Origin of the sequence: Paraburkholderia sp. GAS82 (assembly GCF_050436285.1) — a bacterium.
Lineage (GTDB): Bacteria > Pseudomonadota > Gammaproteobacteria > Burkholderiales > Burkholderiaceae > Paraburkholderia > Paraburkholderia phenazinium_B.
Genome location: NZ_JBNDLX010000001.1, coordinates 1,377,064 through 1,431,124, shown reverse-complemented (window position 1 = coordinate 1,431,124; position 54,061 = coordinate 1,377,064). Strand labels below are relative to the sequence as shown.

The following is a 54,061-nucleotide window of genomic DNA, read 5'->3' as shown; positions in this document are numbered from 1 at the left end:
AACGGCCTGTTCAGGCTACCTGCTCGCTGTAACGAATACGTTACACAGACTTAATTATAACTCTATTGATGCATCGCAGCAATAGTTTTTGACTAATAAGGTGGATAGTTTTTCTTCACCGCGTCGATAGATTGTTCAAATGCCACCGCTTCTGCGGCGTTTACGGCAGGGCTGTTGCGCGGCAGGTTGGCACGCTCATGCACCGCAATATGGGGTGCTGCGAGGCACCGAAGCGCTGGCAGTACGTGGGGCCACGGGAGTTTCCCGATGCCTCAGACGCCCTTGGCGAGCGGAAATTCGATCGTGACTTCGAGTCCCGGCCCTGGGCTGCGGTTGCGCAGTCGCAGGCCGCCGCGATACCGGCCGACCAGTCGCTGCACGATCGCCATGCCGAGTCCCGTGCCGTTAGCCTGGGTCCGCGCCGTGTCGACGCGGTAAAACGGGCGTGTGACGAGCGTCAGCTGGTCTTCCGGAATGCCCGGACCTTCGTCGACCACCGAAAGCTCGACACGCGAGTGCGACACACGCGTCTCGAGGATCACGCGCGGAATGCCGTCGCCCTCGCTCAGACCATACTTGCGGGCGTTTTCGAGCAGGTTGCCGATCACGCGCCGCATATCGGTTTCGTCGGCCTCGATCACCGCCGATGGCGCCAGCCGCGTGATCAGCCGCATGCCGTCCTCCGACGCAATTCGCGCCGCCAGTTCTCCTGCGATCACGGAAAGGTCGACAGGTTCCGGGACTCTTTGCACCGGTCGCGCGTAATCGAGGAATCGGCCGATGATCATGTCCATCTGCTCGATGTCGTCGACCATCGCGTCCTTGGTGGTCTGATCCGATGGGCTCATTTCGGTTTCGAGCCGCAGCCGGGCGAGCGGGGTGCGCAGGTCGTGCGAGATGCCGGCAAGCATCAGCGCGCGGTCGGCTTCGAGCTGCTCGAGATCCTGCACCATCTGGTTGAAGCTTCGATTGGTCTCGGCGGCCACGCCCATGCCGCGCTCGGGCAGCGGCTCGGGCGACTGCCCCGAGCCCACCTTGCGCGCCGCCATCGCGAGACGCGCAAATGGCCGGTTCACCAGACTCGTGATGAAGGCTGCGCCAAATAGCGATAGCGCAAGTGCAAATACACCCCATCCGGCCCATTGCAGGCCTGTCGCGTTATCGAGCTGATCGCGGTCGAGCGCGACCCAGTAATCGTCGTCGTCGATCTTGAAGCTGATCCAGACGCCCGGGATGTCGTTGACCGATTGCGCAATCACCGTGTCGTCGCCGAGCCGTCCACGGATGTCGTGTTCGATCAGCCGGTTCAACGACTCGTCCGGTTGCAGCTTGTACTTGTCGGAGGTTTCGCGCGGATACACGCGCACCCCTTCATTGCTTTCCAGATCTTGCAGCAGTGCGCGCCGCAGGTCGGGATCGGAATAGAGGAGTGCGGTGCGTGTGAGCTTCACGATCGCGACGAGCTGCAACGCCACGCGCTGCGCGCGCGGCTCGCGTTCGATCACCCGGAAGCTCTGGAACCAGGCGGCGAGACTGACTGCGATCAATAATGCAATCAGCAGAAAGGTCCGCCAGAAAAGGCCACCGAACGCGAGCGTCAGGAGGCGCCGGTCGATCCGCATGGGCCCTTCTTATCTGAAAACAAAAGCGGAAAGCGCGAACAAACTCAGGCTGCGCCGTCGGGAATGAATACGTAGCCAAGACCCCAGACGGTCTGGATAAAGCGCGGGCTGCCCGGATCCGGTTCGATCAGCTTGCGCAGACGCGAGATCTGCACGTCGAGGCTGCGGTCGAACACTTCGTATTCACGACCGCGCGCCAGTTCCATCAACTTTTCGCGCGACAGCGGCTGGCGCGGATGACGGGCGAACACCTTCAGCACGGAGAACTCGCCGGTGGTCAGCGGGATTTCCTGACCGGCCTTGGTCAGCGTGCGGGTGGCGAGGTTGAGCGCGAACTCGCCGAACTCGAAGACCTCGGTGGTCTCGGACGGCGCACCCGGCAGTTCCGACGGCGACTGCCGGCGCAGCACCGCGTGGATGCGCGCCACCAGCTCGCGCGGGTTGAACGGCTTCGGCAGATAGTCGTCCGCGCCCATCTCGAGCCCGACGATACGGTCGACGTCTTCACCTTTGGCCGTCAGCATGATGATCGGCGTGCGATCGTTGCTGCCGCGCAGGCGACGGCAGATCGACAGGCCGTCTTCGCCGGGCAGCATCAGGTCGAGCACCAGCAGGTCGAAACGCTCACGCACCCAAAGCTTGTTCATTGACGGCGCATTTTCGGCGACGTAGACATTGAAGCCCTGTTCGCCAAGGTAGCGGCGTAGAAGATCGCGCAGACGCGGATCGTCATCGACGACGAGGATTTTCGAAGGGTTTTTGGTTTCCATGGTCGGCATCTTAGCGCGATTACAAAGTGGCGCGAGTTTGCATCAATTCGCGGGTTACAGTCAGTTACAAAATTTACCCGCACTGTGGCATGGCGTAAAGCGGTGACGCGTAGACTGCTTTACTGAATGCGGCTGTTCGGTGGATACTTCACTCGACTAAAATTCGCACCCGGCTTTTTTTCCGGGGTTTGTACACGCATTTAGGATAGCCGGTTGCCGCACCACGAAGGGAACAAGATGAAGGGAGGGGTTTGGCCGAATGTGCGCCTACGCGTGATTGCGCTGGCTGTGGCCGGCACACTCGCGGGCACATTAGGCCCTTCGCTCGCCCATGCCCAGTCCACCGACGAACGGGCATCGAACCCACACGCGCCGCGCTTCCGCGCCTTCAAACTGTCGCACCAGCCGCATACTCCCGAACCGGATCACCAAGCTTCAGACGCCATGATGCGTGCCGCAGTTCCCCCCGATCTGGATCAGCGTCGCCGCGATGGCCATATGACGCCCGAAGAGCGGCGTCTGCTACGTCAGCACATCGAAGACGCCGTTCGCGAGTTGTACAAACGCTAGGGCACTACGCCCAGTTTCCATCGTCGAGTACCGCCTGGTGCGACGCGCAGCGTGTCGCGACGCGCGTGAAAAATTTCGTTTCACTTCCCCCGTCAACTTTCCCGCCTGATCTGCCGTTGAGTGGCCAGAGAGGATGGTCGTGCGTGTCACGTATGACTCGCATGTCAAGCTGGCGTCTTCTCGACACCGCTACCGGACCACGGACGACTGACAATGAAAAAGCTGCTAAGGCGCACCGGCGACAGGTCGAATCCCGTGCTCACCTTGTTCTTTGCCGTCGTTGCGCTCGCAGCGCTGGTGGGCGCGCAAGTGGCCGACGCCCAGAACGGCACAGCGCCCGCGTCAACTGCAACGCATGGCCAGCGTGGCAAACACCATGCACCGGTGGCGACCGACGGCGACTCGGCCGAAGCTCTCCTTGACGCTGATGATGCGCGCTTTTTCCTGACACGGGTGGGATTTGCGCCGGACAACGCCGAAGTCGCCCAATACGTGGGGCTGACGCGTGCGCAGGCAGTCGACAAGGTGTTGTCCACGGCGCGCACCGAATCCTTTACGCCGATGCCCGCGTGGGTCCTGGAGCCGATCCCGACTCGTGACGAGCGCAAGGCCTGGACGCAGGATCAGCGGCAAGCCGAAGGGCGCACGCGCGGTCAGCGTTACGAAGAGTTGCGCGCATGGTGGGTGCGCGAGATGTTGACCACGCCGTCGCCGCTGACCGAGCGCATGACGCTCTTCTGGCACAACCATTTCACCTCGGGCCAGGACAAGGTCGGCTATCCGCAGCAGATGGCGCAACAGGACATGCTGCTCAGACGAGACGCGCTGGGCAATTTCGGCCAGATGCTGCACGACGTCGCGAAAGATCCGGCCATGCTGCAATACCTCGACGGCGCCGGTAGCCGCAAGGGCAAGCCCAACGAAAACTTTGCCCGCGAAGTGATGGAACTGTTCACGCTCGGCGAAGGCCACTATACGCAGCAGGACGTGTCGGAAGCAGCGCGCGCTTATACAGGATGGAGCCTCGATCCGGATACCCAGGCGTACGTGTGGCGCGCCAACCTGCATGACGATGCAGTCAAGACCGTACTCGGCCAGAGCGGTCCGTTCGACGGCGACCAGGTGCTCGACATTCTGCTGGCGCGTCCTGAGACCGCCACCTTCATCACGACAAAGTTGTGGCGCGAGTTCGTCTCCGATACGCCGGACCCGGCGCAGATCGCACCGGTTGCCGAGCGCTTTCGCGCCAGTCATTACGACATAAAAATCGCATTACGCGGACTCTTCCTCAGCGATGCGTTCTGGGACGAGCGCAATCGCGGCGTGCTGGTGAAGTCGCCCGCTGAGTTCGTGGTGGGAGCGCTGCGCGAATTCGATATCAGCTACGACAACACGGCACCGTTCGCCGGTCAGATTCGCAATCTGGGTGAGAACCTGTTCTATCCACCCAACGTCAAGGGCTGGCCGGGCGGCACGACGTGGATCAACAGTTCGACGCTGCTCGCACGCAAGCAGTTCGTCGAGCAGATCTTCCGCGCCACCGAGACCGCCGCGCCGCATCGTCCGCAAAACGGCACGATGAGCCAGGACCCGAAGGCGGCGATGGTGCAGCGCGCGATGGCGCGGGTGGGTCAGGGCGGAGTACGCTTTGATATCGACACGTGGCTCGCGCAGTTCAACACGGCTCCAACCGCGAAAGCGGGCCTGTCTGCTGACCTGCAATTGCAGCACGCGGTGTTGCCGATTGCTCCGGTCGACGCCATCGAAACCGATTCGACCGCGAGCGCTTACCTGGAAGCGCTGCTGATGGATCCGGCATATCAGTTGAAGTAAGTCAGTTTTGTCGAACCGAAGAAATGAAGAATCGAAGCGGCGCGGACCGGGCGGCGCACTCCACGTAGCTACAAACGAATGAGGTGCAGCATGAGACGGCGCGATTTTCTTTCGATGACCACAGCGGCAGGCGCGGCCCTTTGGCTGCCGCGGGCGTTCGGTGCGCAGGGCGTGAGCCAGTCCGATGCAACGGCGGCAACGACGCTCGCGCGCGGCGGTTACGGCAATCTGCTGATTCTCGTAGAGTTGAAAGGCGGCAACGACGGACTGAATACAGTCATCCCTTACGCGGATCCTGCTTACTATCAGTTACGCAAGAACATCGGCATCAGGCGCGAGCAGGTCATCCAGCTCGACGAGCGCACGGCCTTGCATCCCTCTTTGCAACCGCTGATGCCGCTATGGCAGAGCCAGCAACTGGCCATCGTGCAGGGCGTCAGCTATGCACAGCCGAATCTCTCACATTTCCGCTCTATCGAGATATGGGACACCGCCTCGCGCTCGGATCAATATCTTCGCGAAGGCTGGTTGACACGCGCGTTCGCGCAGCACGCGGTACCGCCGAGTTTTGTCGCGGACGGCGTGGTGATCGGTAGTGCCGAGATGGGGCCGCTCGCCAACGGCGCACGGGCCATTGCGCTCGTGAATCCGGCGCAGTTCATCAAGGCTTCGCGCCTCGCGACGCCTGTGTCGCTGCATGAGCGCAATCCCGAGCTCGCGCATATTCTCGACGTCGAGAACGATATCGTGAAGGCCGCCGACCGGCTGCGTCCACGCGAAGGTCAGTTTCCGCTCAAGACCGCTTTTCCGCAGGGCGCGTTTGGGACTTCGATCAAGACGGCGATGCAAGTGCTGGCCGCTGGCGACACCCCGCAGGGCAAGCCGCTGAACGGGCAGGGCGTGGCAGTGATCCGGCTCACGCTCAACGGCTTCGACACGCACCAGAACCAGCCCGGGCAGCAGGCCGCCTTGCTCAAGCAGCTCGCGGAAGGTTTTGCGTCGATGAAGTCGGCGCTGGTCGAGTTGGGACGTTGGGACAATACGCTGGTCGTGACCTACGCGGAGTTCGGACGCCGGCCGCGCGAGAATCAGAGCAATGGGACCGATCACGGCACCGTGGCGCCGCATTTCGTGATGGGTGGACGGGTGCGCGGCGGCTTATACGGTGCGCCGCCGGTGCTGACGCAACTGGACGGCAGTGGCAACTTGCCGGTGGGCGTCGACTTCCGCCAGATCTATGCGACCGTGCTTGGGCCGTGGTGGGGACTCGACGCTACGGCGGTGTTGCAGCAGCGCTTTGAACCGTTGCCATTGCTGCGTGCGTGAAATTTCGCGCCTGGTGCCGAGCGCCGGCTGGCGACCGATGCGGCGATGCGGTGTGCTGGTGTTGTGTGGTTGTGGACACGGGTTCAGCGTTGGCGCGCGCCGCGCCACGCGACCCACAGCTTGCGGATTGGCGTGAGCGCGATGCTTTGATGCAGCACGTGGTAGCCATCGCGTTCGATCTCATCGAGCAACGCCAGCGCGAGAGCGGCCTGAGCCCGCAGGGTGCGCTGCGTGCGCCGCTCGCCGGCAGGTATCGCGGCGAGGGCGGTGTTCAGTGCTTCGCGGGCGCGCTTCGTCTGAAAGCGCATCAGCTCGGTGAACGCGTCACTGTATTTGCGGTTGATCACATCTGCCGCGGTGACGTTGAAGCGCTGCATTTCGTCGACCGGAATATAGATGCGCCCGTGCCGCGCGTCGTTGCCGAGTTCGGCGATCAGTTGCGCCAGCAACATTGCCTCACCCAGCGGTGTGGCCCATGAAGCAGCCTGCGCTGGGTTGTGCGCGGTGGCGCGTGCGGTCAGCGTGGCAAACGTGCCGCCGACACCCTGCAGGTAGCGCCGCAGATTCGGGTAATCGAGGTAACGGGCCTGGTCGAGGTCCATTTCGAAGCCGGCCAGCAGCGTTTGCAGCGCTGGATACTCGGCTTCCATGGCTTGCGCGCCACCCCTCATATGAGCGGTGAGCGCCTTCGATACCGGATGCGAGGGCGCGCCTGCTGCCAGTGCCGCGATTTCCTTTTGCCACCACGCGAGCTTGGTGCGGCCAACGGCCGGATCGCTGGTTTCCTTGACGGTCTCCTCGAACTCGCGGCGCAGTGCAAACAGGGCGGTCAGGAGCGGCCGGCGTCCTGCTGGCGCCTCGCGCAGCGCGTAGTAGCTGCTCGAACCGGGGAGCGCCGCTTTCTGCTGGCAATATTCGTCGAAATTCACTTGAATGGAGTGTGGGGCTGAAGCGCGGTGGGGACGGCGTGTATGCCGTACGAACATTAACCAAAAATTGTAGCATCGACATACGTCGGGCAAATGCAGACAAGCGCAAATCAATCGGTTAGAATCTCGCGCTTACGCTTTCGGACGTACGTCAAACCGGCTCCTGCTGGCGAAGTACGGCCGCTGGCGAGCCACACATCGGGCGCGGCGCGCATGCGCTTGACCCGGCGCGAGGATGGCGAAATTGGTAGACGCACCAGGTTTAGGTCCTGACGCCAGCAATGGTGTAGGGGTTCGAGTCCCCTTCCTCGCACCAAAATTTCCTTTAAAATCAACATACCGCAGTTTTAAGCTGGCAAAAATCTAGCTGGTTTTTGCCAGCTTTGTTCCCGAAATGCCAGCAAATTTGCCAGCTTTCCCGGCGAACTTCTCGACGGCGCGATTTCCCGCTTCGGTGTCCGCCGATGGCATCCAGCGGCCATATACCCGGGCGATCATTGTCCAGTCCGCGTGACCCATCTGCTTAGCTACCCACATTGGATGTTCGCCGGCCGACAGCATCATCGATGCGTAGGTGTGACGGGTTTGATATGGGTTCCGGTAGCGAACACCAGCGTGCTTGAGCGCGGTCTGCCAGACACGCCAGATCTGATGCGATCCCGAGAAGCGCTGGCGCGTTGTCGGGTTGACGAACACCGGCCCATCCAGATCGACGAGGAACGTGATCGCCTTTTGCGCGAGGAGCGCGGCGCGTGCCGGGTCGAGCAGCTTCACGTCACGACGGCCAGCGTCGGTCTTGGGATACTCGGCGACACCTTTGGCCTCCCGCGTGATCGCGCGCCTGACGCGCACGTACCCACCGATGAAATCAATATCCGACCAGTTGAGTGCGATCGCCTCGGACGTGCGCAGCCCGGTCCAAAGGAAAAACTGGGCAAGCGTGTTTTCACCCGGCCGCATTTTCGAAACGATGGCCGCCTGTTCATCCGGGGTGAACGGGTCGACGTCGTCCTCAGGCTCGCCCTCGACAGGTCGCTCGACACGGGAGTATGTATAGCCGGCCAATGGATTAGCGTCGATGATCTCGTCGTCGACCGCATCGGCGAGCGCCGAGCGCATGCAACTCTGTATGTTGGAGAGGCGCTTGTTCGTGACCTTCTCGTGCCGCTTTTCGTCGATCGTGGCCAGCCAGTCGCGAATGGCGGCGCGCTTGAGATCGGACAGAACAAGCTTTCCGAACTTCGGAATGACCAACCGGTTGACGATTCCGTAATAGCCCTTGTAGGTCGACGCCTTGACCTCAACCTTTTTGCGGGTCAACCAGCTGTCGAAATATTTTTCAACTGTGAGCACGTCGCCGGGCTGTTCGGCGAATGCCGGCGCCCGGTCGGATTTGGGAAACGTCTTGACGTAGTCGAACTCACCCTTTTCGATCGCGTGCAGAATTGCAGCGCGGAATTGGGTCAGCTTTCGAGTGTTGGCAGCACAGGGCTTCGCTTTGACTCGCTCGCGGCACCTTTTACCCTGGAAAGAGAAGGTGATTTCATAGCTGGAGTCGGAAATGATAGCGACTCCTGTCCCGTTTCTACCCATCGGTTGTAGGCCTCAAAGTCCACCATGATCTTTTTTGTGCCGGGCTCATACTTCCAGACAGAACCCTCAGGCCAGATACCCTTGCATTTTCGGGTGTAAACGGCCGCTGCACTCAAGCCGGTCAGCTCGCAAAATTTGGCGATTGTCATAAAGTATGCCATGACAATCCTTTCAGGCCGTCTCGACAAAGCCGAGCACTGCAATTTGAGTCTCGTTGCTCATGGCTTGTCCTTCGCCGTCCGCTCAATATAGAACTCGCCCTTGCACAACTGCCGCGCCGGGTTGACATCGAGTCCGAATGGATAGGTGCGCCCGGTGATTGCAGTGCGTCGCTTCAGGACTTCTTCTTGGACGCAATACGGTTCAAGGTCTATATCCATTCCGCAATGCTCGCAGCCGTTGCCGCAGCCGCCGTGACAGGTCTTTCCCTCGTTCACTTGGACGCCTCGATGAGTTGGTCAAGCCCCCGTTCAGCGCGCCACTCGTTCACGGAGCCGTCACCATCAAGGACGACGCGCGCAGCCATAACCGCAGTCTGGACGGCTTCCTTTCTCACGTTGGCGCGCGATTCATCCAACACGGCCTTGCAAAGCTCGCCAAACTCCTCGGCGAGTGCAATCGTCATGATTCGGTCGCCAGGGAATTTCGCCCGCGCACGCCGCAACTCTGCGCGAACTTCATCAAGGAAAACATCGACCTCACCCGGGGCTTCCACCCTTGATGGTTGCGCTGCTGCGGGATGGGTGAAGAGCGGTGGCAGATCATCAAGCCACTTTTGCACCTCCCAACCTGCCCACATCTTGCGAAGCGATACCGGGAACTGAAGGTCATATGCCTCCGAGGCTGACGCTATTGGAGCGGGAGGGGCGGCGGTGATCGACCAGTCGTGATGCCACATAAACGCGCAGTAGGCAGCCACGTCGCGCGGATCGCCCTTGGCAATATGCCGAAGCAACTCCTCGCGGCATCTTTCCTGCCAGTCGTCGGCGAGCCAGCCGTTGCCATACCCATATTTACGCTGCGCCGACAAAAGCTTGTTAGCGACAGCACGCGCGAACCGCCGCACGAGCTTCGCAGTATCCGGGTTTAGCTCGTCTGAAATCACGGGCTCGATCTCCGCTATTGCCGCGGCAGGCTCGGCGGCACTTTCGTATGTGACTGTGAAAATATCGGGCTTGCAGGGATACAGTTCCCCTTGGACGCCGCGGATGATCCAGTCTCCCGCATCCCCTCGCATGACGCCTTCGAGCGTTGGTATTTCTACCCAAGGCTGGTCGCGGGTCATTTTTCCCATGCCGTGGAGGATGACGGCGTTTAACTGGACGGCTTCCGCCCACCAGTCTGGTGCCGTTAAATCCATGCGTTTCGAGATCTGCACGGCCTCAATCACCACAGGCTTTTTGCGATATTCCGTGTTCATAGCAGCTCCAATTGTTCGAAAGGCATATCAGGCCATGTCATCCAGCTTTTGCGGGCGTTCGGCAGCCAGTGAATGATCTGCAGGTTGTAGTCGACGTGAAGCCCGCAAACGAGCTTTCCGGCGAGCGGCACGATATGGTCGACGACGTATTGCTCGCCTGTTTCGCGCGTCAGGCGTTCGGCCTCGGCATAGATTGCGCGGATCTTCGCCTTGTCGGCCCACGGCGGCGTGGCGCGCCGCTCGCGTGCACGCCGCCGCATGCCGTGCTGGCGGCTGGTGCGCAGGATCGGCGATCGCCGCTTGACGATCACGAACAGCGGGCCCGGGCAGTCGCCGCCCACCAGATCAAGTGGCATCGTCATTGCTCTCTACCGGGAGCGGGCGAACATGCCCCGTCTTGAGGTTGACGAATGCTCCGCACCAAGAGAGGCGACCGTGCCGGAAAAACTCCCAGAGGATCCCGAGCGCTGGCGTGACGATCGCCTGGTTGATGAAAAGCTCCTGGCGCTCGAGCGCTTCGGCGAGGCCGCAACTCGGCGTGTCGTCCTCAGGCGCAGCCGTGTCGATCAGCTCGGGAAGTACTTCGTACGGCCAGCGCAGCCGCGAGCCGGTGCCTTCGCGAGGGCGAGCGGTACCGAAGACGACCTGTCCATCGCTGGCGCGATTGCCGAGGTCCATCAGGTAGGCCGAGGTGTTCCGCAGCGCTGCATTGAGCTTCGCCCGCGCAGCTGCGCTGTCGACGCACATGATTGCGATCGATGGCCCGACGTGAACCATTTCCTGCGCCGTTGCGAACGTCGGCCGTGCAATCCAGTCGAGCCCGAAAAACGCGTTGAGCCGGTGGATGAGCACGACGCTCTTGTATTGCCCCACATCGGCCGGGCTGAACATCTGGCGGCCGATATTCGCCTCGCTCACCGTATCGCCGTCGAACGCAGTGACGCGCAAGCCCGGGTGGCCGAGCGCAGTCAATGCGTGATTCAGGCGCGCGAGGCCTGTCAGCATCTGCGACCCGTTGCCGCCGCAGCCGACGAGCGCGATATCGACGCGCCGGTCGAGTAGGTGAGTGGGCGTGATATGCATTACGCGGGCTCCCGCGCCTTGAAAATGGCTTCGACGGGCACCTTGAGCGGAATCGTCAGGCCGAGCACGCAGAGGCGGAATGCAACGCTCGGCATGTCGCCGTCGCCAACGCCGCCGAGCACGCCGGAGATCTTTACCTCGCCGGCATCGTCTTCGTTGTCGACCGGGCTGAAGAACGCCTGCCCGTGCCCATGGCTATGCAGGTCGATAGCGAGCGACTGGTGAGGCGGCAACTCCGGTCGATCGAACGAGATCGCGCCCGGCGTTGCATTCTTGACGTTGAGCGCCTTGTATTCGAGCTGCTGCTTTTCGGCGTCCCAGACGATCCATGCAGCATGCTCGTCGGGCGCCGCATTGCGGGCTTCCTCGGCGAATGCCTGGATGATCGGGATCGCCACGCCGAGCCGGCCGAACTTGAGTTCGATTTTCGGCATGATGAGGCCATAGGGCGGCCGCGGCGCGCCGTCCGGAAGCTTGGACAGCATCTGGATCACATGCAGCCATGGCCGGCGCACTTCGACAAAGAAGCCTTCGGCCGTCGCGAGGAAACGGTGGCCGACATCCTTCAGCGGTTCGAAGGTCGCATGCTTGGGTACCGCGAGTGTCGGCGCGCTGTCATAGAGCGCAATATCGAACGACAGACCTTCGCTCTCCGGATCCGCGGCGATCGCGCGCGGCTTTGCATTGCGAAGCTCTTCCGCGACGCCGGCTGAAAAACGGTCAAGTGCATCGGCAATGCCGTGCAGGCCTGCCTTGGTTGCTTCCTGAAACTGGGCGAGCAGCTGTTCCATATCAATCCTCGTCGGATGGGTTGCCGATCGCATCCGCGAGTGTTTTTTTCGCGTCGATCAGGCGGTCAAGGGGGAATTCGGCGCCGTCGAGAAGATCGAGCCACAAGCGGACAGCGCCGCCGCGCCTGTGGATAAGTCGGTCGTTATTCGGGTGCGTGAAGCGACTGCGGAAAAACGCGTCTTCGAAACCCTCGACGCTGGCCATATCGATGCGGTCGGGCAGTGTCACGTTGCCAGTGCAGATCAGCCCGTCTTTCCACACGTTGTAATACGGGGCATTGCAGAGTTTCGTGCCGGGCCCGGGCCGCACGTTGTCGCGCAGCGCGTACACCGACCATTCCTTGCGCTCGACGACGAACACAAGCGGCGGATGGTTGGTCACGCCGGCGCGCTCGCCGATCGCATCCGTCGACTTGAACCACACGCAACGAGGCCTTGCCGGCAGCCACCATGCAAGCCGGTTCGGCGCGAGGTAGACGACGCGCTCATGCAGAAACCCGCGATAGCTGGTGCGGCGATCGGCGATTTCCGCGATGTCTGCCAGCTGCTCAAGCGTGACAGGCGTCCCGGCGAGCAGCACTGGCTTGCCGCCGATCACGCGCGCCGGGTGGCGCGTCGCGTAAATTTGATGCGTCGTTTTCGACTTGTAGAACAGAAATCCGGAATCGAGCTCGAGCTCGATATCGCCTTCCTGAACGATGGCGACCGTGCTCATACGCGCACCATGATCCGCGCGAGCCGGCGGTCGCGCTCTTCGAACAATGTAAGCACCCGCTCAACGCACTTGGCTAGCAGCGCGGTGGCTTCCATTTCCTTGAGCCACCTGGAGAAATCGCTGCCTGTCACCTTGAGCGGCGTCACGCAGCTGGCGATCACATACTCGCCGTCCGACGTGCTGTGCAGAAAATCATCCATTACACGGCCAAGCTGGTCGTCCGGATGCCAGCGCAGGAGCAACGAGTAATCGATAAGGTCCGCACCGACGTCATCGCAGCGAACATCCGCGAATGGCCCATAGAATGTGACGACGTTCCAGAGCGCGTCCATTGCCTCGACGACTTCGCGGGCATAGTCGTTGCGCGCAGCGGCGCGCCGAACCTGATTACGCGTCAGCTTGCGCCGTGGGAAAACGGCCCACTCGGGCATCCCTTCGAAGAATGTCTTGCGCGTGAAAACGTCCGTGACGGTCAGCAGATCTTCGAGCGTCTTGACGTCGTGCATCGACATCATTTCGGCGAGGGCCTCGGTTTCGTCCGCTTCACCGTACCAGTAGCAATACGAGGCAAGCCCGAAAATGCACGCCGGCGTCGCGGCCTGTGGAAGCATGCGAAAGGCGTCATATAGCGTCGCGAGCACCGTCTGGCCGAGCCCCTCGCGCACTTGCTCGAGAGCCTCAAGCGCATAGCCGATGAACATCTGCGGACACGAAACCGGCCCGTGCTCGGTCTGGATCGCAGCCCATACCGTATCGCTCTCGGCTGCCATCGACGGGTAGCAGCCTTCGGGCGTCGCTTCGATACGAAGTCGCCAGTCGAAATACCGCATGCCCTCGGTGATGTGATCCCATCGCCGTGTGAGTGCGCGAGTGGCCAGCTCGAGCTCGTTCTTTGGCCGCTTCACGAGATCGGCCTCGGTAATCACATTCCCGTCGAGCAACGACAGTGTCAGATCGCGGGCGAACGTGCGGCCGACGCCGATCGTATAGCTGGCGGGGATGTCGTTCAGCGCGGGCACCGAAAGGACGTCGAAGCTCACGGTAGCACCGGCATGCTGAATACGGGCGCCCGCAATGCCGCGCCCGATGTGTTGATTGCCAACGCAGCGTGCAGCCGTCGCATCAGCGCGCTTCCGGCATCGTCGAGCGAGATCAGGTTCGGCTCGGCGTTGCGAAACACGCCGCCCTCGATATCGGCGCGGACCTGCTCGAGCGTCAATGCGGCGCCCTTGGTGCCGACGGCGCGGCGGAACGTATAGACGTTCCGGTTGCCGATGACCTCGGGCCCTTCGATCTCGGCGTTGACGATCTCCGGATAGGTATTGCCGTAGAAGTCGCGAACCTGCTGCAGGCTGAATGCCGGTGATGGGTCAGCGAGGCGCGCGCCGTTGTAGCGGAATTCCCGGATGAGGTTTTCGGTTTGCATGGTGGCGCCTCACAGAAGATCGACTGCGCCGTCGTCGGTCGCATCGCTGGCGGCCGGCTCTTCCGCAACCGGATCCGCGGGCGACTCCTGTTCATCCGGAGGCGCCTCGCCTTCGGAGTTGTCGAGGCCGGGAATCTGGGTCTGACGCGGATCGACCGCGGGAGTATCGCCCTCGTCCGGAGCCTCCGCTTCAGCGGTGCTGGCAGCATCCGCAGCTGGTGCGGGAAGCGCGGGAGTCCTCGGTTTGCGGCCCGGCTTGCCTTTGGCTGGCGCCGGGAGCGCGGGCTTCGCACCTTCCGGAGCATTTGCCGCGCTGGCGGCGCGCGCCTGATCGAGCACGGACTGCGAGCCCGGCGAATAGATCTGCACGGCCTCGGCGAAGTCGCTGTCGAGCTCGTCGGGCGTACCGAGAAGGGAGAGTGGGTAAAGCGTTTTTTCGGACTTTTCGTCCTTCGACTTCGGCATGACGTTCACGCGCAACTGATCACCTTCGCCGACGATGAGAATCGTCAGCGAGTTGTCGCGAGCGAGCGGGAACAAGGATTTGAAGAGAGTCATGGATTCCTCTGGGTTGGTCAGGCGGCAACGGGGTCGTAATTACGATCCGCGAAATCGGGATCTCCCGGATAGCGCGGCGACCCGTCCGCGCGCATCCAGCAAAACAGGGAGCCGCGGCGGTGCGGGAACCAGTAACCCTCGCAGTCGCAGCGCGTTTTTGTCGTGTCGCGCCGGTTCATCCAGCGATCGATACGGTAATTGCGCTTCCCGCAGCAACGGCACCGGGGGGGCGACACGTATTCGCTGAGCCGTTTCGGCAGGCATCGGCGCGTGAGGCAGTGGCGGCATCGTACGTGACATCGCATCGTTAATCGTTGTCTCCGCTGGCGCGACGGCGCCCGTCATGAGCAATGACTCGCGGTGCGATTTGCTCGGCTTTGACACGACGGCGCGCTGCTGCCTCCAGAACCCGGCGCAGCGGGCCCGGCGCAAGCGCGTCCATAGCCGATCCATGGCAGCGCATTTCGCGGAACTCGCGCGAGATCTGTTCGGAGGTAACGGGCGGCAGCGGTCGCATGTCAGTTCCTTCGGGAAAACTCCCAGATGAGGCCTACCGTGACGCCGAGAAAACCGGCACCGCCGACGGCCATCAACACGAGCGAGATCAGATCGAAGCTATTCATTGCTGGCGCCTCAAACGCAGCGAACGACGCTGCAGCGGTTGATCTGGGCGTCGGCGCCGTCGAGCAGCGTGCTAACCGCGCAGATGCCGAGCACGACGACGATCGCAATGAGCCATGAGCGGAGATAGGCGAGCATCGTCAGGCACCCAGAAAGCGGCAGATGCCTTCGGCAACGAAGTGAGCAGCGACAATTGCCGCCAGGCAGATAAGCGGGCGCTTCGTCGTGCGGCGTTCGAATTGCTGGAGCTCGGCCGTCGTCATGCGGCCGGCGAAATAGCTGACCTCGTCGCGGCAGCGGGACTTCGCGCTGTAGGTGAATTGCGGGCGTCGACGATCGGTCTCGTCGCAGAGAAAGGCAGTCATGCGCCGGCGCTCGTCGTCCGTCCAGCGGCGCATGCGATTGCCGATCGGGCCTTTCTGGCGAGCACCGATGTTGATGTAACGGTCGTCGCGATCGCCATAGATCTCGTCGACGGTCAGGCCGAGCAGGTCAGCGAAGGTAATCGCGCCTGACAGGTTTTCCTTGCGGATTCGGATCAGATCCATTTTTCGCCTCGCACACGTGACTGGTGTTTGAGGCAAATATACCTAACGGGTTTGCAGTAGTCAACACCTGTTGGGTGTATATCTGGAGAAAAATAAAGCCCGCGTTGCGCGGGCCCCGTCGGGTCTGTCGCGGGAGCGCGACGAATTGTTAAGGCGTTTCGCCGGCTCGGGTCTGTTTGGCCTCCCATGCTTCGACGGTGTCGCGCACGAAGCGACCGATTCTCTCCTTTTCCTCGAGCGGAAGCGCTTCGAACCGCGCGCGCTCGGTAGCAAACGGCCAGCTGACGATTTGCGAGGCATTCGCCGGAACTGGCTGCCCGTCGCCGTCATGAAGCGTATCGAACCAGATGGCGGGCAGCCCGAAGGCATCCATCGCTTTCTTGACCGTTTCATCTCCAATGCGCTTGGTCGGGCTCTTCCCCATGTAAGCCTGTAATAGCTGGGGAGACATCCCGATGCGCCGCGCGAGTTCAGCGGACGTGAGCACGTCTTCGCGATCACGAAGCCGGCGGAAGTTGATCAATCGAATTTGCCAGATATCCATGCCGCCATTAGATGGGTATATACCGAACGGGTAAATGCCTCTGACAGGTGTATTTGAGGTTGCATTCATAAACCTACCCGGTATATGATTGACGGGAACAATCTAACGAGTGACGCCGCCGATGGACTTCAAGTCTTTGTATCAAGCCCTGTCCCCGACCGAGCGCGAGCGGTTCGCTGCGCTCGCAGGGACCTCGCGCCGGTACATCGAGATTCACCTGGTGACGCGCCGCAAGACGCCTAAGCAGGCCTTGATGAAGAGCCTTGCTGGCGCCTGTGAGGCGTTCGCGTGGCCCGTGACGCAAGCCGATCTGCTGGCTTTTTTCTATCGGACTGCGACCGCTGAGACGGCGAGCGCTGCTTGAACTGAACTTTATTTGTGCCCTGCAGCAAAGGCACTCAATGGAAATTGAAGGGAGTTGCCGATATGGCTAAGCCGAATATCGAACAGACATTGCGGGACGTCCTGACGGGACCCGATCGAAAACGCGTGGCGGAGCAGCTGGGCTGGGATGCATCCGAGGTCAGCCGCTTTCTGAGCGGCCAGCGTGGCGTGCTGATCGCCGAGATCGACAAGGCAATCGACGTCGCGGGCTTTGCGCTCGTTAGTCGTCCTTACCTCGATGCGATTTCAACGCTTTGCAAGGTCGGCGCCGCGTGCGAGTGTGCGCGGCAGGGCGCTGGCGAGTGCGGTGTGCGGTAGCCGTTGATGCTCGCCCAGCTTGCCATAGGTCTTTTTGGGGTCGCGGCAGTTTTCCTGTCTCAGGATCCGCGCGACAGTCGTCGCCGTTTCGCGTGTCTGCTCGGGCTGGCGGCGCAGCCCTTCTGGTTTTACACGACGTGGCACGCCCATCAGTGGGGGATTTTCATGCTGTCGTTCTTTTACACATTTTCCTGGGCGCGCGGGTTTGTGTCGCACTGGGTCCGGCGGTCGCCATGAGCGAATTCAAGATCGAGAAGGGCATTGCGCCACCCCCCCCAAGAGCATCGTCTGCGTGGCATCCGTTCGGGCTGATGGAGCCCGGCGATTGCGTTTTCATCCCGGTCAAGCCCGGTCGGAACGTGCCGTTTATCCGGCGAGCCGCCGGGCAGTTCGGTCGCAAGAAAGGCTGGAAGTTCACGACCCGCGAGCAGTCCGGCGGCGTCCGCGTTTGGAGGCTTGAGTAATGCCGAAACTCAACCCGAACCATCCCGTCACGCAGCTGATGGACGACGAGTTCATGCACAAGCTTTGCGCGGTGCTGGTGATGAAGCTCGGCGGCCGCGCTGAGATCACGATCGCCGACTTTCACGCACTGGGGACGTACATGGGCAACAGCGCGCCGGTGCTCGTGACGCATGCTCACCCGGAGAGTATTGAACTGAGGCTCGTCGACCAGCGGGAAGCCGAATCTCTTGCTCGCGAGCACGGGGGGCTGCCGATATGAGCCTCTACCACGAAAACTTCGTCTGGCCGCTGCACATGCAGGGCCTCAAGAAGCTGGTGCTTTGCTACGTTGCCCGCCAGGCGAACCTGAAGACCGGCGAAGCGCACGTAACGATCCTCGACGTCTCGTACCAGACGGGGATGAGCGATAGCGCCGTGCGCAACTTCCTGAAAGAGCTCGAGCTGGATGGCCACGTCACGCGCGTTCCAACGCCCGGCAAGCGTCTGAACTACCGCGTCAACCTCGGAGATCGCCAATGCTCGGTCTGACGCTGCTGCTGCCCATAGGCAGCCTCAACGCAATGACGCAGGCCGCTGAGCTGGCGCCGCGCACGCCGGAGCCGCAACCGGAACCTGAACCGGCCGTGTGCGGTTCCTGCGGCGCCGTGAAGAATGAAAACGGCGAACTGCCGTGCGACCACTGAGGCCATCGCTTGCGAATTGCAGACGTCCTGCGCGAACTCGGCCGGCCGATCGCGTATTACCCATATCTGAGCCGCTACCTTGGCGGCGTCAACGCCTGTGTCCTCTTTTGCCAGCTGTTCTACTGGCAGGACAAGGCCTTCAGCGAGCTCGGCGTGCATAAGACATCCGAAGAGCTTCAGCACGAGACCGGTCTCTCCTACGAGGAGCAGAGGGCCGCGCGCACGGCTTTGCGTGCCTGCGGCGTGCTGGTCGAGACCTCGCGGCGCATCGAGCACAAGATCTATTTCCGCATCGACGAGGACGCGCTCGAGCGTCTGATCGAGGCGGGGCCGGTCGCAAAGAAGCGCCGGAAAGCTGGCGCCGCGAAATCGAAAAAGGCCGCTCAACCGCATGGGAAAAGTCCATCTCCCGAAATGGGAAAAGTCCATTTCGGGAAACCGGAAAAGTCCATTTCGGGAACTGGGAAAAGTCCATCTCCCGAAATGGGAAAACCCGATCCCGCGAACCAGGAAAAGTCCGCGTCGCGAACAGGTCAAAGCCTCGTTCGCGGAGAGGGAAGTTCCCAGGTCGTTAACGAATGGGTGAATACATCAGAGATTACAGCAGCAACGCGCGCGAGCGACGCTGTGGATAACTCGCCTGCCGCTGCTGCTGCCAATTCGAAAAACGAAAAGCCGGACCCCGAGCGCGACCTCACGGATCTGCTGGTTGAGCTTGAGCAAAAGCGCGGCAAGGTGCTGGCCATCGATCGAAGCCGTGACCGGGTGCATGTGCTGACGTGGATCGGCAAGGGCGTCACGCCCGAGCGACTGCAGCTGGCGCACGCGTCTGCCGTCGGCGCCCGTGATCGCGATGGCGACGACCGGCCGACTTTTTTCGGGTTCGTCTCGAAGTTCATCGACCAGGCGCTGGCGCCGCAAAACGCTTCGGCCGTCGGCGAGCCGGGCGAGTGGTACCGGAATCCGGATAGCGTCGATGCGCGAGGTGCCGAGCTCGAGGTGCGTGCGCGCAAGGCAGACGAGGACTGGCGGTACTACCGCGTGCTGGTGGCGAAGGCTTCGCGCGAGTCGCGGGCCATCGAATTCGTGCTGGCGGACGCCCAGCGATTCAACGCAGTCGACCTCTACCAGTTCGCGCGCACGACGTTTGGTGACGCGCTGATGCCGGTGGACGACTACGCATCGTGAGGGGAGACGCGTAATGGGCAAACGTTGGGACGAACTCGAAGACGCGATCCTGCTCGAAATTTCGAAGCGCAGGCACGTGCTGCTCGACGAGATGCACCGCTTGCCGGGCCGCACATATAACGGCGCGCGCAAGCGGGCAAGCGTTCTCGAAATCACTTTTCGGGTAAAGCCATGGTCTGACCGCGAGCGGTTGATCCTGCGGCGCATCTACCGGTCGGACGACTCGATCAAGGCGGCCGTCGCACGGCTATTGCCGGACCGCACATACGTGATGGCGAAGAGCGAGGCGCAGCGCCTTGGTATTTCGGGCTCGAAGCCGTCGCGCAAGGGCTATGGCTATTCCACAATTTTTCGTGGCATCGAGCGCTTGCTCGCCGGCGGTCGCATGGAGTCGATGAACTGCCTTGCGTCCGAGCTCGGCGTGACGGTGTGTGGGGTTCGGTCAGCGATCAAGCATCAGCACGGCAAGCGCATTCGCGTTGGCGACTATCGCCGCGTGAATGGCGGCGGATTCGCGAAACTTTGGGTTCTTGGTGCGGGTCCCGACGCGCCGCGGCCGGCGCGCAAGTCCGCAAAGGATGCATGCCGATCCTATCGCGAGCGGCAGCGCATTCGCAGTGGCGATATCAATCCGTTCGCCGGCCTGATGACCTCTCCGCAGCAGGTGAGCGCATGAAGAACAGCGGATTCGTCCGGAAGCCCGGAAAGACCTACGCAACGCTTGTGCGCACGTCGACGCTCAAGCGCGCGGGCCCGATCAGGTCGCGCCGCAAGCGGCCGACCGTGGCCGAGGGCTCGCGCTTTATCGACGCATGCCGCGGCGAGGAGTGCTATCTGCGCGTTCCTGGCGTGTGCTGCAGCGTTGGCTGGGCTCATCCGTCGGTGGTCGACTGCCACTCGAATCAATCTAAGCACGGGAAGGGCGGAGCGCTGAAAGCGAAGCACGAATTCACGGTGCCCGGATGTGCAGCCTGCCACCAGTGGCTCGACTTTGGACCGGCACCGCGTGACGAGAAGGTGCTGGTGTTTGATGCCGCGCTGGCGCTCTGGCTGCCGGTGCGCGCGCGAAAGATGGGCCTGCCGACGCCGGAGGCCGCTTGATTCTGACCGTTCAAATCCCGGTGGCGGTAACGCGGCCGTATGGGCGCGGCGGTTCCCGACTCAGCTACGAAACCACGCTCATGCCGATTGTGACGAACTGCGTCGCGATTCGTCGCGCGCCGGGCGGTCTGCTCGAGGCGGATGCGTTCATCAAGGATGAATACCGCGGACAGATTGAGGGGCCTGCGTCGAAATGGATTGATACCGAATACCGGCGATGTGTCTGCCGCGCTGACGAGAACCGCAAAACGTTGCGTGATTTTCTCGAAAGCGGCGACGCCGAATGGGATTTGCGAGGTGACAAATGAACATCGAGCAGCTGGCGGGTGCGGATCTCGATTACTGGACGGCGCGCGCCGAAGGCCATATTGCTGAACTGTGCGGTCTTCACGGCCTACGCTATTGCCGCATCGACGTCTATCCGGACGGCCATCAGTTTTACCAGCCTACCGAAAATTGGCTTCTCGCGGCGGCGATCGCGCACCGCCGGCGATATACCCAGTATCCGCGCCTCGACCGCTACAACGATGCCACCCATCAATGGGTTTGGCTCGCCGAAGCGCAGCAGAACTCGCAGTTCCATGGCCAATTCGTCGACGCATCGCCTCGCGTCGCCATCTGTCGCCTGCGGGTCGCCGAAGCAATTGCCGAGGGCTCGCTGAACGTCGATCGCGAGCCGGTCGCGCGCGAGCCGGATCCTGTCTATGAGCAGCTCGGCATCTCAATGATGAATGACGAGCAGGCCTTTGCGAGCTTTCAACGGTGGAAAGAGCTTTGCCGACCTTCCGCCTATTCCGCTGTATCCACCAAGGAGCAATCGTGATTAAACCAACCCGCGGCCGCGTCGTGCTTTTCACTCCGCATAAGGAAGACCAGGTTGCGCACGGCGGCGAGGCACTCGCCGCCATTATCGTGCACGTTCATTCGGACACCGTCCTTAACTTGAGCGTTTTCGACGCGTTTGGCCGGCTTCATCCGCGGCCGAGTGTGCCCTTGCTTCAGGAGGGCGACGGAAAACCAGTAGACGGCGGATACGCTGAATGGATGCCCTACCAGAGGGGCCAAGCGGCGAAGACTGAGCATTTGGAAAAGCAGGTCGCGGCATCGCTTAAGTCCGAGGGGAATCTGGTCGGTGCTTCAACCAACGAAGCTTCGGAACATCCGGCGGGCGGCGGAGTTAGCTTCAGCGCGGCGCTTATTTGTCTCAAGGACGGCGCTCGCGTCGCTCGCCAGGGATGGAATGGCAAAGGGATGTTTGTCTATTTGGTGCCCGCTGCGTCGTATCCGGTGCAGACCGGTGCGGCTAAGGCTCACTTTGGCGAGGGTTCGCTAGTTCCATACAACGCGTATCTCGCGCTCAAGGGCGTCGACGAGACCGTCAGCACGTGGGTCCCTAGCGTGAATGATTGTTTGGCCGAGGACTGGATAGTCCTCGAGTAACTCCACGCAGTACAAACCCAACGGAGATCATCGTGAGTGAAGTTCAAGGAAGCGGAAACAACGCGCAGCTTATTGACGAGATCGCTGACGCGATCCAGCGAAACGAGGGCGCGATGCAGACCCTGCAGCAGGCTGCGAGCCAGCAGGGAAACGGTACAGCCGGGGCGGATTCGTCGAGCGCCTCCTCGACGGCGAGCCAGTCTGGTTCCGGTCAGGCCGGTGAGGCAGTCGACGAGGGAAACGCGATCAGCGGTGCGGCATATGCGGAGGATGGCGCCGGCACTGCGCTGAATTCGGATGTGGCGTCATCGATCCCGACGAGCCAAGCGAGCGATTCGGCGCTTGGTGGTGACTTGGGAAACGGCCAGCCGCAACCCACTGGTTCGATCGACACATCGAACATGTCGGCGGATACCGATGCGACGCTGACGAGTGGTGATGCGGGAAACGTTGGCGCGGGATCTGCGGGGTATGCGACGTCGATCTCGTCGAATTCGGATTTGGATTCAGCTGCCCGCGCTGCGGAATCTTCGGGTGGTGAAGACCCAAACGCCGGTGTGTTGCATGCGGACGACTATGCCGCCGCAGGGCAGCAATCCTATGCCGGCGTTGCATCGCTCACGGCCGGCACCGAGGGAGCCAACGCTACCGCGTCCCTTTCTAGCGGATCGGTCAACCCGAACGTTCTGACCATTACTGGCCAGGATGCTGAGAAAGGCCGCCTCGCGATCGCGCGCATTCGCAAGTTTCTCTGGTCGTACAACGAGCCGGACGTCTCGCATCTTCATCGCGAGCTGGACACGCTCGCGGCGATTTTCGGATAGGCCAACGCCGCGGCCTTCGCCGCGGCTTACCGGAGCTGCTCATGAACTCACTATCAAATCTGGTCGGGCTGATTTTGCTCGGCGCGTTGTTTTACCTGTTGGGTATAGGCGTCATTATCGTCGCCGGCCTGATCCTGCATGGACTGTTTTTCGATCATCCGGAGGGCCTCATGTTGGTCGCGATGGTCATCTGGACGCTTCTGTGTCTCGCCGTGGCCTTGCGCGGCGCTTACCGGATGCTCGCGCGAGGGTTCTAGTGTGGGCAGAAAATCGGCACTCACCGATGAGCAGTGGATAGAGATCGAGCGCAGGCATCTTGTCGGCGGCGAGAAGGTGCGTGCACTCGCGAAAGAGTTTGGCATCGACGAATCGGCGATTCGCCGCAGGATTAACCCGGATAAGTCCGCAAAGTCCGCAGGCGAGTCCGCGCCTAAGTCTTTGAAGGAATTGGCAAAGGAAAAGGCCGATGCTGATTCTAACGCTCGCCGTATCTCCGCGGATATATCCGCATTGCCGCTCGCGCGGCAGCAGATTGTGCTCGATCTGGCGGCCGAGTTGACTGCGGTCAGCGTTCATCTCGCGGCGGCAGCGAGGTACGGCGCGGCAACGGCGCATCGTTTGTCCGGCATTGCGAACGCGCAGGCGGAGCAGATCGACGACGCTGATCCGCTTAACGCCCAGAGCGTGATGGCGCTCAAGGGGATCTCGGCGCTCACCAAGATGGCTAACGACGCGAGCGAGATCGGGGTGAACCTGCTGCGCGCGAACAAGGAAGCTGTCGAAGATATCAACAAGCGTGCCCAGGAAGCGGCGCGCATTGAGAACTACACGGATGAACAGCTCGACCAGCTCATCGCAGAGCGCAGCGCAGCCCTCAGATTCAATTCTTCGGGCCAAGGCTGAACTCGCGACGGCGCTGCTCGAGAAGGCCGAGCGGCGTGCAAAGAACAAGCTTAACTACTTCACTCCATACGAATGGCAGCTGCAGTTCATCGCGGCCGGGGCTGAGAACCGGCAGCGGCTGCTCATGGCGGCGAACCGCGTTGGTAAGACTGAGCTCGCGGCTTACGAGCTGGCCTATCACCTGACTGGACGCTATCCCGAATGGTGGACCGGCTACCGGTTCAGGCGGCCAATTCGCGCTTGGGCGCTGGGCGTTTCAGGTGAGCAGATTCGGGACGTCATCCAGCGCAAGCTGTTCGGCGACTTTGACGGCGATCGTCCGGATGGGAAGGGCACGGTGCCGGCGTCGTGCATCGGCGAATTCATTCGCTCGCCGCAGACGAAGAACCTGATCAAGGACATCAAGGTTCAGCACGTGAGTGGCGGCTGGTCGACGCTGTCGCTCAAGGCGTACGAGCAGGGTCAGCACGTGCTGATGGGCGATTCGATCGATTACATCTGGATCGACGAGGAACCTCGTGATCAGGCGATATACCCGCAGTGCCTGACGCGCTCGCTGACTGGCGACGACAACCGCGGCGGTCTGGTTGCGATGACGTTCACGCCGGAAAACGGCATGACGCCACTTGTATCGCAGTTCATGGAGGATCGGCAGCCGGGCCAGTATCTGCTGAACGTGACGTGGGACGATGCGCCGCACTTGAGCGAAGAGGCAAAGGCCCAGATCCTCGCAGCGTACCCGCCGCATCAGCGCGAGATGCGCTCGAAGGGTATTCCGGCCGTCGGCTCAGGCCTGATCTTCACTGCGTCCGACGATGCGATCAAGATCGATCCGTTCAAGATTCCGGAGACGTGGTTCGTGCTGAACGGCCTCGACTTTGGTTGGGATCACCCTCAGGCGCACGTGCAGACGGCGTTCGATAAAGATGCCGATGTGTTCTACATCACGCACGCCTGGCGAGCTTCGCACAAGGATGCATCGCAGGCTCGCATCGCCGTGCAGGGCTGGGCCCGCGACATTCCCTATGCGTGGCCGCATGACGGGCTGCAGCACGAGAAGGGCGGCGGCGAGGAACTGAAGAAGCAATACGCGTCAGCCGGATTCAAGATGCTGCCCACGCACGCGACGTGGCCGGATGGTGGCAACAGCGTCGAGGCGGGTGTGTGGGAGATGCAGGAGCGCATGCTCAACGGCCGCTGGAAGGTTTTCTCGCACCTGAACGAATGGTTCGAGGAGAAGCGGCTCTATCACCGCGACGAGAACGGCCGGATCGTGAAACAGCGTGATGACCTGATCAGCGCGTCGCGATACGCCTACATGATGCGGCGGCTTGCCGTAATCAACAAACCAAAGATCGACGTCGCGAACCCGCATGGGATCGTGCCAACGGTCAATCACTGGAACCGATGATGGGTAGCTTCAAAGAGCGTCTGGAGGACGACCATCTCGCGATATTCGAATGGTTCGTAAAGGAATGGGCGAGTCATTTCGGCGTCGATCTACGTTGGCTAATTTACGTGCGTTGGGCTGAGGATGCCGAGGACTCGGCTGCGAACGTTTATTACGACGATGATGCGCGGCACGCGGTGGTGCAACTGACTAGGGATTACAGCGGGATATTGCCGCTGGGCCCGATGGTTCTGGCGCGGTATGCATGCCACGAAATCGTCCATATACTCCTGGCGCCCATCGCCGAGCTGGCCGAGCAGGGCGTTCCGCGGGGCGTAAAGACAATCGGCCTCGAGCACGAGATCGTGCAGACGCTGGTGCAGATCTCGATGCGCGACCACTACGACAGATTGAGGGCGAGCTGCCCGATAAAGGCTTGATGATGGCAAAGACCAAGGCAGAGCGGGACGCGGACCTGATTGAGGAGTCGACGCTCCACTTCGATATGGCCTACAAGAGCCAGCAGGAAGTGCGGCTCAAATGCCTGCAGGACCGTCGGTTCGTGTTCGTCGACGGGGCAATGTGGGAGGACGCGCTCAAGCTGCAGTTCGACAATAAGCCGCGCTTCGAGGTCAACAAGCTGCATATGTCGTGCGTGCGCATCTTCAATGAGTACCGGAACAACCGCGTGTCGGTGCAGTTTCTGCCGTGCGACGGCGATGCCGACCACGAGACCGCCAGTTTCCTGCAGGGTAAATACCGCGCCGACGAGCGCGATGGCGGTGGTCAGGAGGCCGACGACAACTGTTTCGAAGAGGGCGTCGCTGGAGGAATGGGTGCGCTCCGGCTCCGCAACGTCTATACCGACCCCTACGACGAAGACGACGACACCCAGAAAATCATTTTCGAGCCGATCTATGACGCCGATTCGTCGGTGTTCTTCGACCTGGGTGCAAAGAAATACGACAAGTCCGACGCCAAGCGCTGCTGGGTGATCCAGTCGATGGCGCGTGATGAGTACCACGATAAATACGGGCAAACGGACGACAAGTTTGACCCGTTCAACATGGAGGGATCGGGTGCGCGCACGTTCCGCAAGGTTCAGCACATGACCGAGTTCGACTGGTTCACACCGGACGTCATTTACATCGCCGAGTATTACAAGGTCGAGGAAAAGAAGAAGCGCGTGCACGTGTTTCGGCTGCTGAACCAGAACAAACGCGACGTGAAAATCGACGAGGACAAGCTCGACGATAAGACCCGCGAAGACATGGAGGCGCAGGGCTATAAGGAGATCCGTGTCCGTACGGTGAAAGAGCGCAAGGTGCACAAGTGGGTGCACGACGGCGGCCGCGTGCTCGAGGATGAAGGGTATATCGCAGGACGCAATATCCCGGTCGTGCCGTTCTACGGCAAGCGCGCCTATATCGACAACCAGGAGCGGATCATGAGCCACATCCGCCTGGGTAAAGACTCGGCGCGGCTCTTCAACATGTTGGTGTCGTTCCTGGCCATGCTTGCATCCGAGTCGCCGCGCGAGAAACCGATTTTCACGCCGGAGCAGATTGCTGGCCACCAGGTGACCTGGGCCGAAGACAACATCAAAAACAACCCATATCTGCTGATCAATCCGATCACGGATATTCAGGGCAATCTCATGCCGGCGGGGCCAATCGGCTTTACGAAACCGCCTTCGGTGCCGCCGGCGCTCGCGTCTCTGATCGAGGTGATCGCCGCGTCGATTCAGGAGGTGACCGGCAATCAGGAAGCCGGCGAGAAGATGATGTCGAACGTCTCCGACGCACTGGTCGAGCGTATCCAGAATAAGGTAGACATGCAGGCGTTCATCTATATGGACAACTTCTGCAAGACGAAACAGCGCGTCGGCGAGGTGTGGCTCGACATGGCTCGGGAGATCTACGACGAGGAACAGCGGCCGGTCAACGTGATCGGGAAAGACGATACGCGTTCGATGGCCAAGCTGAAGGATGTCAAGATGGTCGATGGCGTCGGGCAGGTGGTGAACGATCCCACCAAAGGGAAGTACCTCGTCAACGTCGACACGGGCCCGGCATTCAAGAGCGCGCGCGACGCTACGGTGCGATCGCTCGTTGGCATGCTGCAGTTCATTCAGGATCCGCAGCTCGCGTCGATCGTAATCTCTCTGATTCTGGCCAACATGGACGGCGAAGGGCTCGACGACCTGCAGGAATTCCTGCGCATGCGCCTGGTCACGATGGGTGTCGTTCAGCCGTCCGAGGCCGAGAAACAGAAGCTGCAGGCGCAGCAGCAGGCGCAGGCTAACCAGCCGCCCGACGCACAGACCCAGCTCACGATGGCCGCCACCGCCGAAAAGAATGCTGGCGCCGCGAAGACGCACGCCGAGACGGTCGCGAAATATGCGGACGCGGCGAACAGCAGGGCGGATGCAATCGCCAAGCTGGCCAATGCGCGCCGCGACGATCTGATGGGCGCATTCCAGATCCTGCAGTCACTGATCTCTCAGACCAGCGAGGATGCGACGGCAGCATCGACGATGGCTCCTGCTGCTGCGCAACCGATGCCCGCATCGCCCTCAATGGCAGCGACATCGCAATAGTTAAGCATGGGCGCGATGCGCGAATTCGTTTCTTGAGTTTCGCATCGCTAACGATTAGAAATGTACGCGAACGGCCCCCGTAGCGCCTAGCTGCGAGATACCACGGTGATTTATGGACGAAACGGCAGATACGACGAACCTGGGTTCGGAAAACCCGGACAACCCCGAGTTAGATGAGGGCTCAACGGCAACGCCGGAGACGCCCGAAACTGACGACGCTGCGAGCGGCGCGCAAACCACTACCCCTGAAACCGGTAGCGAAGGCGCACCCACCGAAGGCGCGGGCGAAGACGAGTTCGAATTTCAGTTCGGCGACGAGGCCCCGCCTGCCTCAGGTAGCCAGGAAGATGCAGCAGCACCGCAGTGGGTAAAGGATCTGCGCAAACAGAACACGGAAGACCGGCGACGGATCCGTGAGCTGGAAGCGCAATTGCAGCAGAAGCAACCGCAGGCCCCCGCTGTTCCGACGCTCGGCGCGAAGCCGAAGCTCGAGAACTTCGACTATGACGAAGGCAAATACGATGAGGCGCTGTCCAAATGGTACGAGGACAAGCGCAAGGTCGATGCCGCGCAGGACGATCAGCGGAAGGCCGAAGAGGCGCGCCAACGGGAGCGAGACGAACGTCTCGTGACCTATAAGACGGAAGCGTCGTCGCTGAAGCGCAAGGATTTTCAGGAAGTGGAGAGCGATGTGATTGCCGCGCTCACGCCGGACCAGCAGGGCATTCTGCTACTCGGCGCGGACAAGCCGGCGGCTTTCATCTACACCCTGGGACGTTACCCCACGAAGCTGCGCGAACTGGCCGCCATCAAGAATCCCGTGCGGTTCGCATTTGCGGCAGCAAAACTTGAGAAGGATCTGAAAGTGACCTCCCGCAACACGAACGCGAAACCGGCGCCCGAAGGGCGCGTTGAGTCATCGTCTGGCGCTCCGGCGGTTGGCGGTGGCGAGAAGAAACTCGAGCAGCTGCGGGCCGAGGCGGAACGGACCGGTGATTATTCGAAGGTCCATTCGTACAAACGGCAGTTGAAACAGGCGCAATCGCGCAGGTAGACGTCGCCGCTGCTCCCTGTCAATTCACATGGGAGCTGTTGCAATGAGCAACGCATTTTCGAAGGAAGAGCGGGTAGCGTTCGAGCAGATCCTCGAAGGTTTCGAGGACGCACTGGTGCTATCGCGCCTGGTCAACGTGTACACGAGTGACCAGCAGCAGATGGAACGCTCGATGAACATCATCTGGCGCCCGATGCCGTACATCGCCCAGTCGTATAGCGGTATCGACATGACTGGTAATTTCAATTCCCAGACGCAGCTGTCCGTGCCCGCAGCGATCAACAATCCGCGATCGGTTCCGTGGGCGATGACCGCGCTCGAGCTGCGCGATGCGCTGCAGGAAGGTCGTCTCGGCCAATCGGCAAAGCAGAAACTGGCTTCCGACATCAACGTCGCGGTCAACTCTGCAGTGACGGGGCTTGGTTCGCTCGTCGTGCAGCGCACTGCGGCCGCGTCGGGCTTCGATGACGTCGCTGCGATCGATGCGGTCTACAACGAGCAGGGCGTGAGCATGGAAGATCGTTTCGCCGCCTACTCATCGCGCGACTACAACTCGATGGCGAGCAACCTGGCGGCGCGTCAGACCATGCAGGGCCGTCCTGAGACTGCGTACGACAAGGCGTATATCGGCGAAGTGGCGAACTTCGGCGTGTACAAGATGGACTACGCTCCGCGCATTCTCGCGGCGGCCGGCGGCGCGATCACGATCGGCGCAGCGAACCAGTATTACGTGCCTCAAGCCACGACCGCAGCGCCGGGCGGCGAAGTGACCAACGTCGATAACCGCTTCCAGACGATTCAGGTAAGCGCGACCGCGGGCGTTCTGGCCGGCGATTGCTTCCAGGTCGCAGGCGTCGATTCGGTTCACCACATCACGAAACAGGACTCCGGGCAGCCGAAGACCTTCCGGGTGATCTCGGTGGTCGACGGTACACATTTGCAGATCACGCCGCCGTTCATCAGCGGTCAGGGCGGTTCGAATGCCGAGCTGTGCTACCAGAACGTGAGCGCGACGCCGGCGAATGGCGCGGCGATCACCTGGCTGAACATCGCTCCGTCCGCGCTGAATCCGCACTGGAAGAAAGACGCGGTCGAGCTGCTGCCGGGCCGTTTCGCGATGCCGACGGATGCAGGTGTCCAGGTGCTGCGTGCGACGACCGAGCAGGGCATCGAAATCATGCTGTCGAAGTTCGCGAGCATCGATACCCTGAAGACCAAGTATCGGGCTGACGTCTTCTTCGGCGTGGCGGTGCTCAATACCGAGATGTGCGGCGTCGAGCTCTTTAACCAGTAAGCCATCGGCCTCTGGCCAAAAGGAACGAACGTGAAAGTCAATCAGTCTTGGGCCTACGGTGGTTCGGACACCGGGCCCGCAGCGGGCGGTGGCTACTCGACCGACCCTGTAACGCAGCTCGTCGCCGCGGCGAACGATGCGAATCCATCGCCGTACAGCGTGCAGAACAACGATGTCCTGATCGAAGTCGACGCGTCCAGCCAGAACGTGCAGCTCGTTTTGCCGGCCGCCTCGGCGGCCCGCGGGCAGCGCAAGCGCGTCAAGCGCATCGACGCGACGTACGCGGCCGGCAACTCGGTGCAGCTCGTCACGGTCGATGGATCGTTGATCGAGGGTGTCGCATCGATCTCGCTGACGGCGCAGAACAGCCTCGTCGAGTTGCAGTCGGACGGCACGCAGTGGCAGGTCATCGACGGCGGCAACAGCGCTGCATGGGGCGCGTCGGGCGCAATTGCTGCAATTACTGTCGGCGCGTCGCCATTCGCCTACACCGCGCAGGCAGCCGGCACCGTTGTTCTGAGCGGTGGCACCGTCTCCGCCGTGACGCTTAAGCGTGGCACGCCGGCGGCAATCGCGATGGGTGAAACGGCCGGCGTGGTTCCGGTCTCCGCAGGCGACATCGTGACGGTCACGTATAGCGTGCTCCCCACGATGAGCTTCGTGCCGCGGTAAGCCTGAAGCGATAAATCTGACGCAATGAGCCAGACGGGCGCCCTCCGGGGCGCCCGATTGATCGGAGATAGAAATGCAGGGACTGCGCAACGCGACGATGCTGTACCGGAAAGGCACGAAGCATCTCATCCATGGCGTGAAGGTCGATACGGTCGTCGTCGACGAGTACGAGATTGACGATTACCTCGCTGACGGCTGGCATCGCACGCCCACCGACGTAAAGGAGTGGGAGACCGGCGGCACGAAGCGGGCAGCCGCGGAAGAGGCCGAGCTCGAATCCGCAAAAGAGCGCGGTATCAGGGCCGCACGTGAAGAAGCTGCGCAACGTGAGCGCGACGAGCAGCTGCGCGCCGCTTTCGAGGAAGGCGCCCGCCTCGAGCGCGAGCGCATCGCCGCCGAGGCGTCGGCAAAGGGCGCTGGAAAGAAGGCTGAGAAGTAACAGGCATCGCGGTAACTGGGGATCCCTATGACGAAGAAACTCGAGCTGATTCACGCAGCGTATGCCGAGCTGGGCCTCGCTGAATACGTGTTCGACCTTCAGCCCGAGGAACTCACGACGGGATTGCACCGGCTGGACCGGATGGCTGCAGAGTGGGATGCGCTTGGCATCCGCATCGGCTACAACCTCCCGGCATCGGTTCGTGAGAGCAACGCGAACGACGAGGCCTGCATTCCGGACTGGGCCGAGGATCCTTTCATTACGAATCTGGCGCTGCGTATTGCGCCGACGATTCCCAAGCAGGTTTCGATCGATACCCGGATCGCGGCTCGCGCCGGGTACAACATATTGCTAATTGGCAATTACGAGATCCCGCAAATGCAGTATCCGCGGCAGATGCCGATCGGTACCGGCAACCGCCGCAATGTGAAGAACCAGACCTATTTCGCGCCGGTCGAGCGCGTCACGACGACGCACGACGCGATCCTCGAACCGAGCGGAAATCCGTTTCCGGATATCACCTAGGCCAGTCAATGAACATCAACGAGCTTTCACCGGCACGGCGACTATCGACATCCGACCAGTTCGCCGTCTGGTATCAACGCGCGGGGCAGCCGCGCAAGGCGTCAATCTCGGACCTCGTCGATCTCGTGCTCGCGAACCTGGTGATGCCGAACGGGCTTTTCAATGCGTCGTCGATCTATTCGCTGGTGCGCACGCAGGCCGAGAATCTGGCGCTGACCGCGCAGCCGGTTGTTGTTGCTCCATATGACGCGAACGGCAATACGGTACTTCCGCTCGGTGGCCAGTCGGTTGATCTGAACGTGGTTACCGGCGTGATGCAGGCGACTCGCGCGATCAAGGCGCTCGAGGTGTGGGTGGCGATCGACGGCTCACTGCCGTCGCCGCGCGTGCTCGCGCTCGGCCTGCAGACCGGTCCGGGCGGCGGCGGCGGCATTTACACATCGCCGCTTCAGGTTATCAAGACGGGCACTGGCGTCGCTGACTGCTATCACTTCGCCGGCATCCTGCAGAACCCGAATAACGTTGGCGGCCAGATCAATGCCGGCGACCTGATCCAGCTCGTCGCGAGCGCGGATCAGGCAACGACCCTTTCAATTTCAGCCGTTCAGTTCATCGTTCGGCCGCTAGACGGAGCCTGATCCATGCTCAACCAGCCGTTTTCACCCGCCTTCGAGCAAACGGAAGCCGTCACGGTCAGCGATGTGCAGACGACTATCCAGATCAACCTGAACTCGAAACAGGTCCGCGTTTTGAATCCGAATGCCTTTCCGGTATTCGTGCGCACCTCTCCGAGTCCCGGCACGGCGGCCGTGGCGGCTGCCGGCACTACGCTCGGCGATTATCCGATCGGGCCCGACTCGTCCGAGGTTTTCACGAAGGCCGACGGTCATGGCGCGATTTCGTTGATCACGACCGGCGCAAACACCGGAACGGTATATGTGACGCCCGGCGACGGTTACCAGAGCGCAGCGGCCTGACGCATGCAGGTTCCGCTCCTCAACGGCACGTATACGGACATCGGCGCCGAATTCCGGACGTCGTACCCGCACAACCTCGTGCCGGTCATCAAGGATACTGGCGTCAGCAAGCTGTTTCTCCGGTCGGCGGAGGGCCTGACGCGCTTTGACGACGGCACCGTTACGCTCACGGGCACCGATCGCGGCGCGATCAACTGGGAGCAGACATGCTATCGCGTGATCGGGACGAACTTCGTTTCGATCAGTTCGACCGGCAAGATCACCGTGCTCGGACAGCTGCCTGACGACGGCAATCCTGTTCGAATGAGCTACGGCTATACGAATCAGGGCATCGGGATTGTCTGCGCGAAGGGGCTTTATTTCTACACCGCCCAGACGCCTTCGGGAAGCGCGCAGGGGACGCCGACGCTTCAGCAGTGCACGGACCCCAGCGTCGGTTCTCCGATCGATATCGTCTGGATGGCCGGCTATTTCGTGCTGACCGACGGGACGTCCTGCTATGTGACGAATCTGGCCAATCAGTTCACGATCAACACTCAGGAGTTTGGGAGCGACTCGAACTCGCCGGATCCGCTCAACGCGCTATTCCGATTCCGCAATGAGCTCTATCTGGGAAATCGCTACACAATCGCGGTAATGGACAACGAGGGCGGCACTGGCTTCCCGTTCGTGGAAAACGAAGGCGCGACGATCCCGAAGGGAATTATCGGACCGTCCGCGCACTGCATGACGAGCCAGGGTTTCGCTTTCGTTGGCGGTGACAACGAGGAAGCACCGAGCGTGTGGCTTTCAGTCGGGCTCGGCATCGCAACCAAGATTGCCTCGCGCGAAGTCGAGACGATCCTCGGCACATACACCGAGACACAGCTTGCCGGGTGCACGCTCGAATATCGCGCGGAAAAGACCTCGCAATACATTTACCTGCATCTGGCTGACTACACCTTTGTATATGACGTCGCCGGATCGCAGATGAGCGGCGAGGCGATCTGGTTCCAGCTCGACTCGAGTTCGGACAGCACCGGCTCGTGGCGCGGCTGGCATCCTGTCTATTGCTACGGCAAATTTCTGTACGGCGACAAAACGAGCGCGATGATCGGTTATCTGGATCCAACGACAGCCCAACAGTTCGGTAACGATACGCGGTGGCAGTTCGATTCGATCTTTGCCTACAACAGCGGCAATGGCGTCGCAGTGGAGACAATCGAACTGATTGGCACATATGGCCGCGCTGCGCTCGGCGCTAACCCGACAATGTCGATGCAGTACTCGAACGACGGCATGACCTACAGCGCGCCGCGCTTCATCAATATGGGAACGGCCGGCGTTACGAAGAAGCGCGCTCAGTGGCGGCCGAAGAATTTCTTCCGCAATTTCCGGGCGTTCCGATTTGCCGGCTACAACGCGTCGCCGATCTCGTTCGCGGCGCTCGAGTTCGGCGCAGAGAAGCTCCAGTGACCCAGACGATTACGCTCAAGACGGTGCCGGCGAACCGGAAGGAACTGGCCGAGGCGTTCGGCCAGAACCAGTCGGCGGTGCGTCGTCTCGAGTCGATGATCCAGGACATTACGGTCACGCTGCCGGATGCGATCAACAATTCGGGCGGTGCGGCCGCTACCCAGTTCCTGGCCGTTCAACTGAACGGGCAGGTGGCTCTTCCGCAGCGCGACGTCGCTTCCGTTGTGGCCCGGATGGTAGGCAGCTCCGCGGTGCATATACCGCCGCGATCCAACAATGCGATTCGCGCACTGATGGAGATTTCGGGATTCGTCGCACAGGCACCAGGGGCATACAAACAGATCTCGCCTGTTGCGGCATTCCTGCAGGCCGACACCACCGGTACGGCACTGACCTCGGGCGTCGTTGCGAACGTTGCGAGCCTGCCTCTGCCGGCCGGCACATGGGATGTCAGCGGTACCGTGGTTTTCAATTCCGCGTCGACGACGGTCCTCGAGCAGATCCTCGCCGGCGTCGCTTCCGCGAGCGCGACGCTCGGCAATCCGTCGACCTATCAGGAACAGCAGCTCGCCGTTAGCGGTGCTGGCGCGATTACGCTACTGGCGCCCGCGACACGCATCACGCTCGCGAACGCGGCCACCGTTTTTCTGGTGGCACAGGCGACATTCAATATTTCAACATTGAGCGCCGACGGGTATATCTCGGCGCGGCCGGTCTAACGGAGAGCAGCATGACCACGCAGCTTAACTGGACGCCCCTGTGCCAGACCCAAGGAAACGGTGCCACGGCGATCGAGGCATACGGCCCGGTGCCCAATGGCTCTCAGGTGTCGATTACGGCCGCGAGCGCCTGGAATCCGACAGGCGCATCGTCCAACGCGGTCGTCGATGTGTTCATTGTTCCAAGCGGTGAATCGGAGGGCGACCCGACTCACGTCGATCGCGTATCTGTCCCGCCGGGCGCAGCACTTCCCTTGGCGAATGCAATCAACCATAAGCTTGTCGGCGGCGGTTCGATCTGGCTCGTGACCAACGGCGCAACTGTCACGATATCCGGAGCTGTCGCATCATAGGAATCGTTGCCTCCCAGGAAGTTTTGCCGTATCGTTTTGCCGTCGCCCCTAGCCGCGTACAGGGCGACATCAATCTGCAGTGCTACGCGAGTCTGTTCTGCGCATCGACATGATGCTTTTGCCGCTCCTGCGGCGCGAACCAGGCTCGAACCGCATATGCAACCCGACTACTCCCCTCGAATCCTGCCACGCATGCCGCTGCCGTTGCGCGCGCGCGTGGAAGCGCTCGAGCGCGAGATTGAGCGGCTGCCTCAGGCCGACTGTCCCGTCTGGCACTTCTTCGCTCCGGGCCTCTATGCCCGCAAGATGCTGATCCGGGCCGGCACTGTCCTGACGGGTGCCGTCCATCGTACCGAGCATCTGTGCGTTATCTCGGGCGATATCGAGGTGACAACGGATCACGGTGTCTGCCGCATCACGGACGTTCACGCGATCCTGAATTCGACTCCGGGTACCAAGCGCGCCGGGTTCGCGCATGCGGACACCTACTGGACGACGGTTCATGCGTCCAGCGAGCGCGATCTCGACAAGCTTGTGCGCGAACTGACCGAATCGGAAAACAGCCAGTTGCTGGGCGGTGCCGATAACGAACAGGCCGCTCGCGGCCGGCTGGAGGGCTAATGTCATTTGGCCTGTCAGCGGCAGCGATCGGCGGCATTGCGGCAGGCGTCGGCGCCGTCGGTGGCGCAATCATCAGTTCCAACGGCGCAAATTCGGCAGCTGCTACGCAGGCAGCCGCGACCCAATCCCAGATTGGGCAGCAAAACTACGAGTTCAACACGATTCAGGGCTTGCTCGCTCCGTACGCTGCTGCCGGCAACACGGCGCTGGGAGGTTACGCGACCGCGCAGAGCGGCTATGCGGGCGCGCTCGGCCAGTACTCAAACGTGCTTCAGCAGCTGAACAATCTGACTGGCGCAAATGGCCAGAACGCCCAGCAGTCGTCGCTCACGGGCCTGACGAAAAACCCGCTTTACACGACTGCGATGCAGTTGGGTCAGCAGTCGATTCTGGCAAATGCGAGCGCGACGGGCGGCCTGCGAGGCGGGAACACGATTGCATCGCTCGGCTTCCTGCCATCGCAGGTTCTGGCTAACACCGAGCAGCAGCAGATCAGCAATCTGGGCACGTCGCTTAATGGCACAGCTGGGCTGCTGCAGGGTTACGGAAACCAGGTTTCGCAGTACGGGAATCTTTTACAGGTCGGCGAGAATGCGGCCGCCGGCACGGGCACCGCCGCGCTTTCTACCGGCAACAACATCACAAGCCTGATCGGGCAACAGGGCGCTATTAACGCCGGGTCCACGCTTGCCACGACAAATGCCATGACCGGCGCGCTCAACAACTTCAGCTCCTATCTTGGCACGAGCGGCGGTTCAAGCGCGCTTGCAAGTTTGCTTGCTTCAGCGGGCGGCGTCGGCGGCGCTTCTGGATCGGAAAACCTCGGGGCGGCTATGACCAGTACTCCCGACGATCTGATTAGTGGTTACGGGGGATAAGACCATGTCCGACATTATGGCGACTCCGCCACAGCCCGTAAATTACACCGGCCTTCAGATCCAGCCGGATCCCGTCGGCAACTTTCTGAAGGCTGCGAATACGCAGGCCCAAACCGGCCTGATGAATGCGCAGGCTTCGCAGGCCGGCGCAATGGCGAATATGCAGCAGTTCCAACTGCAACGCCAACAGCAGTACTACCCGATGCTGCAGCAGGCGCTTCAGAACCCGTCGCCCTCGAACTTCGCCGCACTGTCCGCGATGTTTCCCGATCAGCACGAGGCGATCTCGAGTGCATATCAGATGGAACGGCAGGCCCAGCAGCAGCAGATCGTGCAGCCGATGGCTCAGGCTTACGTTTCGTTGCTAAACAACCGACCGGACCTTGCTCTGAACATAGTGCAGCAGCAACGCGATGCGCTCGTCAATTCCGGCGCGGATCCGAACGACCCGACGTACCAGCAAAAGCTGCAGCACGCCGACGTACTGATGCAGCAGATCCAGAACGATCCGAAGGGCGCGACCGGCCTGCTTGGCGCGACGTTGTCCTCTTTCATGCCGCCTGACCAGTTTTCGAAAACGTTCGCCGACTATATGAATGAGCCGGCGACGCTTCAGAAGGCGACGGCCGAAGCAACGACTGCTCAGGCAGGCGCTGCGGTCGCGCCTCAGCAGGCCCAGGCCAATCTGGCGCAGACGCAAGCCAACGTCGCGAACATCAACAACCAGATGCAGCAACGCGTCGCTGCATTCGGCCTCGATCAGCAGAAATTCCAGACCGATACGCAGCTTCGCCTGTCGCAGCTTCGGTATCAGCAGATGGTGCCGAACATGGCGTCGGGAATGGCCGAGCAGCAGGCGCAGGCCGTTGCCGACTCGCAGCTGCGTCAGCAGGAGGCCGATCGCACGCAGGGCCTGGCGCAGCAGATCCAGAGCATGGCTCAAAGCGGCCAGTGGACGAGCGGTATCGGCGGCAGCGCAAAGATGACGCTGCAGGATGTGCTGGGCTCGCAGGATGCGGTCAACGACCTGAAGAAGTCATACGCAGCGGCGCGCGCGAGCGGAATTTTCAGCCAGATCCAGAACGGTAAGACTACCGACGCCGATCTCAAGACGATCAACCAGGGCTTCCCGCAAGACGAGTCGGACCCCGGCCAGCTCGTTGCGTTCATGAATTCGTGGTCGAACGTGAACCGGCGCATCGCGCAATACAACGATGCGAAGGCCGACTGGATCAGTGCGGCCGGCTCGATGGGCAAGCTGCCGCGCGACGGCACGGTGCTTGGCGTGCAGGTTCCGGCCGGCACGTCGTTTAACGACTTCATGGCTCGCGGCCTGGCGAACGCCCAAGGCAATGTGACGCCGCCGAATGCGCCGCCGGGCGCGTTGCCGCGCTACATGCAATACGGCCAATAGGAACGCACGTGGCCGACTATAACGCGAGCGCGTTCCCGACCAGCTACAACGACCCGGCGTATGCCGCGGCCGATCAGTCCGCATCGAATGCTGTCGGCATTCCCGCGGGCTGGCTCACGAACATCCGCACGAAGGGCGAGAAGTCGAACGCCGACCAGATCAGCAGCGCTGGCGCCGCGACGCCCTACCAGATCACGCCCGACACGCGCAACGCAATCATCAAGCAGACGGGCGTCGACCCATATCTCAGCCCCGACACGGCCGCATATGGCGCTGCTTATCTGCTCAAGCAGTCGCTCGACCGGAACGGCGGCAATCCGATTCTCGCGACGGCCGAGTATCACGGCGGCACGGACCCTGACAACTGGGGGCCGAAAACAATGGCATACGTGAAGCGGGTAACCGGCTCGTCGCCGAACAACCCGGATGCAACGCCATCGTTCGCGCAGACGGGGCCGACTGACCCTTCTAATCCTTATCAGCCGACGCAGGCGCCCGATACATCGAGCCTCAATCCGGGATTGCCGGCGGCCAACGGCCCGAGTCTTTCGAAGGTGTTTGCCGCGTACAGGAGCGGCCAGATGGATCCGCAGTCGGCAGCCGAGTTCGAATCAGACGTGAAGGCCGGCAAGGTTCTGCTGCCGAAGGGCATGCAGCTCAATCCGACCGACAGTGGCAACCAGCCGCCCGGAACCGTTATCCAGACGGGTCCGAACGGACAGGATATAGGCGAGACCCCGCCACCTGCTGGCGCAGCTCCGATGCTTTCTGGTGCTACTACAGCATCGCCGATGCAACAGCAGCAACCCCAGGGCTCCGCGCAGGCTATGCAGATCCCGGCTGGCGCTGTGAGTGCATATAACAGCGGCCAGATGCCGCCTGATGTTCGCGCGCAGATGCAGTCGGACATTCAGGCCGGTCGCGCGCAGCTTCCTTCGGGCGCGACGCTCACCGATCCGAATGCACCGCCGCAATCGCAAGGGCTGGGGGCGGATCTGGGACGTCAGGTGGGCCTCACCGCGCGCGACACGCTTCAGGCTGCCGGCAACACTGTCGGGCTCGCCTATGACCCGATCGCCGCGGTATTGAACAAGGCCGGGCAGTTCATCGGACACGATCCGCAGATCCAGCCACTCGGCGCACAGGCCGGGCAGCTGGCGGACCGCCTTGGACTGCCTCAACCGGTTGGCTCGCTCGAGCGCGGCGTGAACGCGGCCGCCCAGGGTGCGGCCGAGGCTGGCGCATTCGCTGGGGCTGGGGGCGCTGCGTCGGAAATGCCCGATATCGTCGGACAGCTCGGCAAGGTTTTCAGCGCGGACGCTGGCAAGCAGGTTACTGCAATGGCAGCGGGGCAGGCCGCCGCACAACACGCGAAAGACGCCGGCTATTCACCGGCCGCGCAGGCGCTGATCAATATCGGAACCATGGCGACCACGATGGGCGGCGCGGCTGCGCTCGAGGGACTCGCCGCCCGCGGATCGCCCGTCGTTGCCGATCTCGCACAGCGCATGTATGCCGGTGTGAAGGCGCAGGGTGAGGAGGCCGCTGGCGGGACAGCTCCTGCCACCGAATCGTCGGCGCAGGCCGCGCAATCCGCCGCGCCCGCTGCTGCGGATACCGCAGTTCCCGCGGCAGCGGGGACGGCCGCCGATCAGGCTCCGACTGCCGCAACTGCCGCCGAAACCGCTGCGCCGCCGGCAGTTGCTCCCGTTGCGAACGCCGCCTCGGCAGGTGCAGATGTCGCTGGAGCTGGCGCCGCGCCGGATACAGCAGAGGCGGCTGTGCAACCCGCGCTTCCGCCCGGGTCTCCGCAGCCGTTCATGTCTTCGGCCGATCTCACGGAACAGGCGCGCCGCGCTGTCGGAGAAGGCCCGTTAGGCATGGGCAAGAGCGCTGCGCAAGATACGCTCGCGGCCCAGGTCGCTCCGGACCAGACCGCGCTCCAGTACGCGCGCGATCTCGGCGTCGAAGACACGCTCGACCCGGACCACATCACGACGAATCAGGCCTATCGCGAGCTTGCCGCGGCAGCCAAGTCGATTCCTGGTAGCGATGCGCGCGCAGCGGAAATCCCGAAGCTGCAGCAGCTGGCGGATCGCGCCCAGCAGATCGTGACGGATGCCGGCGGCACAAACGATCTGAGTCAGCTCTCGGCCAGCGTCAAGAATGACCTGATGAACACCCAGCAGGGCCTCGACCAGAAGGCGGAGGGACTTTACAAGCAGGTTATGTCTGACGTCGGCCCGAACATGCCGGTGACCGCGCCGCAGACGGGTGCGTTCCTCGAGCAGCGCGCGCAGCAGTTCAATGGCGTCGACGGAATGCCTTCGCTGGAGAAGAAGGCCTACCAGATGCTCACGCCGAAGCAGGTTCCAGCCGAAGGCGGGCAGCCCGGCGAAATGGCACTTCAGCGTCCGACCTACACGATGCTTGATTACCTGCGAAAGCAGGTCGGCAACGCGATCGACAATCCGCAGCTTTTCAAGGACGCGGACCAGGGCGCGCTGAAAAACCTCTACGGCAAGTTGCTCGAGGATCAACGCTCGAACCTCGAAACGGTGCCCGGCGCGCTCGAGAAATACGACCTCGCGAGCGCGACCACCCAGATGCGCAAGAGCGTCGAAGGCGACATGGTCTCGCTGTTCGGCCGCAAGATCTCTCAGGAGCTGTATGGCGCCGAAGACAGCCAGGTTGGCGGCGCGCTCGCGACTCCGCTGCGCACCGCGATGATGGCGCTGCCGAAGGGAAACGAATCGAATTTCGTCAACCTCATCAACGCGGTACCGAAGAGCCTGCGTCAGGAAGTCACTGTGAGCGGACTGCGCTTCGCATTCAACCGTTCGCTGCAGGACGGCACACTCAACTTCAAGAACTTCGCCGACTGGTGGGACGGCCTCAAGCAGAACTCGCGGGCGTTTAACGCGGTAATGGCGAACCTGCCTCCGGACACGCGCACCGAGCTCGGCAAGATGGCTTACCTGTCGCGCGGCGTCGCGGATTCACTGCAGAACCGGATCATGACGGGCCGCCTCGGCGTGGTCGCAAAGGATCTGCAGACGTCCGACGGCGTCGTTTCCAAGGTGATGTCGACGGCGAAGAAGGGGGGCGCCGGAGCACTCATTGCTGGCGCTGCGCATGCGGCGGGCCCACTGGGTGCTGGCGCTGCGGAGCTGCTGCTCAACGTCCTTGATCGCGGCAAGCCCGAGGTCGCGAAAGCCGTCGGCGACTTCATCACATCCCCCGAATTTTCAGCAATCGTCAAGTCACCGTCGACGGCATCTGACTCCGCAATTCAGGCGGCCGTCAATTCGCCGAGCATGCGGCGCTTCTATTCGCTGGCGAAAGACAAGGGCGCGCCGGGTGATCCCGCGACGCGCGAGCGCTGGCTGCGCGGAATCATCGGCTCGGTAGCGAGCGAAAACAACTCGAACAGGTGACGGACATGTCCAGCATGGTAACCAACCCCTTTGCGGTATTCCTCGATTCGCTCGGCAATGCACTGCAGGGCGGTTCTGTTTACATCGGGGTTCCGAATACCGATCCGACTAAAAACCCGGTCGATATCTATCAGGACGTTGGGCTCACCACGCCGTTTCCACAACCGGTAGTCGTCACGGACGGCGTCCCAACATTGCAGGGTTCGCCGCGGCAGATATTTCTTGGTGTTGATGTAACGACCTACTCGATCGCGGTATTCGACTCGGGCGGCAATATGGTCCAGTCGCTGCCAAGCGTCCAACCTGCCGCGAGCGTGGCTGCTGCCGGCAATGAGAACCTCGACGTGTTTGTCGAGGGCACGGATTTCACGTCGGGCACGATTCCAACCCTGACATTGAGCGCAAATCCGGGCTCAGCCGACAACGTTTTTCTTACCTACGACGCGGCACCGCAATTTCCGAATGACGATTTCACCGTCACCGGGCGAGCACTGACGCCTACGGCGCCCGTTCCCGTAGGCATAACGAAGATCCGTGCTCGCTATGGCGCGACGCTCGCGATCGGGACGCCGGCGAACGGAAGCGTTACGGACGAAACTGTCGCGCCCAACGCGGCAATCCAGGCATCGAAGCTGTCGTTCACGCAAAACATGGCTGGCGCGGTTGCCCTGAGCGTGCAGCAGGACCTGCAAAACTACGTCAACATCAGGCAGTTCGGCGGGAAGGTTGACGGCGTTACTGACGACACAAATGCGTGGACCGTCGCGCTCGTAGCGTGTGCACTCGCGAAGTGCGCTCTTTATACCCCCGCCGGAACGAGCCTCTGTTCGCCGGCCGCGCCGATTACCGTTGCGGCGTCCGTCAAGATTTTCGGTGATGGCAAATACAGCAGCATCATTCAGACAAACAATGTCAACGCGCAGATCTTCAGTTTTACGGGGCCCTACGTCTGCGTCGAGGACATCCAGCTGTGCGGGCCCGCGGAGCCGGTATCAGGCTATCTGCTATCGATATCGTGCGGCTTCGCAAACCTCAACCGCGTCTGTTTTGCCAGCTATTTCAACGCGATTAATGCTCTCGGCAATACAGGGGTGTTTCGGGACTGCGATTTCAACGTCGCGGTCACGACCTCCTCTGTGGGTATCACTGTCAATGGCTACGCGGGCGGCCTGACGGTTGACGGCTGTCTCTGGCCGGTTCCAGCGGTGCAACCTCTGGCCGGCATTCTCGTAAAGAACTGCGGTGCACTGCAGATCGACAATTGCAACATCATCAGGCAAGGGAACAATCTGGCCGTGCTGCCGGGGGCCGGGCAAGGCGTCGCTTCCATTCAGGCGACCAACACATTCTTCGATTCTGCGCAGGGCACGAACGTTCTCATTCAGCCGCAAAGCGGAAGCACGGGCATTAACCGGCTCTACTTCACGCAGTGCGAGGCCAGCAGCTCGGCCAACAACGGGATGCTCATCGACGGCTCAGCGGGCCCGATCAGCGGCGTGCAGATTCACGGTCTGCAGACAAATGCGTGCGGTGCCAATGGACTCCTGATTACAGGCGCTAACGTAGTCGGCGTGGACGTGATCGGCGGGGAATCCTCCGGAAATACAGGCTCGGGCGTGAGCCTCAATAATGGGTGCGGCCAGATCCGGATATCCGAACTGGTTGCCGGTTCGGCATATGGAGATCTACCGAACGCCACCGGCATTTTCATCGAAAGCGGCGTTACTGGAGTCGTTCTCGACAACTGCGATGTCGCCAACAACACCGGCAGTGGCATTAGCGACGGGACCGCTGGAGCGGCCATTATCCGGAACTGCGTTGGCTACACAACGGCTAATACCGGCACCAATGCGATCGCTTCTGGCGGCACTTCGATCGTTGTCAATCATGGGCTGCCCATAGCGCCGTCGCCGGCGCAGATCCAGCTCACGCCGCTCGGACCCTTCAGCGCACCCCCCTACGTCGACCCAACGACCATCACAGCCAGCCAGTTCACCGTCCGAACGGCCACTGCGCCGGGCGGATCGACGTCGTTCGGCTGGCGCGCGACCTGTAACGGTGTCCAGTGAAAAACATTAACCAATCTTTGCACGGGGAAACAATGCCGACCAATGACGAACTGCACCTGGCCGACCAGAAGCACGCTGCTGCGATCGAAGAGCTTCGAAGGCAAATGCACCGGCAGGGCGAAATGATCGAGACGCACGACATCCACATCAGGCGGCTCGATGAGTTCACGGCCGAGCTGCGCGAATCGCTTGCAACCAAGGATGACATTCAGGGGCTTCGCGCCGACATCCGCGAGCGACTGGACCGCGACCAGTTGCTCGACGAACGCCTTGACCATTACCGGCAGCGAATCGTCGATCTTGAAACCGAACGCGAACAGAAGGCTAGCGCGCGCGAGTCGCGTTTCTCCCGAAACATGAACTGGGCCGTGCTCGCATTGTTTGCCGTCGAGGTGATCGTGGGCGCCCTGCAGCTCGTGGGGGCTGGTCACCATGCCTAATTTCTCGCGGCTCTATCTGGCGTTCCGCAGGCCACGCGTCTTTCTTGTGGCGCTCATCACGTTTGTGACGGTATCGCTGCTCCTGCACCTCGTGCGCGGCTATGACTCCGAATTTGGCGCGACGAACCTGATCCTTTCGATTGAAGCTTCGATTGCGAGCGCGATGCTGATGGTCGTCGCCGAAGATTCTGCCGAGATGCAGCGGCGACAGGCCGAGCAGACGCGCGAAATGCTTGTCGCGGTGCTTTCAATGTCCGAGGTGCAGCAGCGAACGCTGAAGGGCATCCTTCTCATCGCCGAGGCGCAGCGCGACATGCTGATCGACCACGCGGATCTGCTGCGCGCGCTGAAAGAAGGCGATCAGCGCATCCTGGAAATGCTCACCAAAGGAGAGGCGCATGCCGCGGATCTCGGCTGACCAGGCTGGCGGCCTGAACCGCTGCGCGCTCCTCGATGCAATAGCCTGGTCGGAGATTGGGCCGGACGTGCTGAACAACTCGGACGACGGGTACAACGTGCTCGTCGGCTCTCTGCCGGGTGCGGTTCATACGTTTTCGAGCTACGCCGATCACCCGGGCATTTTCGTGCCGGCGTGCAATTCGGATGCGGCGGGACGCGCCCAGATCATGAAGCACTGGTGGGACGCCTACAAGCCGATCCTGCATCTGCCCGATTTCAGCCCGGTCTCACAGGATCTGTATGCGATCCAGCAGCTGCGCGAATCGCATGCGCTGCCCCTGATCGATGCGGGAAATCTCGAGGGCGCTGTCGCAGCGATTGCGCATATTTGGGCGTCGCTCCCGGGCTCTCCCTATGGCCAGCACACCAATACGTTCGATTCCATCAAGGCCGCCTATCTCCTGGCGGGCGGCCAGCTTTCCTCAACCTGAAGGTGACCCATGACCACAAGTCAATTTCTGATGGCTGTCCTGAACTGGCTTCAGGGCGATCCGTCGCACGTCGTTGCGGCCGCCGCGCTTCTTAACGCGGTAATTCCCACTCCGGATCCGCGCACGCCGGTTGGGAAGGTCTACAAGGCGCTCGAGCTGCTGGCGCTCAACGTTCTGCACGCAAAGGAAACCGGCGTCTCGCCGGCGACGCTGGCGGATCAGGTTGCCGCGGCTCTCGCGCAAAAGCAGTCCCCTCAAACAGCATTGCCCACCTCGAAGGAACCTTCGTGAAAAACGCGAAACGACTCATCAGCGTCGCGATGTCAATCATCGCCGGAATTTCCCTGCTTGCGGCCTGTACTGCCGCACAGCAGACCCAGGCGCTCACTGTGGCGCAGCAGGTCAACGCACAGATCGCGAAGGTTTGCGACGTGTACAACCCGATCGCCGCCGACGTCACGGCCTTATATCCGACGGTGAGCAGCCCGGACGTGTTGCTTGGCATGTCTGCGGTGGCGGGATTGTGCGGGGCGAATGCCGCAACGGACGTGGCATCCCTCCAGACCATTTCGCAGACCGTTCTCCCGGCGGCCGTCAAAGGCCTGGCTACCGCAGGCCTGAGCGCAGCGGACCAGTCCAAGATCGGCAACCTGCTGACTGTCGCAAACCTGGCGGTGGCCGCCGCATATGCGGTCTATGGAACGCCGACCGCGGCCCCTGCGGCATCATCGCCCGTGGCCGCTTCCGCGCCGGTTGCTGCGAGCCAGTAAATGACGCCGCATGACTTCGCGCTGCTCGCGCAAGAGGCCTATACCGCGGTGCCGGACATCGGCACCGCGGATAGCGCCTCGCGCGCGATTATTCGCGAGACTCCTGCGGGTCTCGTCGTGGCATTCCCGGGAACGAACAACGTCACATGCTGGCTGGCGGACCTCGATGTTGCGCCGACGCCGGTCGATGGGGCGGGCGATGTGCATCGCGGATTCTGGCTTGCCTGGCAGGCGATCGCTGCTGAAGTGCTGGCGGCGATCGGCGATAAGCCCGTGACGCTGGTTGGGCACTCCCTTGGCGCGGCGATCGCCATCATGGCCGCAATCTCGCTGACGGTCTCGGGCAAGCCGCCGGCGGCGGTGTTTGGATTCGAGCCGCCGCGCGTGTCGACGGGAGTGAACGTGGCGGCCGTATTGCGCGACGTTCGCGTGAGTCTTTTCAAGAACGGCAACGACCTCGTTCCGGACGTCCCGCCCGGCTGGAATCACGCGGCCCCCCTCATGCATATCGGCGCGGCAGCCTGTCCCTTTCCGAATGTATCGGATCACCTGATCGCGAGAGTGGTCGAGGCGCTTGCCGTCGCAGCAAACACTCAGGACTAGAGCAATGAAAAAGCTACTCGCAGGTCTTCTCTCGCTGGTTTCATCCTTGGCGTTCGCTACGTCGACGGTACCGATCCAGCTACTCAACCCTACCGGGTCGACAAGCGGGCAGGCAATCGTTTCGACAGGCGCCACCAGTGCGCCGGCGTGGGGAGGCCCGTATGCGGCGTTGACGGGGTCCGCCTTCACTGGCCCGCTGACGATCAGCTATGCAAATGCCGTCGTTACAACGAATGATTCGTCCGGCACTGGATTCGCGAAATACGCGTTTTTGTCCAATGGCTCCTATGTCTGGGACATCTACAAGGCGAACGGCGGTACCGGTAGCCTATGCGTAGAACGGTATGTTTCCGGGACCTTCGTCGACGATCCCCTCTGTATTTCCAATTCGTCGGGAGCCGCCACATTTGCTGATGGGCTGACCGTATCGGGCGGCACGATAACGGGCATATCCGGACGACTTCTGAATGTCCAGGTCTTCTCAGCCAGCGGTACCTATACGCCGACGAGTGGCACGACGAAGACCATTATCACGGTGCAGGCGCCCGGCGGCGGATCGGGCGGAGCCGCAACGACGTCATCTTCCAACGTATCTTTCGGGTTTCCAGGCTCGGGTGGCTCTTACGCACAAGTGTTGTGGGCGGCTCCGACGTCGCAAACAGTGACTATTGGAACGATCGGCACAGCAGGTACGGCGGGGGGCGCCGGCACGGCAGGAGGCACGACTAGCGTTGGATCGGTCGTGTCGTGCCCAGGAGGAACCGCGGGAGTCGCAGGACTTACCTCTACGCCGCCTTCGATCCTGGGGCCCGGTGCGGGGCCTGCAGCCTGCACGGTTTCGGGGGCAACGACGATCACGAGCATTGTTGGCGGCCGCAGTCCGCTTCAGATCGCCCTTTCGACCACGGTGGGCGCGAATTCCCAGGGCGGCCCGAGTGCGATGGGCTATGCCACTTTTGGCGCGGGCGGCAATTATGGTGTCGGCGGCGCGGGGAGTTTCAATCCGATCAGCACGAGCGCGGGCAATGGTTCTGCTGGCGGCCCGGCCATCGTAATTTTCTACGACTACCAGTGAGCTAGCGGCCGCGCCTGACGACGATACCGACCGATGTCGCAACATACAGGCCGAGCATGAGCCTAAGGTGCGGCTCCTGGCAGTATGGCGGCATGTCGACGTAGTATTCCAGCGGATGAGCGTCGGGCGCGATGCGCAATTCCTGGACCTCGTGCCCGCGATCGCGCAAGCGGGCGATCAGCTCCTCGATGTCGCGCCGGCGGTAGATTACCGTGTGGCCCTGCTCGACCGTCCCATCGTTCGACGACAGGTTGAATTCGGTAGTGTGCACGGCGATGCCGCCGACCCGCAGCGTTTTCTCGACTGCATTAATGACGAACTGCATTCCCGCTTCCAGATCGCCGAGATGCTCGAAACAGCAGGACGACCAGTTGAAGTCGAAACCCCGCAGATGTTCGGGAATCGCGTTCATGTCACAAGTTTCATAAGTGACAAGCCGATCGAAGGTCTGCCGGTCGACAACTTTTTCGTGCCACAGACCGTCCAGCGAAGCGCTGTACTGCCCCGTCTCGTTCCAGCCCGCTGCTGCGCCTATCTCCGCCGGCGCATCGGTGGCCACGATCGCTGCTCCCATCTTCGCGAATAGAGAGGGCAGCCTTTCGGAGCCGACGCCGAAGACCAAACCCCGGGCACCGGGCTTCACTTCGCCAGATTCGATCAGGTGATGGATGATGAATACCCACTCCCAGAGCTTGCGGTGATAGGTGAACCAGTGACTGATGAGTCCGCGTATTTCCTGGAATCTCGGATGGAAGAAATCGGCAGCTGTGCAGTTGGAAAACTGCATGAAGGCGCCGGCGCCGTTCGGATGGAAAAATGGTGGCCGAGGCAGATAATGCGGCGCGACAACAGGTTGTTGGCCATGCGCTTCAGCGCGAATGGCGGCAATCGACCGGTTGAGTTCGTCCCGCAGCGCAGCGAATTCCCCTTGCCACGCGCGATCGTTGATCTCGATCACCGCAGGCGGCTGTTTCTCGGCAGCTGCGATTTTGTTCAGTGAATCATGGATTCCGAGCAGCGCGCTGTACGCGCGCAGTACCTGCCGGAATGGCGTCATCTGGGTGACGGACATGAGGGCCTCTCTCTCGTTTTGTAAGGATTTTCTTACCTCGTGTTACCGACGCGCAGTCTACACCAGTTGAAGGAGAGGCCGCAGGTTCGGATCAGTGAGTTCCAATCGCTGCTGTTACCGCCGCTATGACGTCCTGGCTCAGGTCGCTGGCGATCTGGCAAACCGCGAGCCGGTGCGCGGGAATGACTTCGTCGTCGACGGCGCTGTGAGCCATCAAGGCGAGTAGCCCCTGCAGCTGCATCGCCTTCAAAAGCACTAGATCGATCGCTTCGATAAGCATTTTTATCTGCAGATGGTCTCCTCGGACGCCGGTGTTTTCAGGCGCAAAATCTCTCTCGCTATAGGGTTGGTCTGGCCCGTTCATGTGGTTCTCTCGATGTAATGTGGTCTCGATTGTGGGTATCGCACCTCGGTAGTGCGGAGAACATTATGAAACGGGAGTGAAACTATCGTATCCCGAAAAGCGGCCTGAGTTGGCCGCAATTTGCGGCCAAAGTCTCGCGATGTGGCACCGATTTGATGTCATCAATACAATCGCGCGCATGGCCAAGACCAAAGACATCGTCAACACGACGCTTCGCCTGCCTCGGGATCTGCACGCGCAGCTCGAGGCGCAGGCATCGACCGGCGGCATCACGCTAAGCGCTGAGATTATTTTCCGGCTGCAGCACGATCCGCGCGACAGCTATGCTCGCGCGATCCTAGACGAGATCAGGTCGCGGGACAGTGCGGTAGAAGAGGGGCTGAGACGACAGGTCGAGACGATGCTAGGGGCCTTGGAACGAGCCGACGAAGTACTGGAGCGCGTCGAGAGCGCGATGGCGCTGGTGCCTCCGGACAGCGCTCCGGCAGCATTGAAGCGAGAGGTGGAGTTCGCGCGGCAGTTGATTGCTGCTCTCAGCGCTCATCGTTGAGGCGTTCGCATTGCCAGCTTTTTGCCAGCATTGATTGTCCGGATGCCTATCTAAAAGGGATTGTAGGGGTTCGAGTCCCCTTCCTCGCACCAAGTATTTAAAAAGCCCCGCCAGTCGATGACTGGTGGGGCTTTTTACTTACTGGTTGCACGCACAACCAATCGCCACGGAACCGCTTACCCGGTTACTCCGCGCGTGCCTGCACGCTTTCGATAATGCGGTCGAGCGCGTCGCCGAACGCCGCTTTCTCTTCCTCGTTGAGGCAGTCGAACAGATCGACGTTCCACTTGCGGGCGATCGGCATGATCTTGCGGTACAGCTCGCGTCCGTCAACAGTCAGCGAAATCAGCACGACGCGTCCGTCTTCTTCGCTCGCTTCGCGCTGCACGAGCCCCTGGTTGATCAGCGCTTCCGCCGCGCGGCTTGCCTGACTCTTGTCGAGGTTTGCATGCCGCGCGAGGTCCATGACCGAAAACGGCCCAAACGATCCCACTGACGCAATCACGCGAGCCTCCGGCAATGTCACACCGAGCTTCTCCTGATAACGCTCGCCGATGCCGCGTTCGGCAAGCTTGTTCAATACGTGCAGACGGTATGTCAGAAACTGTTCGAGCCCGGCTTTGGCGGAGGCCTTCATGGTCGTCCCGATGGTGAGTGAAAGCGATCGTGGCGCTGTGATTGTTGCCGCAACCGCCTCACGGGTCAACGCACGCCGTATCTAAGACGCGTCAGCTGCTCGGCTTCGTTGGCGAGCAACTGCGCGGCATCGCGAATCGCGACTTCGAGTGTGATCGGGCCAGGCGCCGGCGAGAAGCAGCCGCTGAAATGTTCGGCAAGGCGCGGCAGCGCGGAGGAGTCCACTGCGCCCGACAACAACGTGGCCGGCACGCCTAAGGCGCGTGCATGCGCGCAGGCGATAAACGGCGCCTTGCCGTGCAGCGTCTGGACATCCGAGCGGCCTTCGCCCGTGATCAGCCAGTCTGCGCCTTCAAGCGCTACATCAAGGCCGATCTGGCGAGCCACGGTTTCCGCGCCCGGTTCGAACTGCGCGCCGAGCATATGCAACGCGAAACCCAGACCGCCGGCTGCGCCCGCGCCTGGCAAGTTGCGAGCCGTGCGCTGGAGAGCCGGTTCGAGCAGATCGGCGAAGCGGGCGAGGGCCGCGTCGACGCTCGTGATCTGTTCGGGTTTCACGCCTTTCTGCGGCCCGAAGATCGCAGTGGCGCCATGTTCGCCCGTGAGCGGATTGTCCACGTCTGACATGCCGACGAATGTCGTATCGGCGAGTCGCGCATCCAGTTGCGAGACGTCGACGCGAGCCAACCGGGCAAGCTGCTCGGGTGTCGGCTCGAGTTCCTCGCCCTGGGCATCGAATAGCTTCATGCCAAGGCCTGCCAGCAATCCCGCGCCACCGTCATTCGTGCTGCTGCCACCGAGCGCCACGAAGAAGCGCCGCACGCCGAGGTCGAGCAGTGCGCGAATGGCTTCGCCCATGCCGCGCGAGCTGCGTGCTTCAACCGGTACGCCCATGCCGACAGGATCGGTAATGCCCACGATCTCGGCCGTTTCGACGATCGCGCTGCCGTCGCCTGTCAGCCCTGTGGCTGCTTCACGCACAGGACCCGCGGCGCCGCGCACGCTCAGGACGCGGCGTTCGCCGCCGCCGGTCAGCATGGCGTCGAGCGTGCCTTCGCCCCCGTCGGCCATCGGGCAGATGCGCACGATGACATCGGGCCGCGCACGCGCTACGCCGGACGCGATGGCTTGCGCCACCTGTTCGGCGCCAAGCGAGCCTTTAAAAGAATCGGGAGCAATGACGACGACGGGCGCGGACGACAGATTCGGCATGGTGTCTCTTGATAGTTGAATTCAGTGCGGAGGCGGTGCGGGCGGGCGCTAGCCCAACGCGTCCGCTAGCTTATCAGCATGCCGCGCGCGACTGAATACGTCGAACAGCATAGCCGGAATGGAGTGACTGAAGAGGCGCAAACATGGGCCCAGGCCGTCAAAACGGCTCTAAACCGACCCGAAACCCGCAGGAAACTGGACAAAAATGGGCGCGAAACTCCGAATCCCGGCTAAGCGCGCGAATAGTTTGCTAAAATATTCGGCTCTTTAGACCCAAACCGTGCTGCCGGTGGCCTGCAAGCCCGCGGCGCAGGCGCTGAATCGATGTGACGCAAGATGCGAAGCGACGTCGAATAGCGGCACGAAGAAGATAACTGATTCGCTCGAATAATTTTAGGACGATTGAAGCCATGGCTAACGTTGTTGAGAACCTCGGCAAGCTCGAACGCCGCGTCACGATTTCCCTGCCGAAAGACACCGTGCAGAAGGAAGTGGACTCGCGTATCCGCCAACTCGCGAAGAATGTGCGCATGCCGGGCTTCCGCCCTGGCAAGGTGCCGCTCAAGATGGTGACGCAACAGTATTCGGGCCAGGTGGAAGCCGAAGTGCTAAGCGACAAGGTTGGCAAGGAGTTCTTCGACATCAGCCGCGCCGAGAACCTGCGCGTCGCGGGTCAGCCGAGCTTCGCGCCGAAGGTCGATGCAGCGGAAGGCGACTACGCTTTCGACGCAACCTTCGAGGTTTACCCCGAAGTCAAGCTGGGCGACGTTTCCACGGCTGAGATCGAGCGCACCACGACCACCATCAGCGAAGCGGAAATCGACCGCACGCTGGACATCCTGCGCAAGCAGCGCGTGCACTTCCACGCCCGCGGCGACGCCGGCGAACACGGCGACGGCGGTGCAGACACCGCAGCCAAAGACGGCGACCGCGTGACGGTCGACTTCGCCGGCAAGATCGACGGTGAAGTGTTCCAGGGCGGTAGCGCGGAAGATTTCGCGTTCGTGCTCGGCGAAGGCCGCATGCTGCCGGAATTCGAAAAGGCAGCGCTTGGTCTGAAAGTGGGCGAAGCGAAGGAATTCGACCTGGCGTTCCCGGCCGACTATCACGGCAAAGACGTCGCCGGCAAGACGGCGCAGTTCACGATTACGATGAAGAAGATCGAGTGGCCGCACCTGCCGGAAATCGACGCTGAATTCGCCAAATCGCTCGGCATCGAAGACGGCGATCTGGTGAAGATGCGCGCTGAAATCAAGGACAACCTCGAGCGCGAAGCGAAGCGCCGCACGCAATCCATCGTCAAGAACCAGGTGATGGACGCGCTGTTGAAGATTTCGGAGCTGGACGTGCCGAACGCGCTGATCGAACAGGACCAGCAGCGTCTCGTCGAAATGGCGCGTCAGGATCTGACGCAACGTGGTGTGCCGAACGCCGCCGACGCGCCGATTCCTGTAGAAATGTTCAAGGAACAGGCTGAGCGCCGCGTCAAGCTGGGCCTCGTGCTCGCTGAACTGGTCAAGGCCAACGGGCTGCAGGCGAAGCCGGAGCAGATTCGTGCCGAAGTCGACGAATTCGCGAAAAGCTACGAAGACCCGAAGGAGGTCGTCCGCTGGTATTATTCCAACCAGCAGCGCCTTGCAGAAATGGAAGCCTACGTCGTTGAAGCCAACGTCGTCGATTTCGTGCTCAGCAAGGCCAAGGTGACGGACAAGGAAGTAAGCTTCGAAGAACTGGCAAGCGCAACGGCGCAAGCGTAAGCGTCGCTGCAACGGCGTGCCGGCTGTCGGAGCGACGGCCCGCACGCCGTTTTTTTATAAAGCGTCGTGTTGAGCGGGGTTCGCCGGGGTCGGCGCACTTGAATACTGCGCTGTCGTACTTACCTGTCCGGTACCTGATAAATATTCCCAGACAAGGACCCATTGCATGACCTTTCGCGCCCAAATGCTGGACACGTTGACCTCCCAGTCGTCGCGGGATCTCGAAGCACAGGCGCTCGGACTCGTGCCGATCGTCGTGGAAACGAGCGGCCGTGGCGAGCGTTCGTACGATATCTACTCGCGTCTGCTCAAGGAACGCGTGGTGTTTCTGGTCGGTGAAGTGAACGACCAGACGGCCAACCTCGTCGTCGCGCAGTTGTTGTTCCTCGAAAGCGAAAATCCGGACAAGGACATCAGCTTTTACATCAATAGCCCGGGTGGTTCGGTTTCGGCCGGGATGGCGATCTACGATACGATGCAATTTATCAAGCCGGACGTGTCGACCCTGTGCATGGGCCTCGCGGCCAGCATGGGCGCGTTCCTGCTGGCGGCCGGCGCAAAGGGCAAGCGTTTCACGCTGCCGAATGCACGCGTGATGATTCACCAGCCGCTCGGCGGCGCGCGTGGTCAGGCATCGGATATCGAGATCCAGGCCCGTGAAATCCTGTATTTGAAGGAACGGTTGAATCAGTTGCTGTCGCATCACACCGGTCAGCCGGTCGAGCGTATCGCTCGCGACACTGATCGCGACAACTTTATGTCGGGCGACGACGCCCAGGCGTACGGCCTGGTCGATCAGGTGTTGCATAAGCGTCCATGATCCGGCGCGGTTTTCGCCCCGTTTTTGAGGGCGAGAACACGCCCGTTTATGGTGTGAAATAATTAGAATCGTCCAAGCGCCTGCGGCAAGCGCCGTCACTGCTTTTGCTCATTCGCCCCAACTGCGAGGCAGGGGCAAACGGCGTATCATGTAATCGAGTGTCCGGAGGCTCACACATCTATGGCGGACAAGAAAGGTTCTAACAGCGAAAAGCTGTTGTATTGCTCGTTTTGCGGCAAGAGCCAGCATGAAGTCAAAAAGCTGATTGCCGGCCCGTCGGTATTCATCTGTGATGAATGTATCGACCTGTGCAACGAGATC

The 54,061-nt window shown here is 61.6% G+C and carries 67 protein-coding genes and 1 tRNA gene (1 of these 68 cut by a window edge); 48 read left to right on the top strand and 20 right to left on the bottom strand.

The annotated features are described in order from the left end of the window. Positions 1–272: 272 nt before the first annotated feature. Positions 273–1,622, bottom strand: a complete 1,350-nt coding sequence (locus P3T17_RS06380) for an ATP-binding protein (RefSeq protein WP_074264776.1) — start codon at positions 1,620–1,622, stop codon at positions 273–275. A gap of 44 nt (positions 1,623–1,666) precedes the next feature. Continuing rightward, positions 1,667–2,401, bottom strand: coding sequence for a two-component system response regulator OmpR (ompR, locus tag P3T17_RS06375; protein ID WP_006048917.1), 735 nt, complete (start codon positions 2,399–2,401; stop codon positions 1,667–1,669). Between the two features lie 228 nt (positions 2,402–2,629). Here ompR and P3T17_RS06370 point away from each other — a divergent pair, with 228 nt between their 5' ends. From P3T17_RS06370 to P3T17_RS06360, 3 genes are all read left to right on the top strand, one after another. Further along, positions 2,630–2,962 (top strand): hypothetical protein, encoded by a 333-nt coding sequence (locus tag P3T17_RS06370; RefSeq protein ID WP_074264775.1) that lies wholly within the window; start codon positions 2,630–2,632, stop codon positions 2,960–2,962. 213 nt (positions 2,963–3,175) lie between these two features. Next, entirely contained in the window at positions 3,176–4,795 is a 1,620-nt protein-coding gene (locus P3T17_RS06365) for a DUF1800 domain-containing protein (protein ID WP_429405427.1), read from the top strand. 90 nt (positions 4,796–4,885) lie between these two features. Continuing rightward, positions 4,886–6,121 carry a DUF1501 domain-containing protein gene (locus P3T17_RS06360; RefSeq protein WP_429405425.1) on the top strand — a complete coding sequence of 412 codons (1,236 nt, stop codon included), beginning with the start codon at positions 4,886–4,888 and terminating at the stop codon, positions 6,119–6,121. An 83-nt stretch (positions 6,122–6,204) separates the two neighbouring features. On the opposite strand, the gene P3T17_RS06355 is transcribed toward P3T17_RS06360, so the two are convergent. Beyond that, positions 6,205–7,050 carry a squalene/phytoene synthase family protein gene (locus tag P3T17_RS06355; protein ID WP_429405423.1) on the bottom strand — a complete coding sequence of 282 codons (846 nt, stop codon included), beginning with the start codon at positions 7,048–7,050 and terminating at the stop codon, positions 6,205–6,207. 229 nt (positions 7,051–7,279) lie between these two features. Here P3T17_RS06355 and P3T17_RS06350 point away from each other — a divergent pair. Continuing rightward, a tRNA-Leu gene (locus P3T17_RS06350) sits at positions 7,280–7,366 on the top strand. A 47-nt stretch (positions 7,367–7,413) separates the two neighbouring features. On the opposite strand, the gene P3T17_RS06345 is transcribed toward P3T17_RS06350, so the two are convergent. From P3T17_RS06345 to P3T17_RS06285, 13 genes are all read right to left on the bottom strand, one after another. Further along, positions 7,414–8,643, bottom strand: coding sequence for an Arm DNA-binding domain-containing protein (locus P3T17_RS06345; protein ID WP_429405421.1), 1,230 nt, complete (start codon positions 8,641–8,643; stop codon positions 7,414–7,416). A 218-nt stretch (positions 8,644–8,861) separates the two neighbouring features. Continuing rightward, on the bottom strand, positions 8,862–9,080 hold the full coding sequence (locus tag P3T17_RS06340; protein ID WP_429405419.1) for a hypothetical protein: 219 nt from the start codon (positions 9,078–9,080) through the stop codon (positions 8,862–8,864). Beyond that, positions 9,077–10,063 carry a hypothetical protein gene (locus P3T17_RS06335; RefSeq protein WP_429405417.1) on the bottom strand — a complete coding sequence of 329 codons (987 nt, stop codon included), beginning with the start codon at positions 10,061–10,063 and terminating at the stop codon, positions 9,077–9,079. Before P3T17_RS06335 ends, P3T17_RS06340 begins: the two co-directional genes overlap by 4 nt. Beyond that, positions 10,060–10,425 (bottom strand): hypothetical protein, encoded by a 366-nt coding sequence (locus tag P3T17_RS06330; RefSeq protein ID WP_429405415.1) that lies wholly within the window; start codon positions 10,423–10,425, stop codon positions 10,060–10,062. The genes P3T17_RS06335 and P3T17_RS06330 overlap by 4 nt, the downstream gene beginning before the upstream one ends. After that, positions 10,409–11,146 (bottom strand): PRTRC system ThiF family protein, encoded by a 738-nt coding sequence (locus tag P3T17_RS06325; protein WP_429405413.1) that lies wholly within the window; start codon positions 11,144–11,146, stop codon positions 10,409–10,411. Before P3T17_RS06325 ends, P3T17_RS06330 begins: the two co-directional genes overlap by 17 nt. Continuing rightward, positions 11,146–11,937: a PRTRC system protein A gene (locus P3T17_RS06320; protein WP_429405411.1), complete on the bottom strand. Its 792-nt coding sequence runs from the start codon at positions 11,935–11,937 to the stop codon at positions 11,146–11,148. Before P3T17_RS06320 ends, P3T17_RS06325 begins: the two co-directional genes overlap by 1 nt. A 1-nt stretch (position 11,938) precedes the next feature. Beyond that, positions 11,939–12,652, bottom strand: coding sequence for a PRTRC system protein B (locus P3T17_RS06315; protein WP_429405409.1), 714 nt, complete (start codon positions 12,650–12,652; stop codon positions 11,939–11,941). Continuing rightward, positions 12,649–13,692, bottom strand: coding sequence for a PRTRC system protein F (locus P3T17_RS06310; protein ID WP_429405407.1), 1,044 nt, complete (start codon positions 13,690–13,692; stop codon positions 12,649–12,651). The genes P3T17_RS06315 and P3T17_RS06310 overlap by 4 nt, the downstream gene beginning before the upstream one ends. Next, positions 13,689–14,078, bottom strand: coding sequence for a PRTRC system protein C (locus P3T17_RS06305; protein WP_429405405.1), 390 nt, complete (start codon positions 14,076–14,078; stop codon positions 13,689–13,691). The genes P3T17_RS06310 and P3T17_RS06305 overlap by 4 nt, the downstream gene beginning before the upstream one ends. A 9-nt stretch (positions 14,079–14,087) precedes the next feature. Further along, the gene (locus P3T17_RS06300; protein WP_429405403.1) at positions 14,088–14,636 is read right to left on the bottom strand and encodes a PRTRC system protein E; all 549 of its coding nucleotides are present in this window, start codon (positions 14,634–14,636) and stop codon (positions 14,088–14,090) included. 633 nt (positions 14,637–15,269) lie between these two features. Continuing rightward, a complete protein-coding gene (locus tag P3T17_RS06295; protein ID WP_429405401.1) occupies positions 15,270–15,395 on the bottom strand; it encodes a hypothetical protein in 126 nt (41 codons plus the stop codon). A gap of 2 nt (positions 15,396–15,397) precedes the next feature. Further along, entirely contained in the window at positions 15,398–15,805 is a 408-nt protein-coding gene (locus P3T17_RS06290) for a hypothetical protein (protein ID WP_429405399.1), read from the bottom strand. A 148-nt stretch (positions 15,806–15,953) separates the two neighbouring features. Continuing rightward, positions 15,954–16,349 carry a helix-turn-helix domain-containing protein gene (locus tag P3T17_RS06285; protein ID WP_429405397.1) on the bottom strand — a complete coding sequence of 132 codons (396 nt, stop codon included), beginning with the start codon at positions 16,347–16,349 and terminating at the stop codon, positions 15,954–15,956. A gap of 121 nt (positions 16,350–16,470) precedes the next feature. On the opposite strand from P3T17_RS06285, the gene P3T17_RS06280 reads away from it, so the two are divergent. From P3T17_RS06280 to P3T17_RS06085, 40 genes are all read left to right on the top strand, one after another. Next, positions 16,471–16,713, top strand: a complete 243-nt coding sequence (locus P3T17_RS06280; protein ID WP_429405395.1) for a hypothetical protein — start codon at positions 16,471–16,473, stop codon at positions 16,711–16,713. Between the two features lie 62 nt (positions 16,714–16,775). Next, positions 16,776–17,051, top strand: coding sequence for a DNA-binding protein (locus P3T17_RS06275; protein ID WP_429405393.1), 276 nt, complete (start codon positions 16,776–16,778; stop codon positions 17,049–17,051). Positions 17,052–17,284: 233 nt separating this feature from the next. Continuing rightward, positions 17,285–17,515 (top strand): hypothetical protein, encoded by a 231-nt coding sequence (locus P3T17_RS06270; RefSeq protein ID WP_429405391.1) that lies wholly within the window; start codon positions 17,285–17,287, stop codon positions 17,513–17,515. After that, on the top strand, positions 17,515–17,775 hold the full coding sequence (locus tag P3T17_RS06265) for a hypothetical protein (RefSeq protein WP_429405388.1): 261 nt from the start codon (positions 17,515–17,517) through the stop codon (positions 17,773–17,775). The genes P3T17_RS06270 and P3T17_RS06265 overlap by 1 nt, the downstream gene beginning before the upstream one ends. Then, a complete protein-coding gene (locus P3T17_RS06260) occupies positions 17,772–18,044 on the top strand; it encodes a hypothetical protein (protein WP_429405386.1) in 273 nt (90 codons plus the stop codon). The genes P3T17_RS06265 and P3T17_RS06260 overlap by 4 nt, the downstream gene beginning before the upstream one ends. Continuing rightward, the gene (locus tag P3T17_RS06255; RefSeq protein ID WP_429405384.1) at positions 18,032–18,199 is read left to right on the top strand and encodes a hypothetical protein; all 168 of its coding nucleotides are present in this window, start codon (positions 18,032–18,034) and stop codon (positions 18,197–18,199) included. Before P3T17_RS06260 ends, P3T17_RS06255 begins: the two co-directional genes overlap by 13 nt. 9 nt (positions 18,200–18,208) lie before the next feature. Further along, on the top strand, positions 18,209–19,387 hold the full coding sequence (locus tag P3T17_RS06250) for a hypothetical protein (protein WP_429405382.1): 1,179 nt from the start codon (positions 18,209–18,211) through the stop codon (positions 19,385–19,387). A gap of 13 nt (positions 19,388–19,400) precedes the next feature. Continuing rightward, positions 19,401–20,063, top strand: a complete 663-nt coding sequence (locus tag P3T17_RS06245; protein WP_429405380.1) for a hypothetical protein — start codon at positions 19,401–19,403, stop codon at positions 20,061–20,063. Then, complete coding sequence (locus tag P3T17_RS06240) at positions 20,060–20,488, top strand: hypothetical protein (RefSeq protein WP_429405378.1); 429 nt, start codon at positions 20,060–20,062, stop codon at positions 20,486–20,488. Before P3T17_RS06245 ends, P3T17_RS06240 begins: the two co-directional genes overlap by 4 nt. Next, on the top strand, positions 20,485–20,796 hold the full coding sequence (locus P3T17_RS06235) for a hypothetical protein (protein ID WP_429405376.1): 312 nt from the start codon (positions 20,485–20,487) through the stop codon (positions 20,794–20,796). The genes P3T17_RS06240 and P3T17_RS06235 overlap by 4 nt, the downstream gene beginning before the upstream one ends. Continuing rightward, on the top strand, positions 20,793–21,311 hold the full coding sequence (locus tag P3T17_RS06230) for a phage protein NinX family protein (protein ID WP_429405374.1): 519 nt from the start codon (positions 20,793–20,795) through the stop codon (positions 21,309–21,311). Before P3T17_RS06235 ends, P3T17_RS06230 begins: the two co-directional genes overlap by 4 nt. Next, complete coding sequence (locus tag P3T17_RS06225) at positions 21,308–21,928, top strand: DUF2829 domain-containing protein (protein ID WP_429405372.1); 621 nt, start codon at positions 21,308–21,310, stop codon at positions 21,926–21,928. Before P3T17_RS06230 ends, P3T17_RS06225 begins: the two co-directional genes overlap by 4 nt. A gap of 32 nt (positions 21,929–21,960) precedes the next feature. Continuing rightward, positions 21,961–22,752: a hypothetical protein gene (locus P3T17_RS06220; protein ID WP_429405370.1), complete on the top strand. Its 792-nt coding sequence runs from the start codon at positions 21,961–21,963 to the stop codon at positions 22,750–22,752. Positions 22,753–22,793: 41 nt separating this feature from the next. Further along, on the top strand, positions 22,794–23,009 hold the full coding sequence (locus P3T17_RS06215) for a hypothetical protein (protein WP_429405368.1): 216 nt from the start codon (positions 22,794–22,796) through the stop codon (positions 23,007–23,009). Position 23,010: 1 nt separating this feature from the next. Then, positions 23,011–23,655, top strand: a complete 645-nt coding sequence (locus tag P3T17_RS06210; protein ID WP_429405366.1) for a helix-turn-helix domain-containing protein — start codon at positions 23,011–23,013, stop codon at positions 23,653–23,655. Continuing rightward, positions 23,585–25,066: a terminase large subunit domain-containing protein gene (locus P3T17_RS06205; protein ID WP_429405364.1), complete on the top strand. Its 1,482-nt coding sequence runs from the start codon at positions 23,585–23,587 to the stop codon at positions 25,064–25,066. The genes P3T17_RS06210 and P3T17_RS06205 overlap by 71 nt, the downstream gene beginning before the upstream one ends. Next, positions 25,066–25,485, top strand: a complete 420-nt coding sequence (locus P3T17_RS06200; RefSeq protein WP_429405362.1) for a hypothetical protein — start codon at positions 25,066–25,068, stop codon at positions 25,483–25,485. The genes P3T17_RS06205 and P3T17_RS06200 overlap by 1 nt, the downstream gene beginning before the upstream one ends. Then, complete coding sequence (locus P3T17_RS06195) at positions 25,485–27,644, top strand: portal protein (protein WP_429405360.1); 2,160 nt, start codon at positions 25,485–25,487, stop codon at positions 27,642–27,644. The genes P3T17_RS06200 and P3T17_RS06195 overlap by 1 nt, the downstream gene beginning before the upstream one ends. A gap of 112 nt (positions 27,645–27,756) precedes the next feature. Further along, a complete protein-coding gene (locus P3T17_RS06190; protein ID WP_429405358.1) occupies positions 27,757–28,698 on the top strand; it encodes a hypothetical protein in 942 nt (313 codons plus the stop codon). Positions 28,699–28,741: 43 nt separating this feature from the next. Continuing rightward, positions 28,742–29,992, top strand: coding sequence for a P22 phage major capsid protein family protein (locus P3T17_RS06185; RefSeq protein ID WP_429405356.1), 1,251 nt, complete (start codon positions 28,742–28,744; stop codon positions 29,990–29,992). A gap of 30 nt (positions 29,993–30,022) precedes the next feature. Beyond that, positions 30,023–30,664: a hypothetical protein gene (locus P3T17_RS06180; protein WP_429405354.1), complete on the top strand. Its 642-nt coding sequence runs from the start codon at positions 30,023–30,025 to the stop codon at positions 30,662–30,664. A gap of 73 nt (positions 30,665–30,737) precedes the next feature. Beyond that, positions 30,738–31,103 (top strand): hypothetical protein, encoded by a 366-nt coding sequence (locus P3T17_RS06175; protein ID WP_429405352.1) that lies wholly within the window; start codon positions 30,738–30,740, stop codon positions 31,101–31,103. A 27-nt stretch (positions 31,104–31,130) separates the two neighbouring features. Next, positions 31,131–31,628, top strand: a complete 498-nt coding sequence (locus tag P3T17_RS06170; RefSeq protein ID WP_429405350.1) for a packaged DNA stabilization gp4 family protein — start codon at positions 31,131–31,133, stop codon at positions 31,626–31,628. 8 nt (positions 31,629–31,636) lie between these two features. Beyond that, positions 31,637–32,266: a hypothetical protein gene (locus tag P3T17_RS06165; protein WP_429405348.1), complete on the top strand. Its 630-nt coding sequence runs from the start codon at positions 31,637–31,639 to the stop codon at positions 32,264–32,266. A 3-nt stretch (positions 32,267–32,269) separates the two neighbouring features. After that, positions 32,270–32,605 (top strand): hypothetical protein, encoded by a 336-nt coding sequence (locus tag P3T17_RS06160; protein ID WP_429405347.1) that lies wholly within the window; start codon positions 32,270–32,272, stop codon positions 32,603–32,605. A gap of 3 nt (positions 32,606–32,608) precedes the next feature. After that, positions 32,609–34,060 carry a packaged DNA stabilization protein gene (locus P3T17_RS06155; RefSeq protein WP_429405345.1) on the top strand — a complete coding sequence of 484 codons (1,452 nt, stop codon included), beginning with the start codon at positions 32,609–32,611 and terminating at the stop codon, positions 34,058–34,060. After that, positions 34,057–34,779 carry a hypothetical protein gene (locus P3T17_RS06150; RefSeq protein WP_429405343.1) on the top strand — a complete coding sequence of 241 codons (723 nt, stop codon included), beginning with the start codon at positions 34,057–34,059 and terminating at the stop codon, positions 34,777–34,779. Before P3T17_RS06155 ends, P3T17_RS06150 begins: the two co-directional genes overlap by 4 nt. Positions 34,780–34,790: 11 nt before the next feature. Then, positions 34,791–35,132: a hypothetical protein gene (locus tag P3T17_RS06145; protein WP_429405341.1), complete on the top strand. Its 342-nt coding sequence runs from the start codon at positions 34,791–34,793 to the stop codon at positions 35,130–35,132. 156 nt (positions 35,133–35,288) lie between these two features. Beyond that, positions 35,289–35,753: a hypothetical protein gene (locus tag P3T17_RS06140; protein WP_429405339.1), complete on the top strand. Its 465-nt coding sequence runs from the start codon at positions 35,289–35,291 to the stop codon at positions 35,751–35,753. After that, the gene (locus P3T17_RS06135; protein ID WP_429405337.1) at positions 35,753–36,631 is read left to right on the top strand and encodes a hypothetical protein; all 879 of its coding nucleotides are present in this window, start codon (positions 35,753–35,755) and stop codon (positions 36,629–36,631) included. The genes P3T17_RS06140 and P3T17_RS06135 overlap by 1 nt, the downstream gene beginning before the upstream one ends. A 4-nt stretch (positions 36,632–36,635) precedes the next feature. Beyond that, a complete protein-coding gene (locus P3T17_RS06130) occupies positions 36,636–38,045 on the top strand; it encodes a hypothetical protein (protein WP_429405335.1) in 1,410 nt (469 codons plus the stop codon). A gap of 8 nt (positions 38,046–38,053) precedes the next feature. Then, positions 38,054–41,482 carry a hypothetical protein gene (locus tag P3T17_RS06125; RefSeq protein ID WP_429405333.1) on the top strand — a complete coding sequence of 1,143 codons (3,429 nt, stop codon included), beginning with the start codon at positions 38,054–38,056 and terminating at the stop codon, positions 41,480–41,482. A 5-nt stretch (positions 41,483–41,487) separates the two neighbouring features. Continuing rightward, positions 41,488–43,551, top strand: a complete 2,064-nt coding sequence (locus tag P3T17_RS06120) for a phage tailspike protein (RefSeq protein WP_429405331.1) — start codon at positions 41,488–41,490, stop codon at positions 43,549–43,551. A 32-nt stretch (positions 43,552–43,583) separates the two neighbouring features. Beyond that, the gene (locus tag P3T17_RS06115; RefSeq protein WP_429405329.1) at positions 43,584–43,991 is read left to right on the top strand and encodes a hypothetical protein; all 408 of its coding nucleotides are present in this window, start codon (positions 43,584–43,586) and stop codon (positions 43,989–43,991) included. Positions 43,992–44,037: 46 nt separating this feature from the next. Beyond that, a complete protein-coding gene (locus tag P3T17_RS06110) occupies positions 44,038–44,409 on the top strand; it encodes a hypothetical protein (RefSeq protein ID WP_429405327.1) in 372 nt (123 codons plus the stop codon). Then, positions 44,390–44,881, top strand: a complete 492-nt coding sequence (locus tag P3T17_RS06105) for a glycoside hydrolase family 24 protein (protein ID WP_429405325.1) — start codon at positions 44,390–44,392, stop codon at positions 44,879–44,881. Before P3T17_RS06110 ends, P3T17_RS06105 begins: the two co-directional genes overlap by 20 nt. 9 nt (positions 44,882–44,890) lie before the next feature. Further along, a complete protein-coding gene (locus tag P3T17_RS06100; RefSeq protein WP_429405323.1) occupies positions 44,891–45,172 on the top strand; it encodes a hypothetical protein in 282 nt (93 codons plus the stop codon). After that, entirely contained in the window at positions 45,169–45,651 is a 483-nt protein-coding gene (locus tag P3T17_RS06095; protein ID WP_429405321.1) for a hypothetical protein, read from the top strand. The genes P3T17_RS06100 and P3T17_RS06095 overlap by 4 nt, the downstream gene beginning before the upstream one ends. Beyond that, entirely contained in the window at positions 45,652–46,254 is a 603-nt protein-coding gene (locus P3T17_RS06090; RefSeq protein ID WP_429405319.1) for an alpha/beta fold hydrolase, read from the top strand. 4 nt (positions 46,255–46,258) lie between these two features. Continuing rightward, positions 46,259–47,329 (top strand): hypothetical protein, encoded by a 1,071-nt coding sequence (locus P3T17_RS06085; protein ID WP_429405317.1) that lies wholly within the window; start codon positions 46,259–46,261, stop codon positions 47,327–47,329. A 1-nt stretch (position 47,330) separates the two neighbouring features. Here P3T17_RS06085 and P3T17_RS06080 read toward each other — a convergent pair whose 3' ends face one another. Together P3T17_RS06080 and P3T17_RS06075 are read right to left on the bottom strand one after the other, a co-directional pair. After that, positions 47,331–48,401 (bottom strand): hypothetical protein, encoded by a 1,071-nt coding sequence (locus tag P3T17_RS06080; protein WP_429405315.1) that lies wholly within the window; start codon positions 48,399–48,401, stop codon positions 47,331–47,333. 91 nt (positions 48,402–48,492) lie between these two features. Beyond that, complete coding sequence (locus P3T17_RS06075) at positions 48,493–48,765, bottom strand: hypothetical protein (RefSeq protein WP_429405313.1); 273 nt, start codon at positions 48,763–48,765, stop codon at positions 48,493–48,495. Positions 48,766–48,943: 178 nt separating this feature from the next. Between P3T17_RS06075 and P3T17_RS06070 the strand changes: the two genes are divergently transcribed. Further along, entirely contained in the window at positions 48,944–49,315 is a 372-nt protein-coding gene (locus P3T17_RS06070; protein ID WP_429405311.1) for a hypothetical protein, read from the top strand. A gap of 184 nt (positions 49,316–49,499) precedes the next feature. Here P3T17_RS06070 and P3T17_RS06065 read toward each other — a convergent pair whose 3' ends face one another. Both P3T17_RS06065 and P3T17_RS06060 read right to left on the bottom strand, forming a co-directional pair. Further along, on the bottom strand, positions 49,500–49,952 hold the full coding sequence (locus tag P3T17_RS06065) for a MarR family winged helix-turn-helix transcriptional regulator (RefSeq protein ID WP_429405309.1): 453 nt from the start codon (positions 49,950–49,952) through the stop codon (positions 49,500–49,502). 65 nt (positions 49,953–50,017) lie between these two features. Then, on the bottom strand, positions 50,018–51,163 hold the full coding sequence (locus P3T17_RS06060; protein WP_429405307.1) for a glycerate kinase: 1,146 nt from the start codon (positions 51,161–51,163) through the stop codon (positions 50,018–50,020). A gap of 410 nt (positions 51,164–51,573) precedes the next feature. On the opposite strand from P3T17_RS06060, the gene tig reads away from it, so the two are divergent. From tig to clpX, 3 genes are all read left to right on the top strand, one after another. Continuing rightward, complete coding sequence (gene tig, locus P3T17_RS06055) at positions 51,574–52,920, top strand: trigger factor (protein WP_429405305.1); 1,347 nt, start codon at positions 51,574–51,576, stop codon at positions 52,918–52,920. A gap of 166 nt (positions 52,921–53,086) precedes the next feature. Beyond that, a complete protein-coding gene (clpP, locus tag P3T17_RS06050; protein ID WP_074264769.1) occupies positions 53,087–53,740 on the top strand; it encodes an ATP-dependent Clp endopeptidase proteolytic subunit ClpP in 654 nt (217 codons plus the stop codon). Between the two features lie 180 nt (positions 53,741–53,920). Continuing rightward, a protein-coding gene (gene clpX, locus P3T17_RS06045; RefSeq protein ID WP_074264768.1) for an ATP-dependent Clp protease ATP-binding subunit ClpX crosses the window boundary here: on the top strand, positions 53,921–54,061 show its start. 1,131 nt of this gene lie beyond the right edge of the window; the window shows 141 of its 1,272 coding nt (coding positions 1–141); it begins with the start codon at positions 53,921–53,923; its stop codon lies beyond the right edge, outside the window.

Excerpts from the sequence above, each read along its gene's own strand:
- tig (WP_429405305.1), top strand. The coding sequence starts at position 51,574 with ATGGCTAACGTTGTTGAGAACCTCGGCAAGCTCGAACGCCGCGTCACG.
- P3T17_RS06115 (WP_429405329.1), top strand. The coding sequence starts at position 43,584 with ATGCCGACCAATGACGAACTGCACCTGGCCGACCAGAAGCACGCTGCT.
- P3T17_RS06360 (WP_429405425.1), top strand. The coding sequence starts at position 4,886 with ATGAGACGGCGCGATTTTCTTTCGATGACCACAGCGGCAGGCGCGGCC.
- P3T17_RS06325 (WP_429405413.1), bottom strand. The coding sequence starts at position 11,146 with ATGCATATCACGCCCACTCACCTACTCGACCGGCGCGTCGATATCGCG.
- P3T17_RS06165 (WP_429405348.1), top strand. The coding sequence starts at position 31,637 with ATGAACATCAACGAGCTTTCACCGGCACGGCGACTATCGACATCCGAC.
- P3T17_RS06295 (WP_429405401.1), bottom strand. The coding sequence starts at position 15,395 with ATGCTCGCCTATCTCCGCTCATGGCTCATTGCGATCGTCGTCGTGCTC.
- P3T17_RS06105 (WP_429405325.1), top strand. The coding sequence starts at position 44,390 with ATGCCGCGGATCTCGGCTGACCAGGCTGGCGGCCTGAACCGCTGCGCG.
- P3T17_RS06230 (WP_429405374.1), top strand. The coding sequence starts at position 20,793 with ATGAACATCGAGCAGCTGGCGGGTGCGGATCTCGATTACTGGACGGCG.
- P3T17_RS06145 (WP_429405341.1), top strand. The coding sequence starts at position 34,791 with ATGACCACGCAGCTTAACTGGACGCCCCTGTGCCAGACCCAAGGAAAC.
- P3T17_RS06175 (WP_429405352.1), top strand. The coding sequence starts at position 30,738 with ATGCAGGGACTGCGCAACGCGACGATGCTGTACCGGAAAGGCACGAAG.
- P3T17_RS06305 (WP_429405405.1), bottom strand. The coding sequence starts at position 14,078 with ATGCAAACCGAAAACCTCATCCGGGAATTCCGCTACAACGGCGCGCGC.
- clpP (WP_074264769.1), top strand. The coding sequence starts at position 53,087 with ATGACCTTTCGCGCCCAAATGCTGGACACGTTGACCTCCCAGTCGTCG.
- P3T17_RS06075 (WP_429405313.1), bottom strand. The coding sequence starts at position 48,765 with ATGAACGGGCCAGACCAACCCTATAGCGAGAGAGATTTTGCGCCTGAA.
- P3T17_RS06080 (WP_429405315.1), bottom strand. The coding sequence starts at position 48,401 with ATGTCCGTCACCCAGATGACGCCATTCCGGCAGGTACTGCGCGCGTAC.
- P3T17_RS06205 (WP_429405364.1), top strand. The coding sequence starts at position 23,585 with ATGAACAGCTCGACCAGCTCATCGCAGAGCGCAGCGCAGCCCTCAGAT.
- P3T17_RS06335 (WP_429405417.1), bottom strand. The coding sequence starts at position 10,063 with ATGAACACGGAATATCGCAAAAAGCCTGTGGTGATTGAGGCCGTGCAG.
- P3T17_RS06260 (WP_429405386.1), top strand. The coding sequence starts at position 17,772 with ATGAGCCTCTACCACGAAAACTTCGTCTGGCCGCTGCACATGCAGGGC.
- P3T17_RS06330 (WP_429405415.1), bottom strand. The coding sequence starts at position 10,425 with ATGACGATGCCACTTGATCTGGTGGGCGGCGACTGCCCGGGCCCGCTG.
- P3T17_RS06170 (WP_429405350.1), top strand. The coding sequence starts at position 31,131 with ATGACGAAGAAACTCGAGCTGATTCACGCAGCGTATGCCGAGCTGGGC.
- P3T17_RS06195 (WP_429405360.1), top strand. The coding sequence starts at position 25,485 with ATGATGGCAAAGACCAAGGCAGAGCGGGACGCGGACCTGATTGAGGAG.
- P3T17_RS06345 (WP_429405421.1), bottom strand. The coding sequence starts at position 8,643 with ATGGGTAGAAACGGGACAGGAGTCGCTATCATTTCCGACTCCAGCTAT.
- P3T17_RS06275 (WP_429405393.1), top strand. The coding sequence starts at position 16,776 with ATGGCTAAGCCGAATATCGAACAGACATTGCGGGACGTCCTGACGGGA.
- P3T17_RS06100 (WP_429405323.1), top strand. The coding sequence starts at position 44,891 with ATGACCACAAGTCAATTTCTGATGGCTGTCCTGAACTGGCTTCAGGGC.
- P3T17_RS06200 (WP_429405362.1), top strand. The coding sequence starts at position 25,066 with ATGGGTAGCTTCAAAGAGCGTCTGGAGGACGACCATCTCGCGATATTC.
- P3T17_RS06215 (WP_429405368.1), top strand. The coding sequence starts at position 22,794 with ATGAACTCACTATCAAATCTGGTCGGGCTGATTTTGCTCGGCGCGTTG.
- P3T17_RS06265 (WP_429405388.1), top strand. The coding sequence starts at position 17,515 with ATGCCGAAACTCAACCCGAACCATCCCGTCACGCAGCTGATGGACGAC.
- P3T17_RS06285 (WP_429405397.1), bottom strand. The coding sequence starts at position 16,349 with ATGGATATCTGGCAAATTCGATTGATCAACTTCCGCCGGCTTCGTGAT.
- P3T17_RS06190 (WP_429405358.1), top strand. The coding sequence starts at position 27,757 with ATGGACGAAACGGCAGATACGACGAACCTGGGTTCGGAAAACCCGGAC.
- P3T17_RS06140 (WP_429405339.1), top strand. The coding sequence starts at position 35,289 with ATGCAACCCGACTACTCCCCTCGAATCCTGCCACGCATGCCGCTGCCG.
- P3T17_RS06315 (WP_429405409.1), bottom strand. The coding sequence starts at position 12,652 with ATGAGCACGGTCGCCATCGTTCAGGAAGGCGATATCGAGCTCGAGCTC.
- P3T17_RS06270 (WP_429405391.1), top strand. The coding sequence starts at position 17,285 with ATGAGCGAATTCAAGATCGAGAAGGGCATTGCGCCACCCCCCCCAAGA.
- P3T17_RS06240 (WP_429405378.1), top strand. The coding sequence starts at position 20,060 with ATGAAGAACAGCGGATTCGTCCGGAAGCCCGGAAAGACCTACGCAACG.
- P3T17_RS06185 (WP_429405356.1), top strand. The coding sequence starts at position 28,742 with ATGAGCAACGCATTTTCGAAGGAAGAGCGGGTAGCGTTCGAGCAGATC.
- P3T17_RS06280 (WP_429405395.1), top strand. The coding sequence starts at position 16,471 with ATGGACTTCAAGTCTTTGTATCAAGCCCTGTCCCCGACCGAGCGCGAG.
- P3T17_RS06320 (WP_429405411.1), bottom strand. The coding sequence starts at position 11,937 with ATGGAACAGCTGCTCGCCCAGTTTCAGGAAGCAACCAAGGCAGGCCTG.
- P3T17_RS06135 (WP_429405337.1), top strand. The coding sequence starts at position 35,753 with ATGTCATTTGGCCTGTCAGCGGCAGCGATCGGCGGCATTGCGGCAGGC.
- P3T17_RS06300 (WP_429405403.1), bottom strand. The coding sequence starts at position 14,636 with ATGACTCTCTTCAAATCCTTGTTCCCGCTCGCTCGCGACAACTCGCTG.
- P3T17_RS06160 (WP_429405347.1), top strand. The coding sequence starts at position 32,270 with ATGCTCAACCAGCCGTTTTCACCCGCCTTCGAGCAAACGGAAGCCGTC.
- P3T17_RS06070 (WP_429405311.1), top strand. The coding sequence starts at position 48,944 with ATGGCCAAGACCAAAGACATCGTCAACACGACGCTTCGCCTGCCTCGG.
- P3T17_RS06120 (WP_429405331.1), top strand. The coding sequence starts at position 41,488 with ATGTCCAGCATGGTAACCAACCCCTTTGCGGTATTCCTCGATTCGCTC.
- ompR (WP_006048917.1), bottom strand. The coding sequence starts at position 2,401 with ATGCCGACCATGGAAACCAAAAACCCTTCGAAAATCCTCGTCGTCGAT.
- P3T17_RS06065 (WP_429405309.1), bottom strand. The coding sequence starts at position 49,952 with ATGAAGGCCTCCGCCAAAGCCGGGCTCGAACAGTTTCTGACATACCGT.
- P3T17_RS06130 (WP_429405335.1), top strand. The coding sequence starts at position 36,636 with ATGTCCGACATTATGGCGACTCCGCCACAGCCCGTAAATTACACCGGC.
- P3T17_RS06060 (WP_429405307.1), bottom strand. The coding sequence starts at position 51,163 with ATGCCGAATCTGTCGTCCGCGCCCGTCGTCGTCATTGCTCCCGATTCT.
- P3T17_RS06290 (WP_429405399.1), bottom strand. The coding sequence starts at position 15,805 with ATGGATCTGATCCGAATCCGCAAGGAAAACCTGTCAGGCGCGATTACC.
- P3T17_RS06090 (WP_429405319.1), top strand. The coding sequence starts at position 45,652 with ATGACGCCGCATGACTTCGCGCTGCTCGCGCAAGAGGCCTATACCGCG.
- P3T17_RS06380 (WP_074264776.1), bottom strand. The coding sequence starts at position 1,622 with ATGCGGATCGACCGGCGCCTCCTGACGCTCGCGTTCGGTGGCCTTTTC.
- P3T17_RS06365 (WP_429405427.1), top strand. The coding sequence starts at position 3,176 with ATGAAAAAGCTGCTAAGGCGCACCGGCGACAGGTCGAATCCCGTGCTC.
- P3T17_RS06085 (WP_429405317.1), top strand. The coding sequence starts at position 46,259 with ATGAAAAAGCTACTCGCAGGTCTTCTCTCGCTGGTTTCATCCTTGGCG.
- P3T17_RS06370 (WP_074264775.1), top strand. The coding sequence starts at position 2,630 with ATGAAGGGAGGGGTTTGGCCGAATGTGCGCCTACGCGTGATTGCGCTG.
- P3T17_RS06255 (WP_429405384.1), top strand. The coding sequence starts at position 18,032 with ATGCTCGGTCTGACGCTGCTGCTGCCCATAGGCAGCCTCAACGCAATG.
- P3T17_RS06155 (WP_429405345.1), top strand. The coding sequence starts at position 32,609 with ATGCAGGTTCCGCTCCTCAACGGCACGTATACGGACATCGGCGCCGAA.
- P3T17_RS06245 (WP_429405380.1), top strand. The coding sequence starts at position 19,401 with ATGGGCAAACGTTGGGACGAACTCGAAGACGCGATCCTGCTCGAAATT.